The following is a 52,460-nucleotide window of genomic DNA, read 5'->3' as shown; positions in this document are numbered from 1 at the left end:
CATCGGCATACACAACACCCTCCATCAGGCGTTGCTTAGACCGATGGACTCCGCCTGGGTTCTCCACTTGCGTACGGGTGGAGAACCCACAACACCGATGGAGAACCCCAGTTGCCGGGGGCGTTAGAGGGCGAGGAGGCGGGTGCCGTTGGTGTGGCAGACGGCTCGGAGCCAGGGGTCGCCTAGGTTCAGGGATTCCAGGGAGGTGAGTTGGACGGCGTACTCGTAGGGGATGTTCGGGAAGTCGGTGCCGAGGACGATGCGGTTTTGGAGGTCGGCGAGGCGGGGGATCAGGTCGCGGGGGAAGGGCATCATGGCCTCGACGAATGGGGTCAGGGCCATCGTGGTGTCGAGGTGGACGTTCGGGTACGACGTGAGGGCCAGGTGTTCCGCGTATTCGGGCATGCCCAGGTGGGCGATCACGGCCGTCAAGCGTGGGTGGCGGCGGAGGACCTCGCCGATCGGGCCGGGGCCGGTGTGCCGGCCGGGGATCGGGCCGGAGCCGCAATGGACGACGACTGGGACGCCCGCCTCGGCCAGCTGACCCCAGACGTCGTCGAGTTCGCCGGAGCGCGGGTCGTAGTCGCCCACCTGGACATGGACCTTGAAGATCCGCGTCCCCAGCTCGAGGGCTTCGCGTACGTAGGCAGCGGCCGATGGTTCCGGGTAGAAGGTACCGCTGGTGACGCACCCCGGGGTGACGGCGGCGAAGTCGCGCGCCCAGGAATTCAAGGACGCGGCCATCCCGGGCTTGTGTGGATAGACCAGCGCCGGAAACGCCCGTACGCCCAATGCGTCAAGGGTTTTCAGCCGTTCCTCGACCGACGTACGGTACGTGACCGGCCATTCCGTCCCGTAGTGCTCGGCCGCCTGGTCGAAGTACGCCCAGACCGCGTTCATCACCCGGTCCGGCAGGAAATGCACATGCACATCCACCAAACCGTCGATCCCTAGCCGCCGCCACCAGGCCGGTACTTCCGCGTCACGCACTCCTCTAGCCTGCCTGATCCGCGAGCCAGAGGTCCGTCAGCCCCTTGAAGTGCGCCAGGAACTGCTCCTGCTCATGCGCCGGGTACGTGGCGGCGACCGTTTCGCGGAGCAGCCGTTCGAAGTCCGGGCCGGCCACCCAGTCGCGGACGCGGAGATCGAAATCACCCAGGTACGAAGCACACCACTCCTGGTACTTCGTGGTCTCGAAGTGCTCGTCGGCCAGCGCCAGGTACGCCTTGAGTTTGGCGTCGTAGTCGAGCGAATCGTCGTCCGCGATCGCGAAGTACCGCTCCATCTTCAGGTCGATCGTGCTCCGCCGGCCGGTCGCCAGCGAGAACACCGACCATTTCACCAGCGCGCTGATCGCCCACGGGAAGTAGTAGTGCAGCGAGGTGAGGGCGACGTCCGGGCAGGCGTTGGCGTAGTCGATCGGGTGCACCGAATCGCCCTGCACCAGCATCTCGCACGAGTTGAACTCCCAGCCGAAGAACGCGTTCACGATGCGGCTGATCGCGACCGCCTGGTGACCGGCCGACGGGGACAGGAAGTCGTGCGAGACGGCGTACCGGTTGTGCATCGGCTCGTCCGGCCGGAAGTCCATCACCATCGTCTCGGCGCCGATCGACAGCGCGCGGGCGAACTTCTCGTACTCGATCGTCGCTTGCAGGTGCATCAGCATCTCGCCGGACGCGTCGTACGCGCGATGCAGATCGTCACGATCCCTGATCCGCGAAACCCCGCGCCAGCCGCCGCCGTCGAACGGTTTCATGTACAGCGGGTACCCGAGCTCTTCGGCGATCGCATCCAGGTCGAACGGACGGTTGTACGTCGCCGAGGTGTACGCCCAGCGCACGTTGTCGACCGGGTTCTTGTACGGCACGAGCACGGTCCGCGGGATCTTCAAGCCGAGCCGGAGCATCGCGCAGTACGCCGAATGCTTCTCCATCGACTGGAACGTGAAGGGCGAGTTGAGCAGGTACGTACCGTTCATCAGCGCGGCCTTCTTCAGCCATTCGCGCGGGTGGTAGTACCAGTACGCGAGCCGGTCGATGACCAGGCCGACGCGAACCGGATCGTTCAGGTCGAACGGCTCGATGGTCAGCCGCCGGGAGCCGAACTCGTGCTCATGCCCGTCGGCCAGCCGAACCGGCCCGACCCGCTGCAGCAACGCCTCGAACGCCCGCGGCCAATCCTCCTCGGCCCCCAGCAACAAACCGATCAAATGCCGCGAACGATCAGCCACGTCAACCTCCGTACGTCGAACGTCCTTCGAGACTAAGGACCTTCGCCCCGAAGCGCACCACCAAGCCGGTCGCGCGCGGTTCACCCGAGCGGCACGAAGACCGGTTATGCTGCCCGCCCCGACCAGGAGGCTGACCTGACCGACGATCACCTCGACCTGCGCAGGCCACCGGAACTTGCGCAGGTGGCCGAGCTTGCCGGCCGTCGGACCGCTGCGATCCGTGACCTGCAAACCCTCCGCGGGTTTCGCAGACACACAGTCCGGATCAGTCAGCTCACGCTCGCGATCGCCGGCATCGGTGTCACCAGCTTCCTCTGCGCGGCGGTCGTGCTCCTCAAGGACCTGTTCAGCCAACCGGTCGCGGACCAAGCGGCGATGCTCACCGGCTTCGGCGCAGTCGGTGCGGGGATGATGCTGGCGGCTGCGGCAGTCCACCGCCTGCTTGGACGCAGACTGCATCGGGCGTATCTCCGCGGCGGCTGGGTCGCGGTGCAGGCGCCGACTGGCTACGTACTGGACGTCACCGGTGCCTCGTCGGTCGTGTACTTCGGCCCGCTCGACACGGACGCGAGCGGCCGGATCATGCTCGTTTCCGCGAAAGAACAGCAGCCGGCTGATTTCCTCCGCCCGCTGGCTGCCGTACGCCGTCAGCTCGCCGGTTTGACCGAGCTAGAGCGCGACCGCCTCGGTGAGTCGATCCGCCGCGCCGGACTCGCCAAGGCCCCGCCCGCCAGTGCGTTCTTCCCGGACGCGGCCGGTTGCCTGCTCGGCGCGCCCGGCCGCCGTACGGACCTCGCCGTCGTGGTCCCCGTCGGCACATCCCACCGCCTCTTCCCGCTCCGCCGCCAGACGATCGGCTAGCAGAACCGTGGCAGGTGGCGCGCGAGCTGGAGCCGCCACCAGGGCCAGTCGTGCGCTACGTCGTACCCCCACAGGTCCAGCTCATGTGGAATGCCTTGTTTCTCCAGTACGGCGGCGGTGGCGCGGGCGGACGGTAGTGAACCGGTCGGATGGGACTCCCAGTCACCCTGTCCGACCGTCAGCAGGATGAACAGGCGGCTCCGCAAGTACTCGAGGTGATCGCCGGACAGGTTCGGCAGGTAGTCGGCCGGGTTGTTGAAGTACGTGGCGTCGCCGCGTTCGCCCCAGGCGTGCCAGCTGGCCGCGTCGTAGTTCCCGGACTGGCAAATCGCGATCGGGAACAGGTCGGAGCGTTTGAACGCGAAGTTCAGTGCGTGGTACGCCCCGAGGCTGCAGCCGGTCGTGATGATGTCGCGTACGCCCGGCGAATCCGCGGCGATCTTCGGTACCACCTGGTTGACGATCCAGGACTCGTAGAACTCGTGCCGCCGCGCGCGTACTTCCAGCTGGATGCTGCGGTCGGACCAGCTGACGTGGTCGTAGGAGTCGACGCAGTACAGCTTCACCCGCCCGGCCTCGATCAGGCCCGCGACCGCGTCGACCATGCCGTTGTTCTCGTAGTCCCAGGCGCGCCCCTGTTCGCTCGGGAAGACCAGCACCGGGCGGCCGAAATGCCCGTACCTGATCACCGTGCCGCGGCGGTCAAGCCCCGGCGCCTCCAACTCGACCTGCACTCGTTCCATCCGCCCCACCCCAGGTCTGCCGCAGTAGTTCAGTGAGCTCAGGATCCAGTACATCCCGCCAGGCTGTGAAGTTGTGCATGTCGGGGGTTTCGCTGAGCGTCGCGGTCAGCCCGAGTTCGGCCAGCCGCGCGGCGAGTACGCGGTTGTTGTGCACGTTCTCCTCGGTCGTCCCGGCCGTCATCCCGATCAGCGGCGTACTGGGCGCGGTGGTTGCCGTCAGCACCTCCGCGACGAAGCCGCTGACCTGGGCGAAGTACTCGAACCGGGACTCCTGCGGATCGGTCTCCGGCGTGAAGAACGACCCGGATTGCAAGAACAGGCCGGCGAACGTACCCGGGTGCTTCCACTCCGCATGCAACGCCGCGAGCGCGCCGAGGCTCGCGCCCATCATCACCGGTCGGCGGCTCGCGTACTGCGCCTGCACCGCGGGCAGCACGTGCCGCGTCAGCGCCTCGGCGTACTGGGGGTTCGCCGCGTACCAGAGGTTCCGCGAGGTCGGATGGATCAACGCCAGCCGGAACGGAGGCAGCTTCCCGTCCGTGATCATCGCGCCGGCGTAGTGCGTCAGACCCGCGTACGCGGCGAACTCGGGCCCGTCGTGCGCGAGCAGCAACGGGAGCTCGAACGCCGGCGCGATGCCCTCCGGCGCCCAGACGTGTACGTCGACCGGTCCGACCGGGGAGTCGACCGTGAGCGGAGCGAGCGTGGACGCGATCGGCGGGACCGTGATCCAGGCGGGCTCCACATACCCCGGCATCGGGAGCCACGAATGGTCGCCGAACGCCCCGCCGACCACCCGCGGGTTGGTCGGATCGGTCCGCATCCCGAGGTCCGCGATGTCGAACAGGTACTCCATCCGTCGCACCGACGGCCGCGGCAACCGCAACTCCCAGCCGAAGTCCACCGGCTTGAACTCGAGCACCTCAGCCGGCAACCCGAGCTCCTGCCACAACCGCACGCCCGCGAACGCATGCGCGGAGTCACCGAGCCGAAACACCACCTCGGCTCCTTCAACTGCGCTGGTTCGTCCCGGCATCAGCCCACGGTACCGCCGGCTGCAGAACACTGACATCGGGTGACAGGTATCGGGATTAGCCTGCGGACGTGGCTGATCTTGCGGACATCCGGGCGGTGACGGCGGAGCTGCCGCGTAGCTACGAGGTGCTGGTCCGGGATCAGATCAAGTTCCGGGTCGGTCAGATCGTGTACCTGGCGGTGGCGGCTGACGAACAGAGCATCGGGATCGGGTTTCCGCGAGAAGAACGCGCCGCCGCGCTGGCCGCCGAGCCGGAGAAGTTCTTCCCGCCGCGTCCGTCCGACGAACGCTTCCAGTGGATTCAGGTCCGGCTGGCGGCGCTCGATCCCACCGAACTCCGCGAGCTGATCCTGGACGCCTGGTCCATGTGCGTCCCGAAGAAGGTACGGGCCGCGTACTTCGGCGACAGCTGATCCCGGTAGCGCTCACGGACCGCTGTCGTGGTGGTACGGACAGCGGCTAAGTTTGGCCCCTTCGACCGCACACGCCCGTGCGCCCTTCCGCCTCGAGCGGTGGTCGCCGAAGTGAGGGAGCTGGGGGACAGGACATGGCCGACGAACGTCGTCCGCCGCAGGGGTTCGATCGGCTGGTTCGCGAACTGGGAGCCGTGTACCGGCGGCGCAGCCTGACCCGGAAGCGCAGCCTGACCCGCGCGCGGCGATTGCCGCTGCCGCGAAGGCACTTGCGGGACGAGGCGCTGCCGATCTTCGCCTGCGTCGAGGACCCGCTCGACCTCGGCACCCCGGACCGGACCGCGAAGCCGGGCCAGCACGCCCTGCCGGTCGTGCTGGCTCTGCTCTCCGACCACCTCAAGCCCGCGGGCGAGTCCGCGCCGCAACGACAGGTGCCGCACGCGGTCGTGCCGCTGGAGGACAAGTCACCGGCGGATGGGCCGGACGCCGCTTTGAAGGCGGTGTCGTTCGACGACCTCGGCGAGCTGGTGAAATTGCTCGATCGGGCAACAGTGGGACTGAACGTGAGCCTGGCCGGTGGCTACGACTTCGCGCGCTACGACCTGGTCCGTTGGCTGATGCAGGCCTCGTTCCCGGACACGAAACCGCGCCGGCGGACCCAATTGCGCCGGGCGCTGTACCGCCGAGCGCTCGGCGGCGGCTCAGGTGGAGAGGACCAGGCCGCGGATGGGCTGTTGGCGAAGCTGCAGGACCAGCTGCCGTCCTGGCTCCGGGTGCTGTCGCTCTGGCTGATCCCCGCGTTCTTCTGGCTGCGGCACAGCGGCCGGGTTCCGGTGCTCGGCGGCCCGTACCGCTGGCTGCGCGGCCAGTCGTACGTGCCGCGCGGGGACGACGGCTTCTTCGACCTCGGGCTGAGGCTCACCGCGGACCACTGGGACGAGCAGGATCCGGAGTGGCTGGCCGGGTTGCTGGTCGGCGCGTTCCTCGAGGATCTGCGGTCCGGCTTCCGTCCGGCGGTGTGGTTCGGGCGGTACCGGGCGACGCATCCGATCCTGATGGTCGGGCCGATCAGCCGGACCAACGGTGGTTACCTGCTGGTGCGGATGGTGGCCGCCGTACGCAACGACACCCAGCGGTTCGATCCGCTGCTGCTGGTCACGGCCGGGCGCAAGGTGCCGCCGCTGGCGGGCGAGCCGGAGTCGAGCCCGAACGAGAGCCTGGCCGAGTGGCGGGCCCGGCAGCATCGGGAGAGCCTGCGCCGGCGGATTGGCGCCTGGTTGCTGATCTTCTCGATCGGCTCGCCGCGAGTGAGCCGCCGGCCGCGCCGGACCGCGCCGCCGGCGGTGCAACCCGAGCTGCCGGACCGGCTGGAGAACGTACCGGGTCCGCTGCTTCGGAAGCCGCAGGGCCGGTGGCCGGTCCTTGCGCTCGTCCTGATGCTGATCGCGGGCAGCTACCTGGGGTTCGGCGTACTGCAGGATCGCCGGCACTGTGGTGGTGGCGAACTCAAATGGCAGGTGTACGAGTCGGCGACCGCGACCGTTACCAAGGTCGACGGGGATTGCGTCGGGGTCACCGACGGGACCAACGCACTGCTGTTCCCGAGCCAGTCGTTCGCGCCGGTGCGGGCCAAGATCCTGGAGCAGAACAAGCGGGCCGCGGAGCTCAGCCAGGCCCAGCCCGAGCGGCCGGTGGCCACGCTGGTCTTCATGGCCTCGGCCGACGACCGATCGCTGGATGCCGGTGTCTTCACCGCGGAACGCGAACAGCTCGCCGGTCTGGCCGTGGCTCAGGCGGTCCAGCTGAACAAGCCGGAGCAACGCTACGAGCCGATCCTGCGGGTCCTGATCGCGAACGCCGGGCCGCGCTTCAAGCACGCCGCCCGGGTCGCGGAGCAGATCGGCCGGCTCGCGGCCGGGGATCCGACGATCGTGGCGGTGGTCGGGATGACCGAAAGCCGGCGGTCCACGCAGGAGATGATCCAGCGGCTGGCCGCGGCCGGGCTGCCGACCGTCGCGGCGACCCTGACCGCCGACTCGATGGTCGACGTCAGCCGGATGTACCTGCAGGTCAGCCCGCAGAACCGGCGCGAGGCAGCCGTCGCCGGAGCCTACGTCCGGAAGCTGCTCGCGACCGGCAAGGACCCGTTCGGGCGGCCGCTCGAACGCCGGGCGACCGTGTACAAGTCCGACGACCCCAATGACACGTACAGCCAGAACCTGGCCAAGGACGTGCAGCTGGAGTTGACCGCGGCCGGCGTGCCGGTGGTGCTGACGTCGTACAGCCCCAGCGGCGGGGAGCTCGACGCGAACCGGGCCGGGCGGGATGCCTGCGACCGGCGCGGGATCGTGTTCTTCGCCGGGCGCGGCCAGGTCGACTTCGAGTCGTTCCTCGGCGGGGTGCAAGACCGGTGCCGGGCCAACGCGCCGTACATCCTGGCCGGTGACGACGTCACCAAGTGGGCCGCCGATCGGTCGGTGAGTGCGCGGAACCGGTCGGTCGCCTTCCAGTACCTGGCGCTCAGCCTGGCGCCGGACCTGCTGGCCGCCGCGCCCCCGGAGTCGAGCGACTTCTACGCGCGGCTGGCCGACCTGTTCCCGTACGAGACGACCGATCGCGGGCGCAGCCTGGACGGGCACGCCGCGCTCAGCTACGACGCCGCGTACTCGGTGGTGCTCGCCGTCAGCTACTTGCGCCGGGACAGCATCGCGGTGAACGGCGGTACGGTCTGGTCCGCGCTGCAGTCGATCACGGACGCGGCCGGCGCACAGCGCGCGTACCAAGGTGTGACCGGGCGGATCGACTACGGCGGCAGCGTGCTGCGGCGGGTGCCGGTGAACAAGCCGGTGGCTGTGGTGACCTTTCAGAATGGGCGGCCGGTGCCGGCCGCGACGGTGGTCTGTGGTGCCCGGGCCGGGTCGCCGGCGTGGTGCCCGGTCGACGCAGCTCCACCTGGCTGAAGGTCGGGACCCTTAGCTGAAGGTCGGGGCCGGGGGCAACGGGGTCATCCTCAGGTAGTACTGCAGAACCGTCCTGAAGGCCGATGGGTACGGCGGTTCCGCGAGGGACTCTTGAAGTATGACCGGGGACTTTCTACCTCGACGCCGGCAGGCGTCGGTGCTCAGCCAGGCTTTGACCGTGGGGATTCTGCTTGCCGTGGGGGCGGTCGGGCTCTGGTTGTTCCTCTAGCGTTCTTCCTTGGGCGCCCGCACTAGGAGTCCCACCGCACATCCGCTTCGCCCGGCCGGACGACGCCGGCCTCGTACGCGACGACTACTGCCTGGACGCGGCTCGACAGGCCGAGTTTGGACAGGACCGAGCTGACGTGGGTCTTGACGGTCGTTTCGCTGACGAACAGCTTGGTGGCCAAGTCGCGGTTGGAGAGGCCGCGGGCCATCCAGACCAGGATTTCGCGCTCGCGTTCGCTCAGCTGGCCGAGCAGGCCGACCCAGCGCGCGTCGGGTGGGGCAGCCGCCGTTGTTGCCGTACCGCCGACTTGGCGTTCGAGCTCCATGCAGCGCTCCAGGAGGACGCGGGTGGAGGCCGGGTCGACGAGCGAGTCACCGCGATAGACGGCGCGGACGGCCGAGACCAGTAGGTCCGGGTCGGTGTCCTTCAGCAGGAAGCCGGATGCTCCGGCGCGGACAGCCGCCAGTACGTACGCCTCGTCGTCGAAGGTGGTGAGGACGAGTACGGCCGGACGCGCGCGGCCGGATTCGCGCTTGGCGGCGGTGATGCGCTCGGTGGCGACCAGGCCGTCCATCACCGGCATCCGGATGTCCATCAAGACGACATCCGGGTCGTACTCGTCGATCAGCCGCAGCGCCTCCGCACCGTTCTCCGCCTGCGCGACCGTGGTCAGATCCGGTTCATGATCCAGAATCATCGCCAGCCCCATCCGGATCACCCCCTGGTCGTCCACCACCAAGATCCGGATCGCCCCACCCTCCGTACCGGCCTCCCCACCGGCTCCACCCGTTTCTGGGGCTGCGTCGGCGGGGCCGTTCAGTTCTGCGGCGGTAGCCATGCTTGTACTCTCCATCCACCCAGGGGGCCGGCCGCGACGGCGAGGGTGCCGCCGACCGCTGTGGCCCGTTCCCGCATCCCGATCAGTCCGTTGCCGCGGCCGCTCGCGCTCCGCCGGGCGGTTTCCAGCACGTTCACCGGCGGCGGCCCGCCGGTCCCGTTGTCGTCGATGGTGAGCAGCTCGCCCTGCGGTCCACTCTGCCAGGTCACCCGCGCCGCGGTCGCCTTCGCGTGCACCATCACGTTCGTCAGCGCCTCCTGGATGATGCGGACGGCGGTCAGATCGGTCGCCGTGGTCAACTGCCGCTGTCGCGGCGGCAACTCCATCGCGACGTCGATCCCCACCGCCTTCAACCGCTCACCCATCCGCGCCACATCCCGCAAATCGGGCACCGGCGCCCGCCCACCACCGGAATCCGCCCGCCCGGGACCGACCCCGCCCACCGCGGCGCCGCCCGCCGCGAACCCGCCGCCGGCGCTGCCCGCCCCGCCGGCACCGTCCGGTCCGCTGCCGGGTGACGCCGTGTTCAGCACTCTTACTGTCTCTCTCATTGCGGTTAGCGCTTCCTTGCCGCTGGCAATGATCCAGCGGATCGCCTCGCGCAGTACCTCCGGACGCTGGTCCGCGACCCGATCAGCCGCCTGCGCCCGGATCACCACCGCGCTGACATGGTGCGAGATCACGTCGTGCAGGTCCCGCGCGATCCGGGTCCGTTCCGCGACCACGGCGCGCTCCGCCTCGACCGCGCGCAGCCGGACCAGCTCCGCGTTCCGCTGTTCGAGCAGCGCGACCGACTTCCGGCGCCGCCGCGAGTCCGCGCCGAGCAGCACCATCCCACAGATCAGTGCCTCCGCGAACACGAACAGTGACACATCGATGTAGCTGTACAGACTGCCGATGTTCCGCGGCAGGCTCTGGTACCGGTCGCCGCGGAGCACATCCCGGTTCACATGGCTGAGCACGATCGCGACCACGGTGGGCAGCCCGATCATCAGCGCGGCCAGGCTGCCCATGGTGAAGAACAGGCAGGTGAAGCGGCGTACGCCCGCCGAGGCCGCGAGATAGCCGACCACGAGCAGCGGGACGAGATGGATCTCGGACTGCAGCGCGGCATCACTGATCTCCGGCTGACCGAAGATCGTCAAGCCGAGTTGCGCGGCCAGCCCGGTGCCGACCGCCGCGTACACAAAGGGGTACAGCACCGAGACGATCACCAGCATGATCCGCGGGATCCGCCGGACGAACGCGACCGTGCCGACCAGGAACACCCCGGTGACGACCGATACGGCCGGGTTGTGCGGGCGCAGCCCGGTGCCGTTGATCAGATTCAGCGAGACGAACCAGACCAGCCCGATGACCGCAGCAAGCAGCACATCCTGCTGCCCCTGCGACAATCGACGCCAGATCCCGACCATGTCGCCCAGCGTAGTCAGTCCGTGTTTCCGCAAGCTTCATCTGCGCGGAGGGGTGTGCTCTCCAACTTTTGGAGGAGGCGCAGCGTCCGAACTGATACTCAGGGGCTACTTGTGGTGGGCAAGGACGGTCCCTGGGACCGATGCGCCGCCGTTACCAATCCGAAAGGCTGTACCCCATGAGTAACCCCCTGCCGCCACGTCGATCCGGCCTGGCGCGGACGCGATTGCTCTCTGTGATCGGGGTCGTCGGGGTGGGTTTGGTCGGCGGATCGCTGCTGATGTGGCACGCGCAGCTCGGGGAGTTCTTCGGGCTGGCCGCGGACAAGGAGCCGGTGGTTTCGACGGTCAGTGCGCCCGCGGTCGGGGCGCCGCTCGCGAGTACACCGGCGACCACGGCGCCGGAGCCGACCCGCAAGCCGACGCGTACGCCGTCCACCTCGCCGAAGACGACGGCGACGACGGGGAAGCCGGAGCGCACCGAGACCACGACGACCGACAAGCCGGCGGTGCGTGAGGAGAGCATCCAGGGCCTGTCGCCGAAGCTCCGGTCGCGGCTGAAGAAGGCGATCGCGGCCGCGGACCGGGACGGTGTGACGATCCGGATCACCTCCGCGCGCCGCAGCACGACCAAGCAGCAGCGGCTGTTCGACGAGGCGCTGCAGCAGTACGGGTCGTACAAGCTGGCGACCCGCTGGGTGCTGCCGCCGAAGTACTCCGCGCACGTGCAGGGCAAGGCCGTGGACATCGGCCCGGCGGCCGCGATGACGTGGCTGAACCAGAACGGCTGGCGGTACGGCGTGTGCCGCCGGTACGACAACGAACCATGGCACTTCGAGGCGCTCACCGCGCCCGGCAAGAAGTGCCCGCCGCGCGAACCGCACGCGGTGGCCAAGACCGACTGACCAAGGGGGATTTCCGATATGACCATGACCTACGCCCAGCCGCTGACCCGGCGCTACACCCGCGCCCGGCTCGCCGTACCCAGCCTGTGGCGGCAGGTGATCCGGACCAGTGACAAGGGAGAGCACCCGATGGTGGGCGAGCCGGACCGGTCCGCGCACACCCAGCTGGAGATCTACGACGGCGTCCTCGCGGCCTTCGAGCGACGGGACGACGTGGCGAAGGTGCTCCGGGCGTCGGCGGATCGGGAGACCGCCGTACGCCGGTTGCGCGCCGAGTTCGGCCTCAGCCAGCTGCAGGCGACCGCGCTCCTGGATCTGCCGCTCACCACCGAATGCCGCGACCGAATCGCCCACCGGGCCGAGGAACTCCGCACGGCTCTGCACCGCTGAGCTGACCTGTACCGGGCGATCTCGCGCAGCAGGTGTGCGCCGGCTCAGGTACGGGGATCAGGCGCCGAGTAGGTGGATGACTGCGTCCGCGTACGCCTGCTCGGCGTCCGGTGCGGTGTGGGTGGTGTCGAGCAGGACGACGCGGTACCCGTCGGGGACTGTCTCCAGCGCGCGGAAGTGCGGGCCGAGGAGCGTACGCAGTTGCTCCTCGCGCGGCAGCCAGATCACCTCGCGCTGCTCGATGCTGTCCAGGGCCCATTCGGTGGTGCCGTTGAAGCCGATCACCTTGCTGCCCTGGTAGTCGTGCACCTCGACGGTCATGTCGCTCACCACGAACACGTCCTCGTCCATGTCCCGGTCCGGTACGACAAACCGATCCCCAGCCACCGGGTCCCACGACACCCCGGCCTTACGTAGTCGCCCGGCCTGCTCGATCGTGATCACGTACCCATCCTCCCCACGCGACCCAAACCCCGCAGCTCCCGGCGCGCCGTACCGCACTGCCCCGGACCGGACCGCTCCGGCTAGGGCGTGGTCTGGCGCCAGTACTGCTTCTTGTCCTTATCCTTGACCGTGTAGCCGAGCTTGGTGACTTCGGCGCGGAGGTCACGGAGGTCGGCCTTGCCTTTGTCGCCGTCGTCGAAGGCCTTCGCCCGTACTTTGAGCACGGCGTTCACGGCCGGTGGCAGTTCCGGGTCGTCCTCGATCCAGCGGCGGAACGCCGACTCGTGCGGATCGCCGGCGTCGGACCACGGGTACCCGTGCGCACGGAACGCCCCGGGGATCTTCTTCGCCTGGGCCCTCAGCTCATCGTGCTTCTCCCGGGCGAGCTCGCGTGACGTCGCGTCCTGGAGGACGATCTCCTTACCGTCCAGGAACGCCACCGACACCTTCTCCCGCGGCACCGTCACGGTCTTCTGCTTCTTCAGGAACTCGACCGACTGGTTGGTGATCGTCACCCTCAGGATGTCGTCGAGCGCGATCGCCGCCAGCAGCAGACCGCCCAGCAGACCGAGCACCACGCAGATCACCACCACCCACCAGCTGTCCCACGCGGCGACCAGCTTCAGCGGGCCTTGGAACGGCACCCATTCCCGCCCGGTCGCCCAGTGCGCGATCCGCGGCAGGAAGAACCCGAACGCCAAACCGGCCAGCGAGAGCCCGCCGAACAGCATCACCTTGTCACCGGCCGAGTGCCCGATCACGGTGCGCTCCGGTGTCCCAGTCATCGACCCCATGATCCGAACGTAGTGTGACCGGCCCGGTACTTTGGTATCGATGCAGCGAACCGAAGGACAGGACGTAGAGATGTACGTACCTGCTCCGCGCACGCTCAGCGGGTCCGGCCTGTGGGCCACCGAGCCCACCACCTCCTGTCGCTAGGTACGGTGCAAGGGTGGCTGAAGGAATACTGATGCCGGACAACGGCGGGGTCGGGCACTTCAACATCCTGCGTGGGCATCTCGATGGGCTTGGCGAGCGCGGGGTCAGCGGGGTGAAGGTGGTTGGCGACTTCGTTCCGAACTACCAGCAGGGTCTGCCGAGCGAGCTTGCGGTGGCGACGCTGTTCGATCCGACCACCGGCGTACCGCTGGCGGTGCTGGACGCGACGATGATCACCGCGGCGCGTACGGGTGCGATGACGACTGTCGGCGCTCGGTACTTGGCGCGGCGCGACAGCAAGGTGCTTGCCCACGCCGGCGCTCGTGGTACCGCCTGGTGGAACGTGACGATGCTTGATGATCTGCTCGACCTGGACGAGATCCGGGTGACGTCGCGGCGGCCGGAGTCGCGGGAGAAGTTCGCGGCCGAGTTGTCCGCCGAGCTGTCGACGCCGGTGCGGGTGTGTGCGACGGCCGAAGAGGCGTTCGATGGCGCGGATGTGCTCGTCGAGGCGACCAGGTTGACGGAGCCGGAGCCGCTGCTGCGTACGGCTGCGGTGCGGGCGGGTGCGTTCGTGGTGCCGTACGGGACGGTGAGTGCGGTTGAGCTGGATCTTCTGGACGTGATGGACAAGGTGGTCGTGGACGACTGGCGGGAGGCGCGGTCGGGGCGGTTCGGATCGTTGCGGCGGCACGTGGACAGCGGTCGGTTGTCGGAGGATTCCTTGTACGCGGAGATCGGCGAGATCGTCGCGGGCCGGAAAGCCGGCCGTGAAACTGCTACCGAGCGCACACTCTTCTGGCACCGCGGTCTGTCGTTGCTGGATGTGGCGATAGCCCACCTGATCTACACCCGGGCCCAATCCACCAACACCGGCACCATGCTCCGCTTCCACTGATGGGGAGCTCAGCTGGCGGTGAGCACCTCGCTTCCGCCCCGATCTCCGGGGCTGGTGGGTTCGCCGTGGTTGTGCAGGTGCCAGCGGAGTTGGACCCGGCCAGTGCAGCTCTGATCGAGGTCGCGCCTGAGTTGCTCGACCGGGTCGGCGCGGCTCGTTCGAGTGCGGTCGAAGCGCTTGCGGCCGGGCGGGCAGTGTACGGGGTCAACACCGGGATGGGGAAGCTCAGCAAAGTTCGGTTGAGTGAAGAGCAGCAGCGGGTACATCAGCGGAATCTGCTGCTGGGGCGGGCTGTTGGTGGGCCGCCATGGCTTGGGCGCGACGAGGCCCGCGCGGTGCTGATCGGCCGGCTTCGGACCTTTCTCACTGGGGATGCGGCGGTTTCCGTCGGTCTGGTGCAGCAATTGGTTGCTCTCATCAACAGTGGTCATACGCCGGCCATACCTGCTGAAGGTGCCGGTTCCGCGGGTGAGATCATTCCGCTCGCCCACGCGATGGCGCCCCTCGTCGGTGAAGGACAGCTCCTTACCTCAGGCTTGGAAGTGGTTGACGCAGCGGGTGTGCTTCCGCCGTTTGAGCTTGGGGTGAAAGAGGGGATCGCCTTGCTCGCGGGGATTCCGGGGGCAACTGGGCGGGCCGCGCTGCAGGTCGCGCGGGTGCGAACCTTGGCTGATCGGTTGACCGCGGTAGCGGCCGCCGGTATCGCCGTGATCGGTGCGAACCGCGATCCGTACCACCCGCTCGCTGGACGCGCGGACGACCTGCTGACCGCCGAACTGACCCGCATCCGCGAACTAGCCGGCCCGGAAGACAATCCGGCAAGCCTCCAAGCGCCGGTCTCGTTCCGCGTCGCCGGGCACGTGATCGCGCACGAACGCCGCGCCACCCAGCACCTGGACGAAGCCGTCCAACGTGCCTTCGACGGCGTGACAGACTCCCCGGCCTACCTGAACGGCGAATTCGTCGGCACCGCGGGCTTCCACGGCCTCGACCTCACCGCCCACTGCGACCAACTGACCGCCGCCCTGGCGCACGCGGCCGAAGTCTCCGCGGCTCGCCTGCACCGTCTCCTCGACCCGTCCGTCACCGGTCTCACCGCCCAACTGGCCCGCGATCCAGGACCTCAAGCCGGCCTGGTCGCGGTCCACAAACGCGCCGTCGCCAGCACCCACCAGCTCCGTCGCCTGACGTTGCCAACAGCAATCAATACCGTTGAGACGTCCAACGGTCAGGAAGATGTCCAGACGTTCTCCTGGGAAGCCGTCGGCAACCTCGCCGAAGCAATCCGGCTGACCCGCGAGACAACCGCCTGCGAACTCCTCGCCGTACGCCAAGCCTTCGCCCTGTCACCCCGCCATCTCCCACCGGGACTGCAGGGCTTGATGGATGAGGTCGACGCCGTCGTACCCCCGATCAACGCCGACCGCCCCTTCGGCCTCGACCTGACCAACCTTCTCAGCGAAGTGCTCTAACCTGCCAATGCATCCTTCAACAGGGGTACGAGTTTTGGCAGCGCGTACTTGATCCCCAGCGGCCCACCAATCGACATCGCGCTGGAGAACTCGCCACTCGGCGTGAGCGTGTTGATCACCGGCGCACCACCCCAGTACGCGACATGTCCCGCCTTCACCGCCGGCAGCGCATTGAACAGCTTGTCCTTGGTGACGGCCGGATCCAGCTTGCCCGAGCTGTCCAGCGCGGCCAGGAAGATCACGTCGGCGTTCAGTTTGGGCGTCAGCTCCGGCGAGATCTTCACGTAGAAGTCGCCGTTCTCCATCGCGTCGATCTGCGGATTGGTCTTGAAGCCGAGCGCGGTCAGCAGTCGCATCCGCGGGTCGGACGGCAGCCAGGCGTTCATGCTGTCGGCGGAGTACACCCCGGCGGTGATGACCTTGCCGGCGAACTCCGGGTTCGCCTTCGCGGTGTCGGTGAGCAGCGTCTCGGTGTCCTTGACAACCTGATCGCCCGCTGCGGTGGTCCCGGTCGCCCGGGCGATTTCACGGACCTGGTCCTGCCAGCTCACCCCGTACACGTTCTTCGTACCGGCCGGTGCCGCGATCGTCGGTGCGATCGCGTTCAGCGTCTCGTACTCCTTCTTGTCGTTCTTCGTGTTCACGTACAAGATCAGGTCCGGCCGCAGCGCGGCGATCTCCTCGTACTTCGGCTCGCCCGCGTCGATCAGTTTCGGCGCCGTACGGTCGCCGAGCGCGGCTTTCACCCAATCGCGCAGTTGCGGGTTGCCGAACCAATCGGCGCCCGCGACCGGTGCGACGCCGAGGGCGATCGACGCCTCCAGGTCACCGCCGCCAAGCGTGACCACCCGCTGCGGTTTGGCGTTGACCGTGGTCGCCCCGAACAGATGGTCGATCGTGACCGGGAAACCGGCGCCGGAGCTCGCGGTGGAGTTCTGGGTGTCGTCCTGACCGCAAGCGCTGAGGCCGAGGCCCAGAGCGAGAACGGCGGCCGTGACGGACCGGATACGGGACAAGACCATGGCGGTGGTTCCTCCGAACAGGCAACGAATGTAGGTAAGCCTAACCTGACTTATCGGCCTCTTGTCTTCGGGTTGATCGAAAAAGCCGCCGCGACCCGCCCGATTGCCCGGAAGCAGCAAGTAGCCTGCCTTCGGTCTGGTCGTTGGCCTGGGAGAGTCCCCGGCGAAGTGGAGGAGTCTGATGAAGCGGTTCGTGGTTCCGCCGAACTGGCCGACCCCGCCGCGGCGCAGCTGGGTCCCGCCGAAGACGTGGCGCCCGGACCCGTCCTGGCCGCCGGCGCCGGAGGGCTGGCGATTCTGGGTCGACGGCAAGGGCAACCCGGTCCGCGGGCCGTTCGGTCAGTACGGCGCTCCGTCCCGCCGAGTCGTGTACGCGGGCGCCGGCGCGCTCGTGCTTTTCCTCGGAATCAACGTCTGGGCGTTGTCCGCGATCGGCCTCTTCGACGGCAAGTCCGATGACACCGCGGCGGTGAAGTTCCTCGACGACAAGTCACCCAGTCCGGCCCCGGCGACCACGCCGACGACGCCGCAATCGACCGTCACCCCGCCGAAGCTGCCGCCGACCGTCCCGCCGACCCAGCCACCCACGGTCCGGCCGACCCAGCAACCGACCCAGCAACCGACGCACCGCCCGACGGCGACCCGCACTTCCGAACCCAGCGACCCGAAGCCGACCCGCACAACCACCACAACCAAGCCCTCGAAGCCGGCCAAGCGCCCCACCCGTCGCCCGACCGCGCGCCCGTCGACCCGCGAAGAGCTGATGCGCCAGTACTGCATCGACCGCGGCATCGACCCGTCCTGGTGTGACCCGTCCCGCTGGCAGTCCCCGAACTAGACGATGTTCTGCTCGCTGCGGACCTGAGCAGAACGGAAGCGGTCGGCGCTGAGCGGTCCGATGTCCACGGGCGGCGTACGTCCGAGGTACAGGTCGCGGATCGTCTCACCGACCGCGGGGCCTTGCAGGAAACCATGCCCGGAAAAGCCTGTGGCGTAGAGAAAACGCGCCATGTCCGCTTCCCCGATCAGCGCGTTGTGATCCGGCGTCACCTCGTACAACCCGGCCCACCCGCCGGTCATCCCGACGTCCAGCAGGCTGGGCGCTCGCCGAGCCATCGCATCGATCAGCCGTGGAATCCACGCGTCTGTCCGCGCCACGTCGAAGCCAGGTACCTCGTCCGGATCGGACATCCCGACCAGCAGACCAGGCCCTTCGCGATGGAAGTAGAACGTGCTGCCGAAGTCGATCGTCATCGGCAGATCGGCGGGCAGGTCGGGAATCCCTTCAGTGACGACGATCTGGCGCCGCAGCGGCGTGACCGGAAGCTCGACGCCAACCATCGCGCCGATCCGCCCAGACCACGCGCCGGCCGCGCAGATCACCGTGCTGGTGCGGATCGTGCCGAGGCTGGTCGAGATCGCAGTGAGCTGGTTGCCGACGGCATCGATCGCCAGCACCTCGCAGCCGGAGATCAGTCGCGCCCCAAGCCGGCGGGCGGCCGTCGCGTAGCCGAGGACGACGGACTCAGGCGTACAGTGCCCGCCGGTCGGTGAGAAGCAGGCGCCGACCAGCCCTTCCGGAGCGACGATCGGCGCGAGCGCGACCGCTTCGTCCACGTCGATCATCCGCGTCGGCTGACCGAGCGAGTTCTGCAACCGCGTGCTCTCGCGGAACAGCTCCAGCTGCTCGGCCGTCTCCAGCAAGAAGAGATAGCCGACCGTCTGCAGGTCGATCTCTTGCCCAGGGCGTACGCGGAACCGCGCGAACGCGTCCAGGCTGCGCGCCCCGAGCGCGATGTTCACTTCGTCGGAGAAGTTCGCGCGCACCCCACCGGCCGCCTTGCAGGTCGAACCCGAGCCGAGCTCGTTCATCTCCAGCAGCACCACCCGCTCGACGCCGGCCTCGGCGAGATGGAACGCGATGCTGGTCCCCATCACGCCACCGCCCACAATCACGACGTCGGCCGACTCCGGAAAGGCCGACCCCGGCAAGGGCGACTCTGGCAAGGGCGACTCCGGCAGGCCGGGCATCAGGGCAGCTCGTACGAGAGGTCTGCCTCCACTGTCTTCGTATCCATCTGGGCCTTCTGCAGCTTGCCAGAGTAATCCCAGTTCATCGACTGCCAACGGGTGAACTGATCCAGCACCCAGATGCCGCTCTGCCGTGACCCGTTGCCTGACTTCCCGTTCCCACCGAACGGCAGGTGCGCCTCGGCGCCGGACGTCGAGTTGTTCACACTCACCATCCCGGCCGAGATCCCCTGCGCGAACCGGAACGCCTTGTTCGGATCGGTGGTGTAGATCGAGCTCGACAACCCGTACCCAGACTCGTTGCCTAGCGCAATCGCCTCGTCGAGTTTGGCGTACGCGGTGACGCCGACGACCGGGCCGAACGTCTCGTTCCGGAACAGTTCGTCAGCGGGCCGTACGCCGGCCACGATCGTCGGGTGGTAGTACAACCCGTCGGCCGGATCACCGACGAAACCGGCGCGCGGGTTGTCCGCGGTGACGCGTCCGGTCGCGCCGATCACCTGATGGTGCGCCGCGATCCAGCCCAGCGACTTCTCGAACCCGGCGGCGAACTTCTCGTCCAGCAACGGGCCGAGCAGTACGTCCTTCGTTGGGTCACCCATCGATGCGTCGGCGGTCGCCCGGGCGAAACGGTGCAGGAATTCGTCGTACACGGATTGATGGACGATCGCCGTACCCAGCGAGGTGCACCGTTGGCCGGCCGTGCCGAAGCCGGAGAAGAGGGCGCCCTCGACGGCCAGGTCAAGGTTCGCGTCCTCGGTGATCACCATCGGGTTCTTGCCGCCGAGCTCCAGGCAGGGCGTCTGCAGGTGCCGCCCGCACAGCTCCCCGATCCGGGTGCCGACCGCGCTCGATCCGGTGAAGCCGACCTTGTTCACCAGGCCGGCCTGTAGTGCCTGCTCGAGACCGGCAAAGGTGTCCGGCCCGTCCGCGTACACGACGTTGAAGACCCCGGCCGGTACGCCGGAATGCGCGAAGATCTCGTAGAACGCATCAGAGACGACAGCGGAGTACTCGGCCGGCTTCCAGACCACGGTGTTGCCGCAGAGCAGCGCGGGCACGATGTACCAGGACGGGACCGCGACCGGGAAGTTGCCGGCCGTGATCACCGCGACCGTGCCCACCGGCCGGCGGAACGTGAACAGTTGCTTGTCCGGCATCTCCGACGGCACCGTCTGCCCGTACAGCCGACGGCCTTCGCCGAGGAAGAAGTCGCAGGTGTCGATGATCTCCTGGACCTCACCGCGCGCCTCGGCGATCGGCTTCCCGATCTCCTGGGTGACGAGCGCCGCGAGCCGTTCCTTGTTGGCGGTCATCAGCCGGCCGACGTTCGAGATCACCTGGCCGCGCTGCGGCGCCGGGGTCGCGGCCCAGGCGGGCTGCGCGGTCCGGGCCGCCTCGGCCGCCCGGACGAACACCTCCGGCCCGGCGCTGCCGACCGTTCCGACGACCTCGGTCAACCGGGCCGGATTGGTCGACGGCGTCCGCCGGACCACCTCCGCGACCCGCGTCCCACCGACCACTGACAACACGTCACCAGGCATCCGGCACCCTCTCGTCGTCGTAGGTTTCCAACCTTAGAGCGGACCCGAGGACTCTGCCGCTCAGCGCGAGGGCGGCACCAAGTTGTCGGGGTAGAGGTCGGGGATCGGGATCGGCATCCGCCACAGATGCGAGTCCGGGTGGATCATGCCGTGCCGGATCGCGACGAACCGGAGCAGGCGGAGCGGGCCGGCGATCAGGACGAAGGCCAGTGGCAGCTCGATCAGCAGGGCGCTCAGGATCGCCTGCGTCAGGTCGCTGCCGCGGTGGCTGGTCATCACGTCGAACCAGGCGTCGCAGACCAGCAGTACGCCGGTCGCGAACGCGGTCGGGAAGACGAACTGCTTGCGCTTCCAGCCGGCCCACGCGGTCAGGATCAGCATCGTGACCAGCAGGATGTCGAAACCGACCCAGGTGGTCACCCAGTTCCGCGCGACATACCGGTCCGGCAGCGTGACCGCGAGGTACACGGTCCACGGGATCAGCGCGGCCGCGCAGACCAGGATCAGTACGGTCCGCCACTTGCGCAGCCGCTGGATCGTCCGTGCGGACGGCAGCCCGTGCGGGCGGGGCGCCAGCCGCCGAATCAGGTCCCGGCGCTCGGCCGGCGTCATCGCCGCGATCTCTTCATCGGTCAGCTGCACAGTTCGAGTATGCCTTGTGATTGCATTCACAAACTAGTACGATGAGGATCCGAAGCAGCTGTCGATGATGACAGGCGAGGTGTCTGACCATGACCGAGCGGAAACCACCCGGCATGAAGACCCAGGACTGGGTCGAGGCTCAGCTCCAGCGCGCGCAGCGGGCCGGCGAGTTCGACGACCTGGCCGGCGCCGGGAAGCCGTTGCGGCTGGCCGATGCGCACGACCCGGACTGGTGGGTGAAGGACTTCATCCGCCGGGAGAACCTCGAGACCGACGCGCTGCTGCCCTCGGCGGTCCAGCTCCGCAAGGAGAAGCAGCAGATCCACGAGAAGGTCCGTGGGATGCGCCGCGAGTCCGACGTCCGGGAGTACCTGGCGGATCTGAACAAGCGGATCCGGCTCGCCATTCGCGACACGACCGGACCAGTGGTCCCGACCGGTCCGGTGAACGAGGACGCGGTGATCGCCCAGTGGCGGATGGACCGCCCGGCCCGCGAAGCCGTTGCGCAGTCGCCGGTTGAGCAACCGCCGAAGAAGAAGTCGTTCTGGCAGCGCCTGTTCAGCTGAGCAGTTCGCGGGCCGCGGCCTCGATGGTTTGCTCACTGAGCAGCACGTGATGTGCCGCCGCGCCCAGTGGAACGTACGAGTCGTGGCTGGTCACGCGGGCCATCCGGCCGGTGTAGCCGTTGTCGATCAAGGTGGCCAGTACGCCCTCGGACACGCCTCCGGAGCGGCGCGTTTCGTCGGCAATCAGGACGCGGCCGGTCTTGGTTGCCTCGCGCAATAAATCCTCGACCGGAAGTGGAGCCAGCCAGCGGAGGTCCAGGACGCGTACGCCGGGTAGCTTGGCGGCCACGCGGAGGCTCATCGGGACACCGTTGCCGAACGTGACGATGGTGAGCTCGGTGCCGTCGCCGTACGTGCGGGCGCGTCCGATCGGTACGGGCTGGTCCGGGTACGGCGCCAGCCATTGCTCGTCGCCGTCGGTGTACAGGTCGCGGCGGTGGTACAGCGCGATCGGCTCCAGGAAGACGCTCACCGTGCCGGAGGATCGGGCGGCCGCGGCGCAGGCGTGCAGCATCGCGGCCGCGTCATCCGGTCGCGCCGGCGAGGCGATCACGAGGCCGGGGATGTCGCGGAGTACGCCGATCGCGTCGTCGTTGTGGAAGTGGCCGCCGAAGCCCTTTTGGTAGCCGTAGCCGGCGATCCGGAGCACCATCGGGTTCGCGTACTGTTCCTGCGAGAAGAACTTGAGCGACGCCGCTTCACCGCGAAGCTGGTCCTCGGCGTTGTGCAGGTACGCGAGGTACTGGATCTCGGGGAGCGGGAGCAGGCCGGAGACGCCCGCGCCGAGTCCGAGACCGAGGATCGACTGCTCGTCCAGGAGAGTGTCGAAGACGCGGGCCGGGCCGTAGGACTTCTGCAGGCCGCGCGTCACGCCGTACACCCCGCCCTTGCGGCCGACGTCCTCGCCGAAGACCATCGCCTCCGGGAAGGACGCCAGTACGTCGCTGAGCGCGCGATTGATCGACTGGCTCAAGGTCAGCGGCTCGGCGGTCGGGGTGGGCGTCGGCAGGCAGCGCGCGACCGCGTCCGGTTCCGGGAAGCGGAGCGGCGCCGCGACGGCCTCGGCCGTGGACAGTTGGGGCAGGTCCGCGACCTCGGCGGCGATGCGGAGCGCTTCGGCGTGCTTGTCCTCGTACAGCTCGATCACGTCGTCGGCGGTGTAGCCGGAGCCGAGAAGGTAACGGGTGGTCCCGATCAACGGGTCGAGGTCCTCGTCGGCGGCGAGTTCGGCGGGCGAGCGGTACGCCGTTTCCACATCGGAGCCGGCGTGGCCGAGCAGCCGGACCGTACGCAGCCGGAGGAAGGCGGGGCGGCGGTTCCTTCGTACGAAGGTGGCCGCCTCTTTCGCCATCGCGAAGGCGGCGTCGAGGTCGGTGCCGTCCGCGTCGAAGTACCGCAGGCCGGGGCGCTGGCCGTACGCCTGCCGGATCCAGCCGTCCGGCGTACGTACGCTGATGCCGATTCCGTTGTCCTCGCAGACGAGCAGCAAGGGCATCGGCAGACCCTGGTACGAGGCGTGCAAGGCGGCGTTGATCGCGCCGGCGGCAGTCGAGTGATTCGCGGACGCGTCGCCGAAGCTGGTCACCACGATCGCGTCGGACGGCCACGGTGACGGTACGCCGAGTTTCGCGGACCGGGCCAGTGAGAACGCGACGCCCATCGCCCGCGGCAGGTGCGAGGCGATCGTCGACGTCTGCGGGATGATCGCCAGCTCGTGCCGGCCGAACACCTTGTGCCGGCCGCCCGCGATCGGTTCGGTGGTGGCGGCCGCGACGCCGAGCAGGATGTCGCGCAGGCCGTCCTTCGAACCACATTGCGCGGCGCGGGTCAGGTAGAAGGCGCCGGAGCGGTAGTGCAGCAGCGCCGGGTCGGTCGGCTGCAGCGCGGCCGCGACCGCCGCGTTGCCCTCGTGACCGGCCGAACCGATCGTGTAGAACCCGGTGCCCTGCGACTGCATCCAGCGGGCGGCGAGATCTGCATGCCGGCTGCCGAGCTGGGCGTCGAACAGGGTCCGGAGCAGCTCGGGATCGTGCTCCCACGGCGCCGGGGCGAGGCCGCGGACGCGGTCGGCGAAGGTCCTCATCTGAACCATGATCCGGGAAGACCGGCCCGGCCACAGCCATGACCCACGGATCGAACACCGCCGGCGCCCCGAATCCGGCGGTTGTCGGGCGGCTGCTTGGGGAACCGTGTCGTGGGGACATTCGTTCTACCCACGAGGGGACTTGTGGGGTGTGGTGACGGTGAGTGAGATGCGGTGATACTTCTTTCCGCGGTGATTCGGCGGGTCGGGCTCGCGGCCAGTCTCGGAGCCGGGACGGCCGGGGTGCTGGCGGGCGTCCTGCTGCTCGGGCCGGCGGCGGCGTCGATCCTGCTCGTGGTGGTGTTCGTGCTGGTCTGGCCGCTGGCTGCGGTGGTCCGGCATGTCGCGGACGAGCCGCCGTACGGGTCGGCTGCGCTGGTCGCGGCGACTGCGGCTGGGGCGGTGCTGTGTCTGCCTGGGCTGGTGCGGTTGCTCGTGTGGGGTGCACTGGGTGTGACGACGGCGCTGGTTTTCGCGCTGTTGTTCGTGCTGATCGATTTGCTGGTGCCGGAGCGGGAGGTCGTACGGCGGTCGTCGCGGAGGTCATCACGGAGGTCGTCACGGCGGTCGGCACGGGAACAGCGGCGGGTGCAGCGGTTGACTGAGGCGCAGTTGGCTGACGACGAGCGGTTGATCGAGTCGTTGCAGTGCCCGTTGAGCATTGAGGAGCTCTGCGGGGTGTGGTCGGACACCGTCACACAGCTCGCGCAGGGCGCTGGGATTCGCGACCGGCAGGCGGTCGCCGAAGTACGCCGGATCTGCCTGGACGAGTTCGAACGCCGGAACCCCGCCGGCTTCCAACGCTGGCTCTCCGCCGGCGCCCCCGCCAACCCCGGCCACTACCTCCTCCCCATGCCCGGCGAAGGCCCATCCGCCAACTGACCACCCCCCGCCACCCGCCCTCCCAGCGACCACCAACCCCCGCCACCCGCCGTCCCAGCGGCCAACCAACTCCCGCGCCCGCCCTCCCAGCGGCCAACCAGCTCCCGGGGCCGCACTCTCAGGGGCCAGCCCCTGAGACGATGGGTTGGCCCCCGAGAATCTGACGGCCAAACCCACCAGCTCGGGGGTCAAGCCGGCGGTGGATTGGGTTTGGTCAGAGGCGGTTGTAGCGTTTGCGGGCTTCTCGGCTTTCTTTCTGGGCGTCGCGGGCGGCTCGGCGGGCGGCGTCCAGTTCGGTGCCGAGCCGGTGTACCAGCGCCTGAGCCTCGGTCAGCGCATCGCGGGCGTCATCCAGCTGTGTATCCAGATCCTCGACCTTCGCCTCGGCCGCCTGCGCCGCAGCAACCGCATCCTCGAACGCCCGCTTGGCCTCAGCCCGAACCGCCGCCTCCCGCTCAGCAGCCTCCCGCTCTTCCCGCTCCCGCCGCTCAGCCTCGGCCCGCTCCTTCGCGGCAGCCGCCTTGTCCTGCTCGGTCGCGGTGTCCTGCTCGACCCCGATGTCCTGCTCGGCGGTGGCGTCCTGCTTCTCGGCGGTGCTGCGTCCCCGCCCGGCGCGTCGGCCGCCTTCGCCGGTGTCCTTCGCGGTGGTGGTCTTCGGCGATCGGCGGGGCTGTGGGGTGAGGGGGGTGACGTTGGAAGGTTCTCCGGTTTCGTCGACTACTCCGAAGCCGACGTGGCGGAGTGCGCTGCTCAGGCGGCCTTCGCGGACGGCGGCGCCGGCGGCCGGGTCCACCAGCGCGGCGTCGAGTGTCTCCCGCAGCTTCTGCGCGACGTCCCCGCTGAGCTTCTGTCCTTCGTCACCAGCCAGCCGAGCCGCCTCTTTGGACAGCTTGTCCAGTAGCTGGTGCCGTCGGGGCGTCAGCTCCCGCAACCGGTCACCGTCGAGATCAGCCGTCGCCTCCCGGAACTCATCCCCGAGCGCGAGCAGCTCATCCACCTCGTCAGGCAGCCGCCGGGCCACCAGATTCGCGACCCAAGCCGCGACCGTCGGCTTCCGCAGCGCCTTCAACCGGGTCGACCCCAGCGCGTCCCCGTCGGCCTTCAGCTGCTTGGCCAGCGCGTTCCGGCTCGCGATGAAGTCACCGGCCGGCGCGGCGTACAACGCGTCCGCCGCCTCCTCGAAGTCCACGAAACTGACGCTACCGCACCGAAGGACAGGAGGTAGTGGCCTTCAGCATGCTTCAGTACACCTTCCGCACGCTCGGCAATCCCGGTCGCTCGGGACTACCTCCTGTCGTTAGGGGCAGGGGTCGCCAGTTCGGTGCGTAGGGTTTCCAAAATGTTGCGGAGCAGGCGGGAGACCTGCATCTGGCTGACCCCGAGTTCGTTGCCGATCTCTTCCTGGGTGAGGCCGTTGCAGAAGCGCAGCTCGAGGATGCGCTTGTCCCGGTCGGCCAGGCTGGCGACCGCAGGCGTCAGGGTGTGAACGTTCTCGACCAGGTCGTACCCGTTCTCGGCGTCGGCGACCGTTTCCAGCAAGCTGGTCCCGCCTTCCTGCGTACCAGGCGCGTCCAGCGACAGCGTGTTGAAGCAGCCGCGGACCGAGGTTGCTTCGGCGATCTCGGCCGGCGCGGTGCCCAGTGCTTCCGCGGTTTCCTGATTGCTGGGTACGTGCCCGAGCCGCTGGATCAGCTCCGGCTCTGCGGCCGCGATGTTGCCCTGCATTTCCTGCACTCGCCGCGGCGGCCGGATCGTCCACGCGCAGTCGCGGAAGTACCGCTTCAACTCACCCCGGATCGTCGGCACCGCGTACGAAAGGAATGCGGTCGCGGCATCCACCCGGTAACCGTTGGCGGCCTTGATCAGACCCAGGTACGCGACCTGCTCGAGGTCGTCGGCGTCCACTCCTTTGCTCCGGTAGCGGGACGCGATCGAGCGGGCGACCGGAGCGTTCAGCAGGACGACCTCGTCGAGGCATTCCTGATGCCGCGGGTCCGGCACCTCGTCCGCCTCGCACAGCAGGTCGTGGGTGACATCGGCGATCCGTTGCTTCGATTCTTCGGTACTGACAGCTGCAATCGTCACGGGAGGTACCTCGTCGTGTCGTCGTGCAGGTCAAGTGTCCGGGAGGTGCGCGGGACACTGGTGGCAAGGGGCTGAACCACGTACCTCCACCAGACCAAAGTCGGGCCGACGTTTCAAGTGCGGACCTGTTACGGCTGTTTGAAACGACTGTGGCCTGTCAGTAACTGTCAGGTTTCGATGGTTGGCTCGCAGCTGTGAACGATTGTTGCTCAGTCATCGACTTACGCCAGTACACGCTGTATCCCGGCGCCCGGGACACCCTGATCGACCTGTTCGACGCCCGGTTCGTCGAGGGGCAGGAGGCGACCGGGATGCACATCGCCGGGCAGTTCCGCGATTTGGACGATCCGGGCCGGTTCGTCTGGATTCGCGGCTTCCGGGATCTGCCCGCTCGCGCGGACGCGTTGCAGGCGTTCTACTACGGTCCGGTTTGGCGTACGCACGCCGCGGCCGCGAACGCGACGATGGTCGACTCCGACAACGCACTGTTACTCAAACCACTCACGCTCGGTGCCGGATATCCAAGCCTCGATGCGGTACGGGCTGATGCGCCGGCGGGCTCGGTGATCGGCGGGGCGGTGTACCACCGGGGATCGGTGGATGACGGGTTCGTGGATTTCTTCACCGAGCAGATCGTTCCGGTGCTGGTCGATTCGGGCGCGGAGCCGGTCGCGGTACTCGAAAGCCTCGTTGCCGAGAACAACTTTCCGGCGTTGCCGTTGCGGGACGAGGTGGTGCTCGTCTGGCTGGCGCGGTTCGCGGACGATGCCGCGTACACCGCGCATCGCCGGTCGCTTGAGGCGTCGCCGGCCTGGCGGCGGGTACTGCCGGAGCTGGTGAGCCGGATCGTGAAACCGGCCCAGGAGCTCAGGCTGCGCCCGACCGCGCGCTCGCAGCTCCGGTAGGTGGAACCGGGGGCTCGAACTCGACAGGCTGCCGCCGACCAGCTCCGTGACACAGCTGCGATAAATACGTTGCGGGGTTCGGGAGCGGGCGGGCATGCTTGGGGGACCGAGCGGCGGCGAGCGCTGCCTGGACTAAGGAGGGCTGACGGATGGCTATCACTGTGCTGCGGCATGTCCGCGTCAGTCCCACCTCTTTGTTCAGGAGCATCCCCGTTGTCTTCCGAGTACGAACTGTCTGACACCTTCTCCGACCTCGACTCCCGCTGGGCCGAACTCACCAGCGACGAGTCCCAACCAGATCCGGCAGACGCTTACGTCTTCCAGTTCCAGTCGATCAGCGAAGAACTGGGCCCGGATCAGCGGTGGACCACCTGGCTGGACGTCGAGCGCGGCTCTCGCGGCCCGGAACCACGACCCGACTGGGTCGTGACGGAACAGGCTGCGATCGATACCGAGCTCGGCGTCCTCAAAACCGGCAAGGAAGCCGACGTCTTCCTGCTCGAACGTGCGGTCCAGGCGATCGGCGACAACCCGGCGAAGTCGTCGCTGCTGGCCGCGAAGCGGTACCGCACCGAAGAGCACCGGTCCTTCCACCGCAGCACGTCGTACGTCGAAGGGCGCCGCACCCGGAACAGCCGGGACGCCCGCGCGATGGCCAAGAAGAGCTCGCATGGACGCAGCGTGGCGGCCGGCCAATGGGCGTACGCCGAGTGGGACGCGCTGAACCGGCTCTGGAAAGCCGGTGTCCCGGTGCCGTACCCGGTCCAGGTGGACGGTACCGAGCTGCTGATGGAGTTCATCGACGACGGTGAAGGCGGCGCCGCGCCCCGGCTCGCCCAGGTACGGCCGTCGAAGGAACTGCTCGGTCAGTACTTCGAGCAGCTCCGTGGCGGCATGCGTGAACTCGCCCGGGCCGGCTTGGCGCACGGTGACCTGTCGCCGTACAACGTGCTCGCGCAAGGGGAGCGGATCGTGATGATCGACCTCCCGCAGGTCGTCGATATCGTTGGTAACCCCAAGGGTATGGACTTCCTGCTGCGCGACTGCCACAACATGGCCGCGTGGTTCACCAACCGCGGGCTGGAGATCGACGAGCAGGAGCTCTTCGCCGACCTCCTGTCGATGGTGTTCTAACCGACGGCCGCGGCGGCTGCCCGCCCGGCGGTCCGGCCGGTGAACAGGCAGCCGCCGACGAAGGTGCCTTCGAGCGATCGATAGCCGTGTACGCCGCCGCCGCCGAAACCGGCTACCTCGCCGGCCGCGTACACGCCGGGCAATGGGGTGCCGTCGGCGCGCAGGACCCGGGAGTCGAGGTCGGTCTGAAGACCGCCGAGCGACTTCCGGGTCAGGATGTTCAGCCGTACGGCGATCAGCGGACCGGCCTTGGGGTCGAGGATCCGGTGCGGCGGCGCGACCCGGATCAGTTTGTCGCCACGGTAGTTCCGGGCGCCGCGGAGCGCGGTCACCTGAAGGTCCTTGGTGAAGGTGTTGGTCAGCTCCCGGTCCCGGGCGACGATCTGCCGTTCCAGGTCGTCCAGCTTGATCAGGCTGTCGCCGGTCAGGTCGTTCATGCCCCGGACCAGATCCGGAAGGTTGCCGCGGACAACAAAGTCGGCGCCCTTGTCCATGAAGGCCCGCACCGGTGGGGTGGCGCCACCGCGGGCCCGGCCGAGTACACCCTTGAGGTCCTTGTTGGTCAGATCGGGGTTCTGCTCCTGGCCGGAGAGCGCGAACTCCTTCTCGATGATCTTCTGGGTCAGGACGAACCAGGTGTAGTCGTACCCGGTCCGCATGATGTGTTCGAGCGTGCCCAGGGTGTCGAAGCCGGGGAACAGCGGCACCGGCAGCCGTTTCCCGGTCGCGTCGAACCAGAGCGACGACGGGCCGGGCAGGATCCGGATGCCGTGCATCGGCCAGATCGGATCCCAGTTCTGGATGCCTTCGGTGTAGTGCCACATCCGGTCCCGGTTCACGTACCGGCCGCCGGCCCGCTCGGTGATCGCGAGCATCCGCCCGTCCACATGCGCCGGTACGCCGCTGATCATCCGCTTCGGCGGCTCGCCCATCCGCTTCGGCCACTGCGAACGGACCAGGTCGTGGTTGCCGCCGATCCCGCCGGACGTCACGATCACCGCCTGCGCGGTCAGCTGGAAGTCCGCGACCTCGACCCGTGAGCTCGACACCCCACGCGGTACGTCGCTGGGCTCGAGCACCTTGCCGGCGACCCCGTCGACCACACCGTTCGTCACGGTCAGCTCGTCGACGCGATGCCGGAACCGGAACTCGACCAGTCCTTGGGCGACCGCTTCACGGACCCGTCGCTCGAACGGCGCGACCAGCCCCGGTCCCGTACCCCAGGTGATGTGGAACCGGGGCACCGAGTTGCCGTGACCATCGGCGTTGTACCCGCCGCGTTCAGCCCAGCCGACGACCGGGAAGAAGCGAACGCCCTGGGCGTGCAGCCAGGAGCGCTTCTCGCCGGCGGCCCAGTCGACGTACGCCTCGGCCCACTGCCGGGCCCACTTGTCCTCGTCGTCCAGCCGGTCGAACCCGGCCGAGCCGAGCCAGTCCTGCAGGGCGAGGTCGCGGGAGTCCTTGATCCCCATCCGGCGCTGCTCGGGGGAGTCGACGAACATCAGCCCACCGAACGACCAGAACGCCTGTCCGCCGAGCGACGCCTCGGGTTCCTGGTCGAGCAGCAGCACCTTCCGGCCCGCGTCGGCCAGCTCGGCGGTCGCGGCCAGCCCGGCCAGCCCCGCCCCGACGACAATCACATCAGCGTCCATGTCGACCATGTATAGCGCACTTGCGAAGATGTGGACGTGACGATTCTTTCTGCGCAAAACTTCGTGCTTCCCGCAGCTTCGCTCGGTTCGGAGAACCCGCTCGCGCCGTTGCGTACGCAGCGTGAGGTGCACCAGGTCGAGAACCTCGCCGAGCTTCCGGCCGACCTGCGGGCGAACATCGAGTACGGGCAGCTGCACAGTCCGCTGCCGTGCTTGAACCAGGACGGGTACGACCGCACTCTCGTCGAGACGGCGTTGCCCGCGCTCGTACTGGAGAACGACCACGTCCGTGCGACCGTGCTGCCAAGTCTCGGTGGCCGGCTGTACTCGCTGGTCCACCACGGGACCGAGCTGCTCTACCGCAACCCGGTGTTCCAGCCCGCGAACCTCGCACTGCGCAACGCCTGGTTCGCCGGTGGGGTTGAGTGGAACGTCGGTAGCACCGGTCACTGGACTGGTACGTGCGCACCGATGCACGCCGCCCGGGTGGACGGTCCGGACGGTACGCCCGTGCTGCGGCTGTGGGAGCTCGAGCGGACCCGCAACCTCGTCACCCAGCTCGACTTCTGGCTGCCTGCTGACTCGGAGTTCCTGTACGTCGGTGTCCGGCTGCAGAACCCGTCCGACGTAGACGTCCCGGCCTACTGGTGGTCGAACATTGCCGTACCCGAGTCGCCGGACCGGAGAGTGCTGGTCCCGGCCGACCAGGCATGGCGGTACGGGTACGGCAACCGACTCGATCTAATCGACGTGCCTGTTTACGAGGGAACCGACCTGACCTATCCGGCGCGCCACCCGCGTGCAGTGGACTTCTTCTTCGAGCCACGCGCGGAAGAGCGGCCATGGATCGCTTCAGTCGATAGTGCTGGTACTGGCCTGGCGCAAGCGTCGACCGAGCGGCTACAGGGCCGGAAGCTGTTCGTCTGGGGCCAAGGGGATGGCGGCCACCGGTGGCAGGAGTGGCTGTCGCCCGGTCTCCAAGCCGGTGGGTACGCCGAGATCCAGGCAGGTCTCGCCCGTACCCAGATGGAGCACCTACGACTGCCGGCGGCAACGGAGTGGCACTGGCTGGAGGCGTACGGCCGAATCACCATGGACCCGGCCGCAGCGCATGCTGACGACTGGCACACCGCCCGTACGGCCGGAGCGACTGCACTGAGCCCAGTGCTGGACGGACTGGGTGAACGGGAGCAGCAATGGCAGCAGGTCGTGGACGCAGCACCAGTAGAGGTGTTGGCGGTCGGATCCGGCTGGGGTGCGCTGGAGCTCGCCCGCACCGGTTGGACGGTGTCAGCAGGTACACCGTTCAGCAAGGACACTATGACCTCCCGCGAGCGTGCATGGTTGCCGCTACTGGACGGACAGCTGCCGGCCGCTAGTGACGTACCGGACGGGACGTTGGTGGCGTGGCGCGAGCTGTTGGAGGCAGCGGAGGACAACTGGCTGGTCTGGTACCACCGTGGAGTCGCCCGGCACTACGACGGTGACGAGGCCGGTGCGGTGGCGGCATGGCAGCAGTCGGGCGACAACGCCTGGGCACTGCGCAACCTCGGTGCAGTCACCGGCGAGTTGTCGTACTACGAGCGAGCGGTAGAACTCCGCCCTGACCTGGTGCCCTTGGTAGTCGAGGCGATCACGGCCGCGCTGGACACCGATGTGACCCGGGCGGAGCCGATGTTCGAGCATGCTCCGGACGACCCGCGCGTCCAGTTGCTGCGGGTTCGGTACGCGTTGGAGACCGGCGACCCGGCGGCAGCGCACGCGCTTTTGGCCCAGGGTATCCAGCTGGCAACTGTCCGTGAGGGAGCGAATCCGCTCACCGATTACTGGCTGGCCGCCGAGGAGGCGCTTGGCACCAACCGGCCGGTACCGGCCCAGTATCAGTTCGGAATGGGCGGAAACTGACAACTTCAGGTCAACTCTACCCCTGGTAACACCGCTCCACCGGGCTCTACCATAGAGCTGTAGAAAAGAATCCGTACCCGAGTGGAACCAAGTGGAATCCGGTGGCGTCTCACCGGTGTGCGGCAAGGGCCGCGCAAGGCAGTTACGACAACGACGACCGCGCTGCTTGCGGGCGGCGCGTCGGGGGTGAGTGCCATGTTGACGATCGTTGTACTAGGTGGGTTCGGCCTGGTGCTGGTGGTCGCGGCTTTCGTCGTGACCGAGGTCCTGGCCGGTCTGCGCCGGGACGAGCTCCCTACCGGCACAGAGGAAAAGACCGCGGGACGAGTGATCCGGGTCCGGGGCCCGGTCCGCGGTCAACTGGAGAGTGGTGCTCCGGCGGTGTACACCGAAGTCATCGTCGAGTACTACACCCGCCGGGGTGAGGGACCGTACGAGGTCGCTCGCAAGTTCCCGGTCGGGAGCCGGCTTACTTACGCCAAGGGCGATCGGGTGATCGTCGCGTACGACGTCCGGACGCCTCGCCGGGCCCGCCTGGCCGGGCGGGTCAGCCACTGGCCGACCCTGGGACCGCAGTCCGCGGCCAGGGCGGCCTGAAGCACCGGGCGTGACCGTCCTGCTTGAGCCTGCTTGAGCCTTCTGGGCTCAAGCAGGAAGATGTGGGGCGAGCAGGTTGTAGAGCACCGGACGCCCCTGAGCCAGCACATAGGCCGCCTCGGCCGCGGGCAGCCGGTCGGCCAGATGGGCCAGCGCCTCGCCCATCGCGATGCACAGCGTCACCGCCAGCGGCAACTCGGCCGTGTCCCGCGCGCCGAACCGCAGCACCAGCAGCTCCGCGAACTCACCGGCGTGCTGATCGTCGAACTCGCCGGGCTTCGACTCCAGGTCCGGGTCGCCGAGCCCGCTCAGTACGACCGCCTTGAACCCCGGGTCCTCCCGGTGCATGTCCCGGAACGTGTCCAGCGTGACGTCGACCGCGGACCGCCAGCTCGTCACCTGTGCCAGCCGCTCCCGGACCGCTTCCGTGTACCGCGCCTGGTTCCGGCGTTCGATCGCCTGCACCAGGCTGCGCTTGTCCGGGAAGTACCGGTAGACGCTGCCGACCGCGATCTCGGCCCGTTTCGCGATCCCGCTCGTCGACGCCGCGTCGTACCCACGCTCGACCACCTCGGCACAGGCAGCGTCCAGGATGCGCTCGACCTGGCGATTCGCCCGGTCCTGGGTCGGCGTACGGCGGAGCGGATACGCACCCGAAGTCACCATTCACTCATTGTCCATGCTGAGCGGGACATCGTTGCCACTCCTTTGTGACAGATTGCCGTCAATCGGAGGAGGGGAATTCCTTATGCGCTTCAGTAAGACGCTCGTCGCCGGCCTGGTTTCGGCCGCGGTCGCCGCCTCGGGTACCGCCATCGGTACCCGGCACGACCCGCAGGCCGCCGGATCCGCTTTACGGCTCAACCAGGTGCAGGTCATCGGCGCGCACAACTCGTACCACCGCGAGCTCAGCCCGGCCGAGCAGAAGGTCCAGCAGCAGCAGAACCCCGGCTCGGTCGACCTCTGGTACTCGCACGCGCCGATCGGGCAGCAACTCGAGGACCAGAACGTCCGCGCGCTCGAACTCGATCTGCTGCCCGATCCACAGGGCGGCCTGTACACGTACCCGCTGATCCGGAAACTGACCGGGCAGGGACCGCTGACCGATCCGGCGATGGCGAAGCCGGGGATCAAGGTCCTGCACATTCCGGACTTCGACTACAACACCACCTGCGACACCTTTGTGCTGTGCCTGCAGCAGGTGAAGACCTGGTCGGACAAGCACCCGTCGCACGTACCGATCGCGATCAACCTCGAACTCAAGCAGTCCGACCCGAACGTGGTCGCCGCCGGCGGGGTGAAGGCGCCGCCGTGGGACGCCGCGAACCTGGACAGAGTCGACACCGAGATCCGGTCGGTGTTCGCCGAGGACGAGATCCTGACGCCCGACGACGTCCGCAAGCCCGGCCTCACCCTTGAGCAATCCGTGCTCAGCAAGGGCTGGCCGACGCTGAAGAGCGCCCGCGGCCAGGTGATGTTCTACTTCGACAACGGTGGTCCGGGCGCGATCCGGGACACCTACACGGCCGGCCGGCCGAGCCTGGAAGGGCGCGCCGTCTTCACCCGTGGTCCGGAGGGTGCGCCGGACGCGGCGATCACCCAGATCAACGATCCGCGGGGTACGAACCAGGCCGAGATCCAGCGCCTGGTGAAGAAGGGGTACCTGGTCCGGACCCGTTCGGACGAGCCGATGTCGACGATCCGGGACAAGGACTACACCCGGCTCGGGATCGCCCTGGCCAGTGGTGCGCAGTACGTCACCACCGACTTCCCGGTCGCGGGCATGGCGGCCCGGTACGACAGTGACTACGTTGCCAAGCTGCCCGGGCACACGCCGGTACGCTCTAACCCGGTGACAACGTCCGCGAAAGCGGCTGTTTCGGAGGGATGATCCGATGTCGGAGCACGTGGTTGACGTCAGCTGGAGCCGTGGCGAGCACGAGTTCACGTACGAAAGCTACGACCGCGACCACGAGTGGCGCTTCGACGGCGGAATCACGGTGCCCGGATCGGCCAACCCCGCGTACCGCGGCAATCCGGGTCCGGTCGATCCGGAGGAGGCCTTCGTCGCGTCGCTGTCGTCCTGCCACATGCTCACCTTCCTGGCGATCGCGGCCCGGAAGCGGCTGGTGGTCGACTCGTACGACGACCACGCGGTCGGCCTGATGGCGAAGAACGCGGCCGGCCGGCTGGCGATCACCGAGGTGACCCTGCACCCGGAGATCAGCTGGGGCGGTACCGCGCCGGACGCCGCGACGATCGAGCGGATGCATCACCTGGCGCACCAGGAGTGCTTCATCGCGAACTCGGTGACCACCGAGATCACTGTTGCCACTGGCAAATAAAAACCACCCGCCGGCCGGCCTGAGCCTCGCGCAAGCGGCGTCAGGACGGTCGGCGGGTGGTGGGTGGCGCACCGCTGTGGCGGTGCACCGGTAACGAATCCGGGGGCGCTGCGCACTGGGCGCCTCTGCGTTCGGTGTGCGCTTCCGTGCGGTCTGGCTCGGTGGGCGAGACCGTCCGGATGCGCCACCCGGGTTCGTTCGTCCGGCTGGCGCCTGCTACTGCTCGGCGGCGGCGTCGGTCCGGTCGTCAGCGGTCATCGGGGCCTCGACGGCGAGGAGATCTTCGAGCCGGCGAACCTGCTCGGTGGCCATCGTGCTCATCAGTCGGTGGATCGTCATGCCGGTGAGACGCAGCAGTCGGCCGGGTATGACGGGAATCCGGAATGTGACCTGAGTCACTACTTCTCGTCGAGTCCGTCCGGCCGGAGCGGGACGAGTTCACGGGCCTGCTCGTACGGCGTACCGGACAGCTCGAGCAGGTCGACGATGGTGGACCGGAGCTGGCCGAGCACCACGGCCGCGGACAGTCCGCCCGGCAAGGGCAGCACCGACGTACGCCGGCCGAGCTCACCTAGTACGCGTTGCGCGGCCACGTCGGCGGCCGGTTCGAAGAGCGATTCGCCGATCAGCCGCGTACCGTCGGCGAGGCGCTCGAACAGCATCGGGTACTCGGCCGGCATCGCCTCGTCACGCCAGACCGAGACGGCACAGCGGCGTACGAGGACGCGGATGTTCCGGATCGCGCGATCCAGCGGTACGACCAGGTCCGCGATCTCCTGCACCCGGCCGCGGTGCCTGCGCCGGAACGGGGACAGCCGGACCACGGCAACGCCCTCGGCGGCGGCGCTGCGCAGGTCGTCCAGGCGCGACTCGCTGGCCCTGGCCCGGCGGAGGGCGTCCGTGATCGCCTCCTCGTCCCGGGCGCGAAGTCCGTCGGCGGTCTCGATCAGGATCTCGGCCAGCTCGTTCAGTACGCCGGTTGCTTGTTGTCTCGGGCGCCTGATCGCCGCCGCCGGGGCGATGGTGGCGGCGGCGAGCGCGACCAGGCCGCCGAGGACAGCATCCAGCCAGCGGCTGAACCCGCTGGCCGGATTCGGCAGCAGGGTGGTGACGATCGCGGCCTGGACACCGGCCTGGGTGGTCATCAGGTTGCCGGCGCCGAGCAGCACCGCGACGCTCATCGCGAGGGCGATCACGAACACGATCTGCGGGATGCCGGTACCGAAAATGCTGACGAACAAGTCGCCGACGCCGACTCCGACCGCGACGCCGACCATCACCTCCGCGACCCGGCGGAGCCGCTGACCGAAGCTGAAGCCGAGGCAGACCATCGCGGCGACCGGGGCGAAGAACGGTTGTTTGTGACCAAGCGCATACCGGGCCAGCGCCCACGCCAGGCCGGCGGCGAGCGCGCACTGGGCGATGAAGAACGACCGGTCCCGCCAGCGGTCCACCCGTTTCCGGATCGAGGCACGCGACCGCCGGGCGGCCTGCGGGGCGATGTCGTCCCGCAGTTCCCGCAACTGGTCCAACGTCAGCCTGACCGGATCCACGGCCCCATTCTGCGTCGTGCTTGATTCCACGGCTCGCGACGCGCCAAGGTGGCACCATGAGCGACGACAACCGTGAGGACTACGGCAGCTACTCGGTCGACGACGAGGACCAGCTGCAGCCCGGCGACACCCTCGACGACCGGGGCGTCGACGATTTGCTCGACGAGGGCTACTCGCCGCCGGAGAAGTGGTCCGCCGGTGAAGGTTTCGGCACCACCGCCGACGAGGCGCTGCAGGGCGAGTCGCTGGACCAGCGGATCGCTCAGGAGAACCCGGACGTCGACCCGTACGCGGAGGACGGGGAAGCTGTCGGCGGCCCGGAGGTCGGCACCGAACGCTCCGGCCGCCTGGTGGCGCCCGACGAGGGTTCGCACAGTGACCAGGACAGCGAGCTCTACGCCGAGGACGTCGGCATCGACGGCGCCGCGGCCGGTGCCGAGGAAGCGGCCGTGCATGTCGTGGACGACGAAGACAACTTCGAGCTGACCGACGACGACGAGGAGAACCTCCCGGGCTACCGCGACGTGGACCTCGGCGATGTGACCGACCTGGAGGACTAGGTCGCGTCTGGTGATTCAGACACGACCTAACCCCTTGGCCGTCGGGTGACGGTTATCTCGGCTCCGCGCCGGGGGACCAGAGTGACGTTCTTCGCCTGAGCGGGCTCTGGGGCCGGGCGCGGGGCCTGGAAGTCGTACGCGGCGAGGGCCGCGCGGAGGATTTCGGTGCCCTCCATCAGCGAGAAGCCGGCGCCGATGCAGCGGCGGGCGCCACCGCCGAAGGGAATCCAGGTCCCCGGGGCCGGCGGATCGTCGGACAGGAAGCGTTGCGGGCGGAAGTCCCGCGGGGCCGGGAAGTGCTCGGCGTCGCGATGGACCAGGCCGATCGCGGCCATGATCGTCGTGCCGCGGGGGAGGCGGTACCCGGCCAGATCGGTGGTTTCGGTGAGGCGCCGGCCGACCTGGTACACCACCGGGTGCAGCCGCAGCGCCTCCTTGACGATCGCTTCCAGCTCGTCGTCCGCTCCGGCATCCGCAGCCCGCTGACCGAAGGCGAGGTCGTCCGGCCGTCGCGCCAGCTCGTGGAACGCCCACGCCATCGCGGTCGCGGTCGTCTCGTGCCCGGCGAGTAGCAGCGTCACCAGCTGGTCCCGCAGTTCCTCGTCCGACCAGTTGCCGGCGGCAAGCAGTCGGGACAGTACGTCCGTCCGGCCCTCGAACGTCTCGCGGCGCTTGGCGATCTCGTCGTACAGGATCTCGTCCACCTTCAGCTGCGTGTCCAGGTACGTCTTCCACGGCCGTACCCGGAGCAGCGCCGGGTAGAACCCGCCGAGCATGATCACCGGCGAGACGGACACGATCTTGTCGAGCAGCGGCCGCAGTGTGTTCAGCCGGTCGGTGTCGGTGACGCCGAAGATCACCTGCAGGATGATCTCGAGGGTGAGGTTCCGCACCCGCTGATGCACCTTGAACGGTTCCCCGGCCGGCCATTTCGCCACCTCGGTCTGGGCAAGCTCGTGCACCATCGCGGCGTACCCGCGCAGTGCCGCCCCGGAGAACGCGGGCATCAGCTGCTTGCGCATCCGGACGTGATCCTCGTCGTCGAGCAGCAGCAGCGAATGCGAGCCCATGATCGGCTCCAGCACGGTGTTCCCCTCGCCGGCGTGCATCACCGCGGGCGGGCTGCCGAACACCTCGCGGATGTGATCCGGCCGGCTGAGCACGACACACACCCGGCTGGACGGCACCAGCCGGATCGTGAACACGTCGCCGTACTTCGCGAGCATCCGCGGGAAGAACGTCCGCCGGTGACTGGCGAACAAGAACGTCTGGGCGAGCGTCGGCAGCTTGGGGCCGGGCGGCAGCGTACGCGCCGTCTGCCGATCGAGCGTCCGGGAACCGAGCAGCGGTGTCGGAGCCATGCTTTCACGCTACGTCAGCCGGATGAACGCTTGCACAACGAACGGGGACCCCTCACCAAGCAGCAGCTTGTCGAGGGGCCCCCGTCCGGTACGTCAGGACCGCTTGAAACGCAGCGTCAGGATCTGGAACGGGCGGAGCTCGAAGGAGACCCCGTTGCCGTTCAGCTCCCGGTCCGCCAGGTCGCGCTCTAGCAGGTCGACCTCGCTGACCGAAGCGGCGGCGAACGACGGCGTGACCGTCGCCCGGGCCCGGCCACCGGCGGACTCGTAGAGCCGGACGATCACGTCGCCGGACTCGTCGTCGGCCAGCTTGACCGCCTCGACGATCACGTTGCCGTTGTCAACGGCAACGATCGGCTCGACGCCGCCGGCACCGGTGACGACCCGCTCCGGCAGGTTGATCCGGTAGCCCTCCTCGATCGCCTCCGGGATCCCCGCGCCGACCACCAGCGCGTGGTTCACGGTGTGTACGCCCTGGTCGGTCAACGGGTCGGGGAACCGCGGCGCGCGGATCAGCGACGTCCGGATGGTGGTCGTGGTGCCGCCGTCCGCCCGCGCGGTCCGGTTGATGTCGTGGCCGTACGTCGAGTCGTTGACGACCGCGACGCCGTACCCGGCCTCGCCGACGTGGACCCAGCGGTGCGCCGCGATCTCGAACTTGGCCGCGTCCCACGAGGTGTTCTGGTGCGTCGGCCGGAAGATGTGCCCGAACTGCGTCTCGGACGCCGACCGGTCCGCGTGCACGTCGACCGGGTACGCGGCCTTGAGGAACTTCTCCGACTCGTGCCAGTCCATCTCGGTCTCGATGTCGACCCGCTTGGCGCCCGGGCGGACCCGCAGCGTCTGTGTCACCGTCGACCGGTTGAACGACCGCTTCACCACCACGGTCGCGACGCCGTCGACGACACTGAAGTCCAGGCTGTCGAGCTCGGTCACGTCCCGGACGTTGTTCTTGTAGAACGAGTCGACGTCCCAGGCGTCCCAGTGGTTCGGGGTGTCGACGTGCAGCTGCAGCAGGTTGCCCGTCGTACCCGGCGCGATCACCTCGCGGTCGGCCTCGACGTCGTACAGCGAGGTGATCAGGCCACGCTCGTCGATGGTGACCCGGATCCGGCCGTTGTCGACCACGCCGTTCTCGACCGTGACCGACTGGCCCTCGCCGGCCGCGACACCGGCGCCCAGACCGGCCACCCCACCGCGGGCGTGCGGTGCGGCGTTGAAGACGATCTGCGCGTCACCGGAGCCGGCCAGCGCCTGCTGGGCCTTGGCGATGATCGCGTTCAGCTCCTCGGCGACCCGCGCGTACGTGGCCTCGGCCTCGCGGTGCACCCAGGAGATCGACGAACCCGGCAGGATGTCGTGGAACTGGTGCAGCAGCGCCACCTTCCACAGCCGGTCCAGGTCCGCGTACGGGTACGTGTCCAGCTTGCCCGCGACCACAGCCGCGGTGCTCCAGAGCTCGGCCTCGCGGAGCAGGTGCTCCGTACGCCGGTTGCCCTGCTTGGTCTTCGCCTGCGAGGTGTACGTGGCCCGGTGGATCTCCAGGTACAGCTCACCGGACCAGACCGGCGCGTGCTCGGAGTACTCCTCCTCGGCGGCGCTGAAGAACTCCGTCGGCGACTCGATCGTCACCTTCGGCGAGGACTCCAGGTCCTTCACCCGGCGCGCGGTCGCGACGAACTCACGGGTTGGGCCGCCACCACCGTCGCCGTACCCGAACGGAACCAGCGAGCGGGTCGCGGCACCGTTCTCGGCGAAGTTGCGCTGCGCGTGCGCGAGTTCGCGGCCGGACAGGTCGGAGTTGTACGTGTCGATCGGCGGGAAGTGCGTGAACACCCGGGTCCCGTCCAGGCCCTCCCACCAGAAGGTGTGGTGCGGGAACCGGTTCTCCTTGTTCCAGGAGATCTTCTGGGTCAGGAACCACTTCGAGCCGGACAGCTTCACCAGCTGCGGCAGCGCGGCGGTGTAGCCGAACGAGTCCGGCAGCCACACCTCCTGGGTGTCGATCCCGTACTCGTCCAGGAAGAACTTCTTGCCGTGCACGAACTGCCGGGCCAGCGCCTCGCTACCGGGCAGGTTCGTGTCCGACTCCACCCACATGCCGCCCACCGGGACGATGGTGCCTTCGGCAACGGCCTTCTTCAGCCGCTCCCACACCTCCGGGTAGTTGTCCTTCACCCACGCGTGCTGCTGCGCCTGCGAGAACGCGAAGACCAGCTCCGGGTACTCCTCGGCCAGGGTCGCGACGTTGGACACCGTCCGCGCCACCTTGCGGCGGGTCTCGCGGAGCGGCCACAACCAGGCGGAGTCGATGTGCGCGTGCCCGACCGCGGACAGCTGGTGCGCGCTCGCGTGCGCCGGCCGGCTGAGCACGTCGGTCAGCTGGGCGCGGGCGTCCGCGGCCGTACCGGCGACGTCCTCGTAGTCCAGCGCGTCCAGCGCCCGGCTCAGCGCGCGCAGGATCTCCCGGCGGCGCGGCTCCTGCGCGGACAGCTCATGCTGCAGGCTGTCCAGTGCCTCGAGGTCCAGGATCAGGTCCCACACCTCGGCGTTGAAGACGGCCAGGTCGGCGCGGGTCAGCTGGTAGATCGGGGTGTCACCGAGCTTGGCCCCGATGTCGACCTTCGCGTACGCGTTGTCGAGCGGGATCTCCGGGTTGGCGGCGCCCTCGACGTAGAACTCGATCCGGTCACCCGGCGCGGCCGGCGTACCGTCCGGGCCGAGGATCGACAGCGGCGCGTACGTCTGCCGCGGGTGCAGGCCCTTCAACGGCCGGCCGGAGGTGGTGTGCACCAGGCCCTCCGCGGAGAACCCGGGGCCGCCGCTGAAACCGAGGTCGATGACCGCCTCGATCTCGCGGCCGGCCCACTCGGCCGGCACCTGGCCGCTGAACTTGAACCAGGCAGTGCCCCAGGCGGGGCCCCACGGCAGGCCGATCTGGGCCGGCTCGTAGGTCTGGGCGAGCGCCTCGGCGGGGGCCACCGGCTCACCGGGTGCGTGCCACACCTCGATGTCCAGCGGGACCGCCGCGCCGTAGATCGCGGGGCGGAGCCGCTCCCGCAGGGCGCGCTTGAGCCGCTCCTCGATGAGTTGACGGTCGTCGTGCACGAAATCAGCCTCCGGGGAAGGTCCTCACCGCGACCGCCATGTTTTCGGCCGCAGGGATGACAACGCTGTCACACCGACCCCTGGTGCGTCCAGACGCAGTTTTCCGGGACACCTGTGGGTAGCGGTTGGGTTGCGGGCCGCTGACCCGGCTACCCCACGGCCCGGTTGTTGTCTAGGTTGTCTGCATGGATCGCCCCCGCCTGCTGACCCCTGACCGGCAACCCGGGCTGACCCGGCGCAGCATGTTCGGCCTCGGCGCCGCCGCGGCGTCGGCACTGCTGCTGCCCGGCTGCTCGCGCGGCCGTGCCGACGAGCCCGCGCCGTCCGAGGCGGCGACGTTCGTGACCGGCAACAAGGGCGGGGTGTACTTCGAGTTCGGCGCGGCGCTCAGCACGCTGGTCAGCGAAGTGACCGGCATGGAGCTGAAGCCGGTCCCCAGCAACGGCTCGGTGCAGAACCTGGTCGACGTCGCCACCGGCAAGGCCGAGCTGGGGTTCTGTACGTCGGACTCGGCGCTGGCGGCGTACGAGGGCAGCGGTCACTTCAGCAGCACCGGCCGGCTGAAGTTCTACGCGCTGGCCCGGGTGTACGACAACTACGTGCACGTCGTCGTACCGATGGCGTCCAAGGCGAAAAGCCTGCAGGACCTGAACCCGGACCCGAGCACCCCGGCCCGGAAGATGACGGTCAGCGTCGGGCCGAAGAAGTCCGGAACGCAGATCATCGCGGACATGATCCTGGACACGGCCGGCGTCGACGTGACCCGGGTGAACCTGACCCTTGAGCAGTCGGTCGCCGCCCTGCAGAACAAGGCGGACGGTACGTCCAAGTCCGGCATCGACGCGTTCATCTGGAGTGGTGGCGTACCCACCGCGCCGATCGCCGAGCTGCAGAAGTCCACCGGCTTCCGGCTGCTGGACATCGGCACGGTGGCAGAGAAGATCGCACTGGAGAAGTTCGGTGGCTTCGTGGTGTCGTCGATCCCACCGTCGCAGTACGGCCTGGCCAGCTCGGTGCCTACGCTCGCCGTACCGAACTATCTGATCGCCAAGCCGAACCTGTCGGACTCCTGGGCCTGGTGGACGGTCAACACCCTCTTCCGCCGCCAGAACGACCTGATCCCCAAACACCCCGAGGCCGGCGCCCTGGACCCCCGCTCCGCCATCGCCACCATGCCCGTCCCCCTGCACCCCGCCGCCGAGCGCTGGTACCGCCAAAACCACATCTGAGCCGGCCACATCTGAGCCGGCTTATCCACTCGTGTTGTGGGTTCTCCACCGGTATGAGGGTGGATAACCCACAACAACGGTGGAGAAGGCTCAGGCGTCGTAGTCGTCGATCAGGGGGACGCGGACCTCGATGACGAGGCCGCCGCCGATGGGTGGGCGGGCGACTACGCGGCCGCCGACGCGGGCTGCTTCGGAACGGACGATCGCCAGGCCAAGGCCGGTGCCGGGCATCTCCCGGTGGTGCGCGCTGCGCCAAAAGCGTTCGCCGACCTTCTTCAGGTCGCGCGATCCGAGACCAAGTCCATGGTCGCGAACCGACAGCACCACTTCCGTACCGTCCCGGGTGACCGAGACCTCGACCGGCGGCGCGCCGTACTTGGAGGCGTTGTCGAGCAGCACGTCGAGGATGTCGTCGACCTCGAGCTCGGGCGCTACGCCACCCGGAACCATCTCGCCGATGATCAGCTCCAGGTCATCGGCGGAGTACACGGCCTTCCAGCCGACCAGGCGCTCCTTGACTGCCTGAGCCAGGTCCAGCGGCTCTTCGTTGCCATCGGCATCGGCCGACGGACGGTCCGAACCGGCCAACCGGGACAGCCGCTGCACGATCCGGCCGAGCCGGTCGATGTCGCTCAGAGCGAACCGGGCAGTCGGCGACAGCCGGGACAGCCCCTCGATGTGGATGCGTGCGGACGTCAGGGGCGTACGCAGCTGGTGTGACGCGTCCGCGACGAACTCCCGCTCGCGCTGCCGGGCCTGATGCAGGCTTAGCGCCATCGAGTTGAAGCTGTCGCCGAGCCGCCGAAGCTCCGGTGCGCGCCCGTCGGTCGAGACTCTGGTGTCCAGGGCGCCCCGGGTGATCTGGTGAGTGGCGTTGTCCAGGTCCTGCAGCGGCCGCAGCACCCAGCGGGTGATCGGCCGGACGATACCGACGATGATCGCGCCGATGCTGATCAACAGGCCGCCCAGGAGCAGCAGCAGCCCGCTCTGCACCTGGTCGCGAGCCTTGTCGGTCGGCACTCGCAGTACGGCCGCACCGAGCACGCTGCCGTTGTTGACGACCGGACGGGACACGACCATCTCACCGGTCCGCCACGGCCACAGCGCTGGCGGCTCGGGTGGCAGGCGGCCCGCCAGCGAGCTGTGCAGTACTGCCGCGATGTCGTCTTCCTTCACGTTCACACCGGACTCGGATGTCGCGATGACCCGTGAATCGACGTCCACGACGAAGACAGGGGTGTTGTACAGCTCGTGGTAGCGCACCGCGAGCTCGCGCAGGTTGGCGATGTCACCGGTCTGCAGTGGGGACTCCGCCATCGTGGCGAACCAGTCCGCGTCGTTGCTGCGGGACAGGAAGAGCGTGCGGGACGTACTGGTGGCGATGAAGTTCGCCAGCGGGATGACGGCGACGATGGCCAGTGCGACGACCATCGGGACGAGGGACTGCAGTAGTCGACGGCGCAACGGTCAGTCCGAACCGAGGCGGTAGCCGACACCGCGAATGGTCTGAACCAGCTCCGGACGGCCGAGTTTGGCGCGCAGGCTGGCGACGTGGACGTCCATGGTCCGCGACGACGCCTCGAACACCGACTGCCAGGCGTACAGCGCGACCTGTTCCCGGGGGACCACCCGGCCGTGGTGCGCGGCCAGCACTGCGAGCACGTCGAACTCCTTGCGGGTCAGGCTGATGGGCTTGTCCGCCACCTGAACCGTTCGGGCCTCGATGTCGACGGTCAGGTCGCCGACAGTCACCCGAGGACGGGGCTGCAAGAGACCGGTACGCCGTAGTACAGCATCGATGCGGGCCAGCAGCTCGGAAATCGCGAACGGTTTCACCACGTAGTCGTCGGCGCCGCTGCGCAGCCCACGGACCCGGTCGGCGGCCTCACCACGCGCTGTCACCGCGATCACCGGCACATCCGAGACCGTGCGGATCTGCCGGCAGACATTGATGCCGTCCCCGTCCGGGAGGCCGAGGTCGAGCAGGACCAGGTCACCGGGGTCCGCCGCCAAGGCGTCCGCCGCCGTCCGGACGTGCGTCACCATCAGGCCGTACCGCCGCAACGCGGGTATCAGCGCATTGGCGATATCGAGATCGTCCTCGACCAGCAGAATCCGCACCGCGCCACTCATGCGGTGATCGTAGGCCAGGTCACGCCCCGATGTGTCAGATCTTGGTAAAGACGTAATCACGTGACTCCACGCAGTGTTCGGCAACATTAGCCTTCCGGGCACAGGAAGGAGCCGGTCGATGACTGTCGGTGTTGACAGCGGGAGTGGCGTGACGGCGCCTTCCGCGGAAGAACTTGCCGAGTACGAGCAGGAACGCCCCGCTCGGCGGCTGCGCCCTGCCCTGAATCTGGTGATTTCGGTCTGGTGCGCAATCGTCAGTGTCGGCGTCCTCGCGCAGGTGTTCTTCCCTTTACCACAAGGCACGCAGTTCTACCTGGTGATCTTTCTCGCAGCGATCCTGCCGATCACGCTGCTGTGTTACCGCGGGTTGAAGGTGCCCGCGGTGCTCAATCCCTTCAAAGCGCGTACGCATGACGATCCCGGGCTGATCGACTGGATCCTCGCGATCGTGGCGCTCGCGGTGTGCGTGTACCCGCTGTTCGGCTTCGACGGTTATCTCGAACGCCGGCAGGAACCGACCACGCTCGATGTGGTCGCGGGCGCGGTTTTGCTGATTTTGTTGCTCGAGGCATGCCGTCGTACGACGGGCTGGGTGCTGCCGGCGTTCAGCCTGGTGTTCATCGCGTACGCCTACTACGGCGGTTACTTGCCGTACACGTGGTCGTTGGCGCATCAGGGATTCAACTTCGACGCGATCATCGCGCAGTTCACCATGGGTACGGCCGGGTTCTACGGGACGCCGTTGAACGTCGCGGCCTCGTACATCGTGCTGTTCACGATCTACGGCGCGGTGCTCGACTACTCGGGCGCGGGCAAGTTCTTCATCGATCTGTCCTTCGCCGCGTTCAAGCGCAGCCGGACGGCACCGGGGCGTACGGTCACGCTGGCCGGGTTCCTGCTCGGCAGCGTGTCGGGATCGGGTACTGCGACGGCGGTGTCGCTCGGGACGGTGTCGTGGCCGATCCTGCGCCGCGCGGGGTATCCACCGGAACCAGCGGGCGGCATGCTCGCCGCATCCGGGATCGGGGCGATCCTGTCCCCGCCGACCCTTGGCGCGGCGGCTTTCATCATTGCGGAGTTCCTGCAGGTTTCGTACCTGAAGGTCCTCGGGTTCGCGGTGATCCCGACCATCCTGTACTACCTGGGCATTCTGCTCGCGATCGAGATCGACGCCCGCAAGCACGGCACCACTTCGGCGGAGACCTCGCAGCAGTCGGCGTGGCGGTTGCTGCTGCGGTTCGGGTACCACTTCCTGTCCTTGTTCGTGATCATCGCGTTCATGGCGGTCGACATCCCGCCGTTCAAGGCAGTCGTGTACGCCGTGGTGATCCAGTTCGCGCTGTCCTTCCTGGACCGCTCGCACCGGCTGACGGGCCGGCCGTTGTTCAATGCGCTTGCCCAAGGCACCCGTTCGGTGCTGCCGGTGGCGGCGACCTGCGCGACCGCGGGCATCATCGTCGCGGTCACCACCCAGACCGGCCTCGGACTGAACCTGGCCGAAATCATCGTCGGAGCGGCGCGTGGGCTGACCGACAACCACACCGTCGTACTGATCCTGACCGTGCTGCTGTCCGCGATCGCGGTCCTGATCCTCGGACTCGCGGTACCGGTGACCGCGTCGTTCATCATCGCGGCGGTGATCATCTCGCCGGCGCTGGTACATCTCGGCGTCACGCAGCCCGAGGCGTACATGTTCATCTTCTATTACGCCGTCCTCTCGGAAGTCTCGCCGCCGACCGCGCTGGCCGCCGTCGCGACCGCGGCGATCACCGGCGGCAAGGTGATGCCGACGATGTGGCAGGCGTGGAAGTACACACTGCCGGCCTTCCTGGTGCCGTTCGCGTTCGTGCTCACGGACAACGGCTCGTACCTGCTGGGTCAGGGTTCGCTGGTCGGCATGGTGTGGACGACGCTGGTGTCGATGCTCGCCGTCGCCGCGCTCGCGGTCGTCACCGGCGGATGGGTGTTCGTGAAGGCCAGCCGGCTCGAGCGAGCGCTGTGCGTACCGGCCGCCGCGCTATTGCTTTACCTCGCGCCCGTAACCATCACGGCCGGAATCTGTTTGCTACTTGTTGCCGTCGTCCTCAACCTGGTCCGGCGGCAGCGCCAGGCCTCTTCCGTGGAAGGAACCGTTGCCTCATGAGACTCCGTCGCCTCCCCACCGCCGCGGTGGCGATCGCAGCCGTCATCGCGCTCACCGCCTGCGGCGGCCAGCGTCAGCCCGCCGGTTCCGAAGGCGCGTCCGGCGGCCGGCTGACGATCGCGACCGGCAACACGACGGGGGTCTACTACCAGCTCGGCGGAGCGCTGGCCTCGGTGATCTCGCAGAAGGTGTCCGGCTATCGCGCCACCGCCAGCGAGACCGGCGCCTCGGTCCAGAACATCCAGGGCCTGGTGGCCGGCAACTACGACCTCGCGTTCTCGCTCGGCGACTCGGCCTCGGACGCGGTCAAAGGCGAGCACAGCTTCACCTCCAAGCAAGACGTGGTCGCATTGACCCGGTTGTACAACAACTACACGCAGGTCGCCGTACGCACCTCGGCCGGAATCAACTCGATCGCCGACCTGAAGGGCAAACGCGTCTCGACCGGCTCACCGAACTCCGGCACCGAGGTGATCGCGCGCCGCCTGCTCACGGCCGCGGGACTCGACCCGGCCAAGGACGTGACCGCGCAGCGACTCGGCCTGCCGGAATCCGTGGACGCGATGAAGTCCGGCTCGATCGACGCACTCGTCTGGTCCGGCGGGCTGCCGACCGGCGGGATCACCGACCTGGTCACCAGCATGGGCAAGGGCGTCAAGCTGCTGCCACTCGCCGATCTGCTGCCGAAGCTGGAGGAGAAGTACGGTTCGATCTACGCGCAGGCGCCGATCCCTGCGGCTACGTACAAGCAGCCGGCTGACGTACAAACCATCGTCGTCCCGAACGTGCTGCTGGTCCGCAAGGACATGAAGGACGACCTGGCCGAGCAGCTCACCAAGGTCATCTACTCAAACCTGGACGCACTGGTCGCGGTGAACGCCGCCGCCAAGGGCATCACACTCGACAACGCCGACAAAACCGACCCAGTACCCCTGCACCCCGGCGCAAAGAAGGCCATCGATGGCCTCAGATAAACCGAGCTGCCCGAGGTGGCCGAGCTGCCCGAGCTGCCCGAGGTGGCCGAGGTGGCCGATATGGACCGAGGTGGCCTGATATGGACCGAGATGGCGCTGATCTGCTTGAGACGGACTGAGGTGACCGCATAGCGGCCGTACTGTACGGGCACCGGGCCACCGGAGCCGGTCCGACGGCCACCCCAAAGACCGTCCTTTTCCGCACACCAGGCGCAGCGGGAGAGGACGCCGGACCCGTCATCGCACAACAGGCGCAGCGATGCCGGGGCCAACGCCGGCCCCCACAACCAGGCGCAGTGAGAGCCGGCAGACCGGGCCCACCCCCAAGGAGGCATCCCTGAGGGCGGGCCCGGTCACCTCCCACCCCGCCCCCACGCACCCCAACCCCATCCGACCCGGCCCCACCCACCCCAGCACTGCCCTGCCGGCTCCACCTATCCCAGCACTACCGAGGCGCCTCCACCCACGCAGCGCCTCCACCCACGCAGCGCCTCCACCCGCTCGCCGGAGCCGCCTGCTCCTCCTCCTGCACAGCGCCGGGACGGGCTGACCAGCAGCGTGCCGCACGCGGGCCTGCCCAATGGCCCACCGGCTGCCGCCGACGCAGCTTCGCTCGACCCGACCCAGCACTCCACCCGACCCACCACTGCCCGGGCGGCTCCACCCGACCCAGCGCTGCCCCAGCGGGCTCAGCTTCGCCGGCACTGCTCGGCACCACGCACTGCTCGGTTGAGTCGGCTCACGCGTCACCGCTCACCGTCACCGCTCACATGTCGCTCACAGTCGCCGCTCACCCGTCCGCTCGCGGGCGGCCGGCAGCGGCCACCAGGCGGTTTGCCGTAGGTGGGTCGGTGGAGGATTGCTTGGGGCTAGTGCGGTTCTTCCTCGCGGGGCATGGGGGTGCCGTACAGGTAGTGGGAGAGTGCGGAGTCGCGCTTCGGGTGGGCGTGGTACTTGATCGGCACCACTCTCCCTTCAGCGCTGTCCCACGCGCTGTCTGCCATCCGCCAGATCCGGTGCGCGATCCGCCCGGCCCGTCCGATATGCGGCGACGACGGGTGCGCACGCGTCGGCGCGACCTCCTCCGCCTCCAGCAGATCCTCGGTCAGCGCGTTCACATGCGAGTCATCCAGCTGATCGCACAGTTGCCGGCTGCAGGACGCCTCCATCGACTCGTGCTCTGTCAGCAGCCGATCGATGTGCTGCCAAAGTTCTTCGTGATGCAGATGCAGGAACCGGCTGTCACCGTACTGCCGTCCCTTCAGGAACCGCAGCGAACGCTCAAGTTCCTTGGCATTCCCGACATACCTGACCACCAGCTCTGCCCCGTCCGGCAACTCCCGCACCCGAGGCAGCAACACATCCTCCGCCGCGGCCAGATGCTGCGCCGCGATCGCGTAGAACCAGTCCGTCTGATGCCGCCGCTCAGGATGCGCCGCCGCCGGATGATGCGCCGGCTCCGCCAACTCCCGAATCCGCGCATGCTCATAGCCCAGCGCCATCTCCAGCGTCGAAGCGGCCATAAGAACCACCTCCAGAGGTACTCCCCCCAGCGTCCCCTCATCCGCCCAACCCCGCAACCACCCCACCCCGCTCCGTAACCTCCCCACAACCCCACGCCCCCGAACTCACCCACCCCCACGCTCACGAACTCCCGCGCTCCCGCGCTCACGGACTCCCGCGCTCCCGCGCTCACGGAGTCCCGCGCTCCCGCGCTCACGGAGTCCCGCGCTTATGCGCTCACGACTCCCGCGCTCGCTCGCCACTCGCCGCCCACCCAGCACCCATCCCTGAGTCCGGGTGGGTGGGAGTTGCGTCCCGCAGAGTGGTGTACGGCGTGGTGGGCGGGGCTTCGACCTACCTAGGTCAGCGTCCGAGTGAGCATGCGTCCCGACCAACGCGGGTCAACGTCCGGCGGCTGACGGGTTGTTTCGCCGCTGGCATGTTGTAACCCGCCAGCGGTCACATATCCCGCCAGTGGTGGTAGATCCCGCGAGCAGTCACCAACCTGTACCAGTGCCCGCACCCGGCGCGAGGCTCCGCGCGGCTGGCAGGCTGTTCGCCGCTGACGTGGGTTGTTGCAGCCCGCCAGCAGTCACATATCCCGGCAGCCGTCCCACCTCCCGCCCGCCGTCCCACCTCCCGCCCGCCGTCGTACATCCGGCCCGCCGTCGTACATCCGGCCAGTGGCCGCATGTCCCTCCCGTAGCCACCAGCTTTAGGTGCCCGCGCCCGGTGTGGACTTCGTGCGGCTGGCGGGTTGTTTTGCTGGTGACAGGTTGTAGCTCGGCAGCGGTCGCACATCCCGCCGGCGGTCGGTCGTGGGGACCGGCCGCTGGTCTGTTCATCGATGGGGCGGATTGGTGCGGATGTACGCGGCTGGGCGTCGGATGCGCTGTCTGTCGGAGCTTGCTTCAGCGGGGGAGGCGGTGCCGGACTGGGTGGCGGACCGGGGACCTGCCGGACCGAAGAACGGGTGGTGGTCCGGCCAGCGACCGCTGAACGGGGGTACTGCACGCTCAGCGTGTGGCGGAGGTGACCATGACTACCCGTCCTTCGGTACTCAATGGTGTGGGCAGCTGGGTCTGCGCGGGCGGTGGAGGCGGCGGTTGGCCTCGCGCGGCGGCGGGTGTGGCGGTGGCCCCGTGCGGTGATGGTGTGGCGGGGGGTGCGTGATGGCGACTGTGGCGGTGGATGTGTGCGGCGGCGGGTGTGTCGGTGGGAGTCGCGCGGTGATGGTGTGCGGCGGTGTGTGGTGCACGGCGGGTGTGGTGTACCCCGCGGGTGGGGCGTAGCCCGGGATGTCACGTTGGGGTGAAGGTGTGCCAGGGGTTCCGGAGGACGGGTGCCGAAGAGTGGGTGGTGGGCTGGTTGGCGGTAGGTGAGGGCAGGGGCAGCACGCTCAGGGGCTGGTGGGGGTGATGAGGGCTACCTGTCGATCGGTACGCGATGGTGCAGGTGGTTGGGTTGCGCGTGCGGCGTGCGGCGTGCGGCTGTGGCGGGTGGCAGGGTGGGGCCGGGTGGAACGGGGAAGCGCCCGCTGGGTGGGCGGGCGCTTCTGGGTGGGGTGGGGCGGGTAGTTAGGCGTCGGAGCTCTTTTTCCAGAGGTTGATGCCGGCTTCTACGGCGTCGGCGTCGATGGCTTTCAGTTCTTCGGGGGTGAAGTGGAGGTTGCGGACGGTGGCGAGGTTGTCTTCCAGTTGGCGGACGCTGGAGGCGCCGATCAGGGCGCTGGTGACGCGGTCGTCGCGGAGGGTCCAGGCGAGGGCGAGTTGGGCTACCGACTGGCCGCGCTGGTTTGCGATCTCGCTGAGGGCGCGGACGTGCTTGAGCGTGTCCTCGGTGAGCGAGTCGGGGTTGAGGGACTTGCCCTGGGCCGCGCGGGAGTCGGACGGGATGCCATCCAGGTACCGGTTGGTCAGCACGCCCTGAGCCAGCGGCGAGAACGCGATCACGCCGACGCCCAGGTCGCCGACCGTGTCGAGTAGGTCCTCCTCGATCCAGCGGTTCAGCATCGAGTACGACGGCTGGTGGATCAGCAGCGGCGTACCGAGCTCCTGCAGGATGCGGGCCGCCTCCCGGGTCCGGTCCGCCGAGTACGACGAGATGCCCGCGTACAGCGCCTTGCCCGAACGGACCGCGGTGTCGAGCGCGCCCATCGTCTCCTCGAGCGGCGTGTCCGGGTCGAAGCGGTGCGAGTAGAAGATGTCGACGTAGTCGAGGCCCATCCGGCTCAAGGACTGGTCGAGCGAGGCGAGCAGGTACTTGCGGGAGCCGCCGCCCTGCCCGTACGGACCCGGCCACATGTCGTAGCCGGCCTTCGACGAGATGATCAGCTCGTCGCGGTACGGCTTGAAGTCGCGGGCGAAGTGTGTCCCGAAGTTGGTTTCGGCCGAGCCGTACGGCGGGCCGTAGTTGTTCGCCAGGTCGAAGTGCGTGACGCCGAGATCGAACGCCCGGCGCAGGATGTCGCGCTGCGTCGTGAACGGCTTGTCGTCGCCGAAGTTGTGCCACAGGCCTAGCGAGATCGCGGGCAGTTGCAGCCCGCTCCGTCCCGTCCGGCGGTAGCTCATCTGGTCGTCATACCGGCCCTCAGCCGCCACGTAGTCAGTCACGGAACCACAGTCTGCCCCATGTCCCAACATGTGCAAACCCCCTTGTTTTCCAGCAGAAACCGTGGGCGGGGTCCAGTGGTCTAAGCAACGAGTAGTTCGGCTAGTGCTTGGGCTGGGG

General features: G+C 68.4%; 45 protein-coding genes. 20 read left to right on the top strand and 25 right to left on the bottom strand.

The window, feature by feature from the left end:
• Positions 1–123 precede the first annotated feature (123 nt).
• A complete protein-coding gene (locus ABD260_RS36310; protein WP_344241325.1) occupies positions 124–990 on the bottom strand; it encodes an amidohydrolase family protein in 867 nt (288 codons plus the stop codon).
• A gap of 4 nt (positions 991–994) precedes the next feature.
• The gene (locus ABD260_RS36305; RefSeq protein WP_344241323.1) at positions 995–2,233 is read right to left on the bottom strand and encodes an ATP-grasp domain-containing protein; all 1,239 of its coding nucleotides are present in this window, start codon (positions 2,231–2,233) and stop codon (positions 995–997) included.
• 183 nt (positions 2,234–2,416) lie between these two features.
• On the opposite strand from ABD260_RS36305, the gene ABD260_RS36300 reads away from it, so the two are divergent.
• Positions 2,417–3,094: a hypothetical protein gene (locus ABD260_RS36300; RefSeq protein ID WP_344241321.1), complete on the top strand. Its 678-nt coding sequence runs from the start codon at positions 2,417–2,419 to the stop codon at positions 3,092–3,094.
• On the opposite strand, the gene ABD260_RS36295 is transcribed toward ABD260_RS36300, so the two are convergent.
• Together ABD260_RS36295 and ABD260_RS36290 are read right to left on the bottom strand one after the other, a co-directional pair.
• The gene (locus tag ABD260_RS36295; RefSeq protein ID WP_344241319.1) at positions 3,091–3,837 is read right to left on the bottom strand and encodes an esterase family protein; all 747 of its coding nucleotides are present in this window, start codon (positions 3,835–3,837) and stop codon (positions 3,091–3,093) included. The genes ABD260_RS36300 and ABD260_RS36295 overlap by 4 nt on opposite strands.
• Complete coding sequence (locus tag ABD260_RS36290; protein WP_344241317.1) at positions 3,797–4,873, bottom strand: alpha/beta hydrolase; 1,077 nt, start codon at positions 4,871–4,873, stop codon at positions 3,797–3,799. The genes ABD260_RS36295 and ABD260_RS36290 overlap by 41 nt, the downstream gene beginning before the upstream one ends.
• A gap of 68 nt (positions 4,874–4,941) precedes the next feature.
• Here ABD260_RS36290 and ABD260_RS36285 point away from each other — a divergent pair, with 68 nt between their 5' ends.
• Together ABD260_RS36285 and ABD260_RS36280 are read left to right on the top strand one after the other, a co-directional pair.
• Positions 4,942–5,286, top strand: a complete 345-nt coding sequence (locus tag ABD260_RS36285) for an MmcQ/YjbR family DNA-binding protein (RefSeq protein ID WP_344241315.1) — start codon at positions 4,942–4,944, stop codon at positions 5,284–5,286.
• Between the two features lie 134 nt (positions 5,287–5,420).
• Complete coding sequence (locus tag ABD260_RS36280) at positions 5,421–8,246, top strand: ABC transporter substrate-binding protein (protein WP_344241313.1); 2,826 nt, start codon at positions 5,421–5,423, stop codon at positions 8,244–8,246.
• Between the two features lie 251 nt (positions 8,247–8,497).
• Here the strand turns inward: ABD260_RS36280 and ABD260_RS36275 are convergent, their stop codons facing one another.
• Together ABD260_RS36275 and ABD260_RS36270 are read right to left on the bottom strand one after the other, a co-directional pair.
• Entirely contained in the window at positions 8,498–9,313 is an 816-nt protein-coding gene (locus tag ABD260_RS36275; RefSeq protein ID WP_344241311.1) for a response regulator, read from the bottom strand.
• Positions 9,292–10,728 carry a sensor histidine kinase gene (locus ABD260_RS36270; RefSeq protein ID WP_344241309.1) on the bottom strand — a complete coding sequence of 479 codons (1,437 nt, stop codon included), beginning with the start codon at positions 10,726–10,728 and terminating at the stop codon, positions 9,292–9,294. The genes ABD260_RS36275 and ABD260_RS36270 overlap by 22 nt, the downstream gene beginning before the upstream one ends.
• Positions 10,729–10,904: 176 nt before the next feature.
• Between ABD260_RS36270 and ABD260_RS36265 the strand changes: the two genes are divergently transcribed.
• Complete coding sequence (locus ABD260_RS36265; RefSeq protein ID WP_344241307.1) at positions 10,905–11,630, top strand: D-alanyl-D-alanine carboxypeptidase family protein; 726 nt, start codon at positions 10,905–10,907, stop codon at positions 11,628–11,630.
• Between the two features lie 18 nt (positions 11,631–11,648).
• On the top strand, positions 11,649–12,020 hold the full coding sequence (locus ABD260_RS36260; RefSeq protein WP_344241305.1) for a hypothetical protein: 372 nt from the start codon (positions 11,649–11,651) through the stop codon (positions 12,018–12,020).
• 57 nt (positions 12,021–12,077) lie between these two features.
• On the opposite strand, the gene ABD260_RS36255 is transcribed toward ABD260_RS36260, so the two are convergent.
• Positions 12,078–12,464 (bottom strand): pilus assembly protein CpaE, encoded by a 387-nt coding sequence (locus tag ABD260_RS36255; RefSeq protein WP_344241303.1) that lies wholly within the window; start codon positions 12,462–12,464, stop codon positions 12,078–12,080.
• 80 nt (positions 12,465–12,544) lie between these two features.
• Positions 12,545–13,249, bottom strand: a complete 705-nt coding sequence (locus ABD260_RS36250; RefSeq protein WP_344241301.1) for a YqeB family protein — start codon at positions 13,247–13,249, stop codon at positions 12,545–12,547.
• A gap of 167 nt (positions 13,250–13,416) precedes the next feature.
• On the opposite strand from ABD260_RS36250, the gene ABD260_RS36245 reads away from it, so the two are divergent.
• Entirely contained in the window at positions 13,417–14,301 is an 885-nt protein-coding gene (locus ABD260_RS36245) for an ornithine cyclodeaminase family protein (RefSeq protein ID WP_344241299.1), read from the top strand.
• Positions 14,301–15,773: an aromatic amino acid lyase gene (locus ABD260_RS36240; RefSeq protein WP_344241297.1), complete on the top strand. Its 1,473-nt coding sequence runs from the start codon at positions 14,301–14,303 to the stop codon at positions 15,771–15,773. The genes ABD260_RS36245 and ABD260_RS36240 overlap by 1 nt, the downstream gene beginning before the upstream one ends.
• On the opposite strand, the gene ABD260_RS36235 is transcribed toward ABD260_RS36240, so the two are convergent.
• Positions 15,770–16,795: an iron-siderophore ABC transporter substrate-binding protein gene (locus ABD260_RS36235; RefSeq protein WP_344241295.1), complete on the bottom strand. Its 1,026-nt coding sequence runs from the start codon at positions 16,793–16,795 to the stop codon at positions 15,770–15,772. The genes ABD260_RS36240 and ABD260_RS36235 overlap by 4 nt on opposite strands.
• A 181-nt stretch (positions 16,796–16,976) precedes the next feature.
• Here ABD260_RS36235 and ABD260_RS36230 point away from each other — a divergent pair, with 181 nt between their 5' ends.
• Positions 16,977–17,633 carry a hypothetical protein gene (locus ABD260_RS36230; protein ID WP_344241293.1) on the top strand — a complete coding sequence of 219 codons (657 nt, stop codon included), beginning with the start codon at positions 16,977–16,979 and terminating at the stop codon, positions 17,631–17,633.
• Here ABD260_RS36230 and ABD260_RS36225 read toward each other — a convergent pair.
• The 3 genes from ABD260_RS36225 to ABD260_RS36215 are packed head-to-tail and all read right to left on the bottom strand — an operon-like array spanning position 17,630 to position 21,012.
• A complete protein-coding gene (locus ABD260_RS36225) occupies positions 17,630–18,826 on the bottom strand; it encodes an NAD(P)/FAD-dependent oxidoreductase (protein ID WP_344241291.1) in 1,197 nt (398 codons plus the stop codon). The two genes, ABD260_RS36230 and ABD260_RS36225, sit on opposite strands and share 4 nt — an antisense overlap.
• Entirely contained in the window at positions 18,826–20,370 is a 1,545-nt protein-coding gene (locus ABD260_RS36220) for an aldehyde dehydrogenase family protein (RefSeq protein ID WP_344241289.1), read from the bottom strand. Before ABD260_RS36220 ends, ABD260_RS36225 begins: the two co-directional genes overlap by 1 nt.
• Positions 20,371–20,430: 60 nt before the next feature.
• Positions 20,431–21,012 carry a hypothetical protein gene (locus ABD260_RS36215; RefSeq protein WP_344241287.1) on the bottom strand — a complete coding sequence of 194 codons (582 nt, stop codon included), beginning with the start codon at positions 21,010–21,012 and terminating at the stop codon, positions 20,431–20,433.
• A gap of 89 nt (positions 21,013–21,101) precedes the next feature.
• Here ABD260_RS36215 and ABD260_RS36210 point away from each other — a divergent pair, with 89 nt between their 5' ends.
• Positions 21,102–21,578 carry a DnaJ family domain-containing protein gene (locus tag ABD260_RS36210; protein ID WP_344241285.1) on the top strand — a complete coding sequence of 159 codons (477 nt, stop codon included), beginning with the start codon at positions 21,102–21,104 and terminating at the stop codon, positions 21,576–21,578.
• Here the strand turns inward: ABD260_RS36210 and ABD260_RS36205 are convergent.
• Complete coding sequence (locus ABD260_RS36205) at positions 21,571–23,661, bottom strand: thiamine pyrophosphate-dependent enzyme (protein ID WP_344241283.1); 2,091 nt, start codon at positions 23,659–23,661, stop codon at positions 21,571–21,573. The two genes, ABD260_RS36210 and ABD260_RS36205, sit on opposite strands and share 8 nt — an antisense overlap.
• Positions 23,662–23,835: 174 nt before the next feature.
• Here ABD260_RS36205 and ABD260_RS36200 point away from each other — a divergent pair, with 174 nt between their 5' ends.
• Positions 23,836–24,543, top strand: a complete 708-nt coding sequence (locus ABD260_RS36200) for a hypothetical protein (RefSeq protein ID WP_344241282.1) — start codon at positions 23,836–23,838, stop codon at positions 24,541–24,543.
• A 214-nt stretch (positions 24,544–24,757) separates the two neighbouring features.
• Here ABD260_RS36200 and ABD260_RS36195 read toward each other — a convergent pair whose 3' ends face one another.
• Both ABD260_RS36195 and ABD260_RS36190 read right to left on the bottom strand, forming a co-directional pair.
• Entirely contained in the window at positions 24,758–25,732 is a 975-nt protein-coding gene (locus ABD260_RS36195; protein ID WP_344241280.1) for a hypothetical protein, read from the bottom strand.
• Positions 25,733–25,827: 95 nt separating this feature from the next.
• Positions 25,828–26,628, bottom strand: a complete 801-nt coding sequence (locus tag ABD260_RS36190) for a sigma-70 family RNA polymerase sigma factor (RefSeq protein ID WP_344241278.1) — start codon at positions 26,626–26,628, stop codon at positions 25,828–25,830.
• Positions 26,629–26,822: 194 nt separating this feature from the next.
• Between ABD260_RS36190 and ABD260_RS36185 the strand changes: the two genes are divergently transcribed.
• Together ABD260_RS36185 and ABD260_RS36180 are read left to right on the top strand one after the other, a co-directional pair.
• The gene (locus ABD260_RS36185; protein ID WP_344241276.1) at positions 26,823–27,533 is read left to right on the top strand and encodes an NIPSNAP family protein; all 711 of its coding nucleotides are present in this window, start codon (positions 26,823–26,825) and stop codon (positions 27,531–27,533) included.
• Between the two features lie 213 nt (positions 27,534–27,746).
• Positions 27,747–28,667 carry a serine protein kinase RIO gene (locus tag ABD260_RS36180; protein WP_344241275.1) on the top strand — a complete coding sequence of 307 codons (921 nt, stop codon included), beginning with the start codon at positions 27,747–27,749 and terminating at the stop codon, positions 28,665–28,667.
• Here the strand turns inward: ABD260_RS36180 and ABD260_RS36175 are convergent.
• Complete coding sequence (locus tag ABD260_RS36175) at positions 28,664–30,319, bottom strand: FAD-binding dehydrogenase (RefSeq protein WP_344241274.1); 1,656 nt, start codon at positions 30,317–30,319, stop codon at positions 28,664–28,666. The genes ABD260_RS36180 and ABD260_RS36175 overlap by 4 nt on opposite strands.
• Positions 30,320–30,355: 36 nt before the next feature.
• Here ABD260_RS36175 and ABD260_RS36170 point away from each other — a divergent pair, with 36 nt between their 5' ends.
• A complete protein-coding gene (locus ABD260_RS36170) occupies positions 30,356–32,224 on the top strand; it encodes a DUF5107 domain-containing protein (protein ID WP_344241272.1) in 1,869 nt (622 codons plus the stop codon).
• A gap of 195 nt (positions 32,225–32,419) precedes the next feature.
• Positions 32,420–32,821: a DUF3592 domain-containing protein gene (locus tag ABD260_RS36165; RefSeq protein WP_238352512.1), complete on the top strand. Its 402-nt coding sequence runs from the start codon at positions 32,420–32,422 to the stop codon at positions 32,819–32,821.
• 48 nt (positions 32,822–32,869) lie between these two features.
• Here the strand turns inward: ABD260_RS36165 and ABD260_RS36160 are convergent, their stop codons facing one another.
• Positions 32,870–33,487, bottom strand: a complete 618-nt coding sequence (locus ABD260_RS36160) for a TetR/AcrR family transcriptional regulator (RefSeq protein WP_344241270.1) — start codon at positions 33,485–33,487, stop codon at positions 32,870–32,872.
• A gap of 82 nt (positions 33,488–33,569) precedes the next feature.
• Here ABD260_RS36160 and ABD260_RS36155 point away from each other — a divergent pair, with 82 nt between their 5' ends.
• A complete protein-coding gene (locus ABD260_RS36155) occupies positions 33,570–34,712 on the top strand; it encodes a phosphatidylinositol-specific phospholipase C1-like protein (RefSeq protein WP_344241269.1) in 1,143 nt (380 codons plus the stop codon).
• Positions 34,713–34,716: 4 nt separating this feature from the next.
• Positions 34,717–35,166: an OsmC family protein gene (locus ABD260_RS36150; RefSeq protein WP_344241266.1), complete on the top strand. Its 450-nt coding sequence runs from the start codon at positions 34,717–34,719 to the stop codon at positions 35,164–35,166.
• Positions 35,167–35,382: 216 nt separating this feature from the next.
• Here ABD260_RS36150 and ABD260_RS36145 read toward each other — a convergent pair whose 3' ends face one another.
• Both ABD260_RS36145 and ABD260_RS36140 read right to left on the bottom strand, forming a co-directional pair.
• Positions 35,383–35,565 (bottom strand): hypothetical protein, encoded by a 183-nt coding sequence (locus ABD260_RS36145; protein ID WP_344241264.1) that lies wholly within the window; start codon positions 35,563–35,565, stop codon positions 35,383–35,385.
• Positions 35,565–36,719: an FUSC family protein gene (locus ABD260_RS36140; RefSeq protein WP_344241262.1), complete on the bottom strand. Its 1,155-nt coding sequence runs from the start codon at positions 36,717–36,719 to the stop codon at positions 35,565–35,567. The genes ABD260_RS36145 and ABD260_RS36140 overlap by 1 nt, the downstream gene beginning before the upstream one ends.
• A gap of 56 nt (positions 36,720–36,775) precedes the next feature.
• Here ABD260_RS36140 and ABD260_RS36135 point away from each other — a divergent pair, with 56 nt between their 5' ends.
• Positions 36,776–37,279, top strand: coding sequence for a DUF5709 domain-containing protein (locus tag ABD260_RS36135; protein ID WP_344241260.1), 504 nt, complete (start codon positions 36,776–36,778; stop codon positions 37,277–37,279).
• Positions 37,280–37,305: 26 nt separating this feature from the next.
• Here the strand turns inward: ABD260_RS36135 and ABD260_RS36130 are convergent, their stop codons facing one another.
• Entirely contained in the window at positions 37,306–38,640 is a 1,335-nt protein-coding gene (locus tag ABD260_RS36130; RefSeq protein ID WP_344241258.1) for a cytochrome P450, read from the bottom strand.
• 93 nt (positions 38,641–38,733) lie between these two features.
• Positions 38,734–41,748, bottom strand: a complete 3,015-nt coding sequence (locus ABD260_RS36125; RefSeq protein WP_344241256.1) for an alpha-mannosidase — start codon at positions 41,746–41,748, stop codon at positions 38,734–38,736.
• A 185-nt stretch (positions 41,749–41,933) separates the two neighbouring features.
• Between ABD260_RS36125 and ABD260_RS36120 the strand changes: the two genes are divergently transcribed.
• The gene (locus ABD260_RS36120) at positions 41,934–42,977 is read left to right on the top strand and encodes a TAXI family TRAP transporter solute-binding subunit (protein WP_344241254.1); all 1,044 of its coding nucleotides are present in this window, start codon (positions 41,934–41,936) and stop codon (positions 42,975–42,977) included.
• A gap of 90 nt (positions 42,978–43,067) precedes the next feature.
• Here the strand turns inward: ABD260_RS36120 and ABD260_RS36115 are convergent, their stop codons facing one another.
• Both ABD260_RS36115 and ABD260_RS36110 read right to left on the bottom strand, forming a co-directional pair.
• A complete protein-coding gene (locus ABD260_RS36115) occupies positions 43,068–44,408 on the bottom strand; it encodes a sensor histidine kinase (protein ID WP_344241252.1) in 1,341 nt (446 codons plus the stop codon).
• 36 nt (positions 44,409–44,444) lie between these two features.
• Positions 44,445–45,110: a response regulator transcription factor gene (locus ABD260_RS36110; RefSeq protein ID WP_012918592.1), complete on the bottom strand. Its 666-nt coding sequence runs from the start codon at positions 45,108–45,110 to the stop codon at positions 44,445–44,447.
• A gap of 118 nt (positions 45,111–45,228) precedes the next feature.
• Here ABD260_RS36110 and ABD260_RS36105 point away from each other — a divergent pair, with 118 nt between their 5' ends.
• Both ABD260_RS36105 and ABD260_RS36100 read left to right on the top strand, forming a co-directional pair.
• Complete coding sequence (locus ABD260_RS36105) at positions 45,229–47,253, top strand: TRAP transporter permease (protein WP_344241250.1); 2,025 nt, start codon at positions 45,229–45,231, stop codon at positions 47,251–47,253.
• On the top strand, positions 47,250–48,227 hold the full coding sequence (locus tag ABD260_RS36100; protein WP_344241248.1) for a TAXI family TRAP transporter solute-binding subunit: 978 nt from the start codon (positions 47,250–47,252) through the stop codon (positions 48,225–48,227). The genes ABD260_RS36105 and ABD260_RS36100 overlap by 4 nt, the downstream gene beginning before the upstream one ends.
• An 869-nt stretch (positions 48,228–49,096) precedes the next feature.
• Here ABD260_RS36100 and ABD260_RS36095 read toward each other — a convergent pair.
• On the bottom strand, positions 49,097–49,750 hold the full coding sequence (locus ABD260_RS36095; RefSeq protein ID WP_344241246.1) for a hypothetical protein: 654 nt from the start codon (positions 49,748–49,750) through the stop codon (positions 49,097–49,099).
• A gap of 1,557 nt (positions 49,751–51,307) precedes the next feature.
• On the bottom strand, positions 51,308–52,372 hold the full coding sequence (gene mgrA, locus ABD260_RS36090) for an L-glyceraldehyde 3-phosphate reductase (protein WP_344241244.1): 1,065 nt from the start codon (positions 52,370–52,372) through the stop codon (positions 51,308–51,310).
• Positions 52,373–52,460 lie beyond the last annotated feature (88 nt).

The organism is Kribbella hippodromi, assembly GCF_039531045.1.
Lineage (GTDB): Bacteria > Actinomycetota > Actinomycetes > Propionibacteriales > Kribbellaceae > Kribbella > Kribbella hippodromi.
This window is presented reverse-complemented; position numbering and strand designations above follow the sequence as displayed.

Bases quoted from the DNA above. Each gene is read 5' to 3' on its own strand.
- ABD260_RS36295 (WP_344241319.1), bottom strand. From the start codon at position 3,837: ATGGAACGAGTGCAGGTCGAGTTGGAGGCGCCGGGGCTTGACCGCCGC.
- ABD260_RS36290 (WP_344241317.1), bottom strand. From the start codon at position 4,873: ATGCCGGGACGAACCAGCGCAGTTGAAGGAGCCGAGGTGGTGTTTCGG.
- ABD260_RS36280 (WP_344241313.1), top strand. From the start codon at position 5,421: ATGGCCGACGAACGTCGTCCGCCGCAGGGGTTCGATCGGCTGGTTCGC.
- ABD260_RS36275 (WP_344241311.1), bottom strand. From the start codon at position 9,313: ATGGCTACCGCCGCAGAACTGAACGGCCCCGCCGACGCAGCCCCAGAA.
- ABD260_RS36270 (WP_344241309.1), bottom strand. From the start codon at position 10,728: ATGGTCGGGATCTGGCGTCGATTGTCGCAGGGGCAGCAGGATGTGCTG.
- ABD260_RS36265 (WP_344241307.1), top strand. From the start codon at position 10,905: ATGAGTAACCCCCTGCCGCCACGTCGATCCGGCCTGGCGCGGACGCGA.
- ABD260_RS36260 (WP_344241305.1), top strand. From the start codon at position 11,649: ATGACCATGACCTACGCCCAGCCGCTGACCCGGCGCTACACCCGCGCC.
- ABD260_RS36250 (WP_344241301.1), bottom strand. From the start codon at position 13,249: ATGACTGGGACACCGGAGCGCACCGTGATCGGGCACTCGGCCGGTGAC.
- ABD260_RS36240 (WP_344241297.1), top strand. From the start codon at position 14,301: ATGGGGAGCTCAGCTGGCGGTGAGCACCTCGCTTCCGCCCCGATCTCC.
- ABD260_RS36235 (WP_344241295.1), bottom strand. From the start codon at position 16,795: ATGGTCTTGTCCCGTATCCGGTCCGTCACGGCCGCCGTTCTCGCTCTG.
- ABD260_RS36230 (WP_344241293.1), top strand. From the start codon at position 16,977: ATGAAGCGGTTCGTGGTTCCGCCGAACTGGCCGACCCCGCCGCGGCGC.
- ABD260_RS36225 (WP_344241291.1), bottom strand. From the start codon at position 18,826: ATGCCCGGCCTGCCGGAGTCGCCCTTGCCAGAGTCGCCCTTGCCGGGG.
- ABD260_RS36220 (WP_344241289.1), bottom strand. From the start codon at position 20,370: ATGCCTGGTGACGTGTTGTCAGTGGTCGGTGGGACGCGGGTCGCGGAG.
- ABD260_RS36210 (WP_344241285.1), top strand. From the start codon at position 21,102: ATGACCGAGCGGAAACCACCCGGCATGAAGACCCAGGACTGGGTCGAG.
- ABD260_RS36205 (WP_344241283.1), bottom strand. From the start codon at position 23,661: ATGAGGACCTTCGCCGACCGCGTCCGCGGCCTCGCCCCGGCGCCGTGG.
- ABD260_RS36175 (WP_344241274.1), bottom strand. From the start codon at position 30,319: ATGGACGCTGATGTGATTGTCGTCGGGGCGGGGCTGGCCGGGCTGGCC.
- ABD260_RS36165 (WP_238352512.1), top strand. From the start codon at position 32,420: ATGTTGACGATCGTTGTACTAGGTGGGTTCGGCCTGGTGCTGGTGGTC.
- ABD260_RS36160 (WP_344241270.1), bottom strand. From the start codon at position 33,487: ATGGTGACTTCGGGTGCGTATCCGCTCCGCCGTACGCCGACCCAGGAC.
- ABD260_RS36155 (WP_344241269.1), top strand. From the start codon at position 33,570: ATGCGCTTCAGTAAGACGCTCGTCGCCGGCCTGGTTTCGGCCGCGGTC.
- ABD260_RS36150 (WP_344241266.1), top strand. From the start codon at position 34,717: ATGTCGGAGCACGTGGTTGACGTCAGCTGGAGCCGTGGCGAGCACGAG.
- ABD260_RS36135 (WP_344241260.1), top strand. From the start codon at position 36,776: ATGAGCGACGACAACCGTGAGGACTACGGCAGCTACTCGGTCGACGAC.
- ABD260_RS36130 (WP_344241258.1), bottom strand. From the start codon at position 38,640: ATGGCTCCGACACCGCTGCTCGGTTCCCGGACGCTCGATCGGCAGACG.
- ABD260_RS36120 (WP_344241254.1), top strand. From the start codon at position 41,934: ATGGATCGCCCCCGCCTGCTGACCCCTGACCGGCAACCCGGGCTGACC.
- ABD260_RS36115 (WP_344241252.1), bottom strand. From the start codon at position 44,408: ATGGTCGTCGCACTGGCCATCGTCGCCGTCATCCCGCTGGCGAACTTC.
- ABD260_RS36110 (WP_012918592.1), bottom strand. From the start codon at position 45,110: ATGAGTGGCGCGGTGCGGATTCTGCTGGTCGAGGACGATCTCGATATC.
- ABD260_RS36105 (WP_344241250.1), top strand. From the start codon at position 45,229: ATGACTGTCGGTGTTGACAGCGGGAGTGGCGTGACGGCGCCTTCCGCG.
- ABD260_RS36100 (WP_344241248.1), top strand. From the start codon at position 47,250: ATGAGACTCCGTCGCCTCCCCACCGCCGCGGTGGCGATCGCAGCCGTC.
- ABD260_RS36095 (WP_344241246.1), bottom strand. From the start codon at position 49,750: ATGGCCGCTTCGACGCTGGAGATGGCGCTGGGCTATGAGCATGCGCGG.
- mgrA (WP_344241244.1), bottom strand. From the start codon at position 52,372: ATGTTGGGACATGGGGCAGACTGTGGTTCCGTGACTGACTACGTGGCG.